At 62.0% G+C, this 55426-nt stretch carries 54 protein-coding genes and 2 tRNA genes (2 of these 56 only partly in view); 16 read left to right on the forward strand and 40 right to left on the reverse strand.

All coding sequences use genetic code 11. The annotated features are described in order from the left end of the window. Nucleotides 1–659 carry the 5' portion of a hypothetical protein gene (locus HMPREF9696_RS06075; RefSeq protein ID WP_002712086.1) on the reverse strand. It extends 61 nt beyond the left edge of the window, so 659 of the gene's 720 nt are visible here — the first part of the coding sequence; the start codon lies at nt 657–659; its stop codon lies off the left edge, out of view. Nucleotides 660–897: 238 nt separating this feature from the next. On the opposite strand from HMPREF9696_RS06075, the gene HMPREF9696_RS06080 reads away from it, so the two are divergent. From HMPREF9696_RS06080 to HMPREF9696_RS06095, 4 genes are all read left to right on the forward strand, one after another. Next, nucleotides 898–975 (forward strand) — tRNA-Pro (locus tag HMPREF9696_RS06080). 157 nt (nt 976–1132) lie between these two features. Beyond that, nucleotides 1133–2680 (forward strand): glycosyltransferase family 39 protein, encoded by a 1548-nt coding sequence (locus HMPREF9696_RS06085; protein ID WP_040301861.1) that lies wholly within the window; start codon nt 1133–1135, stop codon nt 2678–2680. Between the two features lie 11 nt (nt 2681–2691). Continuing rightward, nucleotides 2692–4224 (forward strand): glycosyltransferase family 39 protein, encoded by a 1533-nt coding sequence (locus HMPREF9696_RS06090; protein WP_002712088.1) that lies wholly within the window; start codon nt 2692–2694, stop codon nt 4222–4224. Nucleotides 4225–4257: 33 nt separating this feature from the next. After that, entirely contained in the window at nt 4258–6168 is a 1911-nt protein-coding gene (locus HMPREF9696_RS06095) for a putative nucleotide-diphospho-sugar transferase (protein WP_002712089.1), read from the forward strand. A gap of 20 nt (nt 6169–6188) precedes the next feature. Here HMPREF9696_RS06095 and HMPREF9696_RS06100 read toward each other — a convergent pair whose 3' ends face one another. The 6 genes from HMPREF9696_RS06100 to HMPREF9696_RS06125 form a co-directional block, all read right to left on the reverse strand. Next, nucleotides 6189–6836 (reverse strand): MerR family transcriptional regulator, encoded by a 648-nt coding sequence (locus HMPREF9696_RS06100; protein ID WP_002712090.1) that lies wholly within the window; start codon nt 6834–6836, stop codon nt 6189–6191. Between the two features lie 80 nt (nt 6837–6916). Further along, the gene (locus HMPREF9696_RS06105; protein WP_002712091.1) at nt 6917–7243 is read right to left on the reverse strand and encodes an integration host factor subunit alpha; all 327 of its coding nucleotides are present in this window, start codon (nt 7241–7243) and stop codon (nt 6917–6919) included. A 137-nt stretch (nt 7244–7380) separates the two neighbouring features. Further along, nucleotides 7381–8358 (reverse strand): beta-ketoacyl-ACP synthase III, encoded by a 978-nt coding sequence (locus HMPREF9696_RS06110; protein ID WP_002712092.1) that lies wholly within the window; start codon nt 8356–8358, stop codon nt 7381–7383. Then, nucleotides 8355–9416 (reverse strand): phosphate acyltransferase PlsX, encoded by a 1062-nt coding sequence (gene plsX, locus HMPREF9696_RS06115; RefSeq protein WP_002712093.1) that lies wholly within the window; start codon nt 9414–9416, stop codon nt 8355–8357. The genes HMPREF9696_RS06110 and plsX overlap by 4 nt, the downstream gene beginning before the upstream one ends. 192 nt (nt 9417–9608) lie before the next feature. Beyond that, entirely contained in the window at nt 9609–10199 is a 591-nt protein-coding gene (locus tag HMPREF9696_RS06120) for a YceD family protein (protein ID WP_002712094.1), read from the reverse strand. Continuing rightward, complete coding sequence (locus tag HMPREF9696_RS06125) at nt 10196–10750, reverse strand: ubiquinol-cytochrome C chaperone family protein (protein WP_002712095.1); 555 nt, start codon at nt 10748–10750, stop codon at nt 10196–10198. Before HMPREF9696_RS06125 ends, HMPREF9696_RS06120 begins: the two co-directional genes overlap by 4 nt. Nucleotides 10751–10873: 123 nt before the next feature. Here HMPREF9696_RS06125 and HMPREF9696_RS06130 point away from each other — a divergent pair, with 123 nt between their 5' ends. Both HMPREF9696_RS06130 and HMPREF9696_RS06135 read left to right on the forward strand, forming a co-directional pair. After that, complete coding sequence (locus HMPREF9696_RS06130; RefSeq protein ID WP_002712096.1) at nt 10874–11332, forward strand: outer membrane protein assembly factor BamE; 459 nt, start codon at nt 10874–10876, stop codon at nt 11330–11332. A 154-nt stretch (nt 11333–11486) separates the two neighbouring features. Further along, complete coding sequence (locus HMPREF9696_RS06135; protein ID WP_002712097.1) at nt 11487–12488, forward strand: Bug family tripartite tricarboxylate transporter substrate binding protein; 1002 nt, start codon at nt 11487–11489, stop codon at nt 12486–12488. Nucleotides 12489–12568: 80 nt separating this feature from the next. Here HMPREF9696_RS06135 and HMPREF9696_RS21805 read toward each other — a convergent pair whose 3' ends face one another. From HMPREF9696_RS21805 to HMPREF9696_RS06190, 13 genes are all read right to left on the reverse strand, one after another. Continuing rightward, nucleotides 12569–12709 carry a hypothetical protein gene (locus HMPREF9696_RS21805; RefSeq protein ID WP_002712098.1) on the reverse strand — a complete coding sequence of 47 codons (141 nt, stop codon included), beginning with the start codon at nt 12707–12709 and terminating at the stop codon, nt 12569–12571. 202 nt (nt 12710–12911) lie between these two features. Then, on the reverse strand, nt 12912–15026 hold the full coding sequence (locus HMPREF9696_RS06140; protein WP_002712099.1) for a sodium-translocating pyrophosphatase: 2115 nt from the start codon (nt 15024–15026) through the stop codon (nt 12912–12914). A gap of 233 nt (nt 15027–15259) precedes the next feature. After that, entirely contained in the window at nt 15260–16231 is a 972-nt protein-coding gene (thiL, locus tag HMPREF9696_RS06145) for a thiamine-phosphate kinase (RefSeq protein WP_002712100.1), read from the reverse strand. Nucleotides 16232–16374: 143 nt separating this feature from the next. Then, a complete protein-coding gene (nusB, locus tag HMPREF9696_RS06150; RefSeq protein ID WP_002712101.1) occupies nt 16375–16857 on the reverse strand; it encodes a transcription antitermination factor NusB in 483 nt (160 codons plus the stop codon). Then, entirely contained in the window at nt 16854–17348 is a 495-nt protein-coding gene (ribH, locus tag HMPREF9696_RS06155; RefSeq protein ID WP_002712102.1) for a 6,7-dimethyl-8-ribityllumazine synthase, read from the reverse strand. Before ribH ends, nusB begins: the two co-directional genes overlap by 4 nt. 122 nt (nt 17349–17470) lie before the next feature. Further along, nucleotides 17471–19324 (reverse strand): acyl-CoA synthetase, encoded by a 1854-nt coding sequence (locus tag HMPREF9696_RS06160; RefSeq protein ID WP_002712103.1) that lies wholly within the window; start codon nt 19322–19324, stop codon nt 17471–17473. A gap of 67 nt (nt 19325–19391) precedes the next feature. Then, nucleotides 19392–20000, reverse strand: coding sequence for a riboflavin synthase (locus HMPREF9696_RS06165; RefSeq protein ID WP_002712104.1), 609 nt, complete (start codon nt 19998–20000; stop codon nt 19392–19394). Further along, nucleotides 20001–21104, reverse strand: coding sequence for a bifunctional diaminohydroxyphosphoribosylaminopyrimidine deaminase/5-amino-6-(5-phosphoribosylamino)uracil reductase RibD (ribD, locus tag HMPREF9696_RS06170; RefSeq protein ID WP_002712105.1), 1104 nt, complete (start codon nt 21102–21104; stop codon nt 20001–20003). A gap of 65 nt (nt 21105–21169) precedes the next feature. Next, the gene (gene nrdR / locus HMPREF9696_RS06175; protein ID WP_002712106.1) at nt 21170–21655 is read right to left on the reverse strand and encodes a transcriptional regulator NrdR; all 486 of its coding nucleotides are present in this window, start codon (nt 21653–21655) and stop codon (nt 21170–21172) included. Between the two features lie 12 nt (nt 21656–21667). Further along, a complete protein-coding gene (glyA, locus tag HMPREF9696_RS06180) occupies nt 21668–22969 on the reverse strand; it encodes a serine hydroxymethyltransferase (RefSeq protein WP_002712107.1) in 1302 nt (433 codons plus the stop codon). A 254-nt stretch (nt 22970–23223) separates the two neighbouring features. Beyond that, nucleotides 23224–23379 carry a hypothetical protein gene (locus HMPREF9696_RS21810; RefSeq protein WP_002712108.1) on the reverse strand — a complete coding sequence of 52 codons (156 nt, stop codon included), beginning with the start codon at nt 23377–23379 and terminating at the stop codon, nt 23224–23226. Between the two features lie 613 nt (nt 23380–23992). Further along, entirely contained in the window at nt 23993–24502 is a 510-nt protein-coding gene (gene ldtR / locus HMPREF9696_RS06185) for a transcriptional regulator LdtR (protein WP_002712109.1), read from the reverse strand. Between the two features lie 468 nt (nt 24503–24970). Beyond that, nucleotides 24971–25468, reverse strand: a complete 498-nt coding sequence (locus HMPREF9696_RS06190) for a DUF6163 family protein (protein WP_002712110.1) — start codon at nt 25466–25468, stop codon at nt 24971–24973. Between the two features lie 114 nt (nt 25469–25582). Here HMPREF9696_RS06190 and hemB point away from each other — a divergent pair, with 114 nt between their 5' ends. From hemB to HMPREF9696_RS06205, 3 genes are all read left to right on the forward strand, one after another. Then, entirely contained in the window at nt 25583–26641 is a 1059-nt protein-coding gene (gene hemB / locus HMPREF9696_RS06195; RefSeq protein WP_002712111.1) for a porphobilinogen synthase, read from the forward strand. A gap of 117 nt (nt 26642–26758) precedes the next feature. Next, the gene (locus HMPREF9696_RS06200) at nt 26759–27334 is read left to right on the forward strand and encodes an RDD family protein (RefSeq protein WP_002712112.1); all 576 of its coding nucleotides are present in this window, start codon (nt 26759–26761) and stop codon (nt 27332–27334) included. Between the two features lie 168 nt (nt 27335–27502). Beyond that, a complete protein-coding gene (locus HMPREF9696_RS06205) occupies nt 27503–28279 on the forward strand; it encodes an arginyltransferase (RefSeq protein WP_002712113.1) in 777 nt (258 codons plus the stop codon). A 104-nt stretch (nt 28280–28383) separates the two neighbouring features. Here the strand turns inward: HMPREF9696_RS06205 and HMPREF9696_RS06210 are convergent, their stop codons facing one another. Beyond that, nucleotides 28384–29010, reverse strand: coding sequence for an FMN-dependent NADH-azoreductase (locus HMPREF9696_RS06210; protein ID WP_002712114.1), 627 nt, complete (start codon nt 29008–29010; stop codon nt 28384–28386). A 101-nt stretch (nt 29011–29111) separates the two neighbouring features. On the opposite strand from HMPREF9696_RS06210, the gene HMPREF9696_RS06215 reads away from it, so the two are divergent. Next, nucleotides 29112–29513 carry a winged helix-turn-helix transcriptional regulator gene (locus HMPREF9696_RS06215; RefSeq protein WP_002712115.1) on the forward strand — a complete coding sequence of 134 codons (402 nt, stop codon included), beginning with the start codon at nt 29112–29114 and terminating at the stop codon, nt 29511–29513. 6 nt (nt 29514–29519) lie between these two features. Here HMPREF9696_RS06215 and HMPREF9696_RS06220 read toward each other — a convergent pair whose 3' ends face one another. Further along, complete coding sequence (locus HMPREF9696_RS06220) at nt 29520–30890, reverse strand: Nramp family divalent metal transporter (protein WP_040301219.1); 1371 nt, start codon at nt 30888–30890, stop codon at nt 29520–29522. A 133-nt stretch (nt 30891–31023) separates the two neighbouring features. Between HMPREF9696_RS06220 and HMPREF9696_RS06225 the strand changes: the two genes are divergently transcribed. Continuing rightward, nucleotides 31024–31425, forward strand: coding sequence for a RidA family protein (locus tag HMPREF9696_RS06225; protein WP_002712117.1), 402 nt, complete (start codon nt 31024–31026; stop codon nt 31423–31425). Nucleotides 31426–31442: 17 nt separating this feature from the next. Here HMPREF9696_RS06225 and tsaA read toward each other — a convergent pair whose 3' ends face one another. The 11 genes from tsaA to rpoZ all read right to left on the reverse strand — a co-directional run bounded on the left by tsaA (nt 31443) and on the right by rpoZ (nt 42291). Further along, the gene (gene tsaA / locus HMPREF9696_RS06230) at nt 31443–31934 is read right to left on the reverse strand and encodes a tRNA (N6-threonylcarbamoyladenosine(37)-N6)-methyltransferase TrmO (protein ID WP_002712118.1); all 492 of its coding nucleotides are present in this window, start codon (nt 31932–31934) and stop codon (nt 31443–31445) included. A gap of 79 nt (nt 31935–32013) precedes the next feature. Beyond that, on the reverse strand, nt 32014–34266 hold the full coding sequence (parC, locus tag HMPREF9696_RS06235) for a DNA topoisomerase IV subunit A (RefSeq protein WP_002712119.1): 2253 nt from the start codon (nt 34264–34266) through the stop codon (nt 32014–32016). 80 nt (nt 34267–34346) lie between these two features. Beyond that, the gene (gene recO / locus HMPREF9696_RS06240) at nt 34347–35096 is read right to left on the reverse strand and encodes a DNA repair protein RecO (RefSeq protein ID WP_002712120.1); all 750 of its coding nucleotides are present in this window, start codon (nt 35094–35096) and stop codon (nt 34347–34349) included. Nucleotides 35097–35142: 46 nt separating this feature from the next. Next, a complete protein-coding gene (locus HMPREF9696_RS06245) occupies nt 35143–35541 on the reverse strand; it encodes a hypothetical protein (protein ID WP_002712121.1) in 399 nt (132 codons plus the stop codon). Then, the gene (gene era / locus HMPREF9696_RS06250; RefSeq protein WP_002712122.1) at nt 35538–36464 is read right to left on the reverse strand and encodes a GTPase Era; all 927 of its coding nucleotides are present in this window, start codon (nt 36462–36464) and stop codon (nt 35538–35540) included. The genes HMPREF9696_RS06245 and era overlap by 4 nt, the downstream gene beginning before the upstream one ends. Beyond that, nucleotides 36457–37263: a ribonuclease III gene (rnc, locus tag HMPREF9696_RS06255; RefSeq protein ID WP_002712123.1), complete on the reverse strand. Its 807-nt coding sequence runs from the start codon at nt 37261–37263 to the stop codon at nt 36457–36459. Before rnc ends, era begins: the two co-directional genes overlap by 8 nt. Then, complete coding sequence (lepB, locus tag HMPREF9696_RS06260) at nt 37260–38018, reverse strand: signal peptidase I (RefSeq protein WP_002712124.1); 759 nt, start codon at nt 38016–38018, stop codon at nt 37260–37262. The genes rnc and lepB overlap by 4 nt, the downstream gene beginning before the upstream one ends. Nucleotides 38019–38227: 209 nt before the next feature. Next, nucleotides 38228–38647, reverse strand: coding sequence for a holo-ACP synthase (gene acpS / locus HMPREF9696_RS06265; protein WP_002712125.1), 420 nt, complete (start codon nt 38645–38647; stop codon nt 38228–38230). Further along, nucleotides 38644–39414: a pyridoxine 5'-phosphate synthase gene (locus tag HMPREF9696_RS06270; RefSeq protein ID WP_002712126.1), complete on the reverse strand. Its 771-nt coding sequence runs from the start codon at nt 39412–39414 to the stop codon at nt 38644–38646. The genes acpS and HMPREF9696_RS06270 overlap by 4 nt, the downstream gene beginning before the upstream one ends. Nucleotides 39415–39440: 26 nt before the next feature. After that, nucleotides 39441–41720, reverse strand: coding sequence for a RelA/SpoT family protein (locus tag HMPREF9696_RS06275; RefSeq protein ID WP_002712127.1), 2280 nt, complete (start codon nt 41718–41720; stop codon nt 39441–39443). Between the two features lie 178 nt (nt 41721–41898). Next, nucleotides 41899–42291 (reverse strand): DNA-directed RNA polymerase subunit omega, encoded by a 393-nt coding sequence (gene rpoZ / locus HMPREF9696_RS06280; RefSeq protein ID WP_002712128.1) that lies wholly within the window; start codon nt 42289–42291, stop codon nt 41899–41901. Between the two features lie 352 nt (nt 42292–42643). Between rpoZ and HMPREF9696_RS06285 the strand changes: the two genes are divergently transcribed. Beyond that, nucleotides 42644–43285, forward strand: a complete 642-nt coding sequence (locus HMPREF9696_RS06285; RefSeq protein WP_002712129.1) for a LabA-like NYN domain-containing protein — start codon at nt 42644–42646, stop codon at nt 43283–43285. Then, nucleotides 43266–43994, forward strand: coding sequence for a uracil-DNA glycosylase (locus HMPREF9696_RS06290; RefSeq protein WP_002712130.1), 729 nt, complete (start codon nt 43266–43268; stop codon nt 43992–43994). The genes HMPREF9696_RS06285 and HMPREF9696_RS06290 overlap by 20 nt, the downstream gene beginning before the upstream one ends. On the opposite strand, the gene HMPREF9696_RS06295 is transcribed toward HMPREF9696_RS06290, so the two are convergent. The 4 genes from HMPREF9696_RS06295 to dapA all read right to left on the reverse strand — a co-directional run bounded on the left by HMPREF9696_RS06295 (nt 43991) and on the right by dapA (nt 46494). Then, nucleotides 43991–44566 (reverse strand): peroxiredoxin, encoded by a 576-nt coding sequence (locus HMPREF9696_RS06295; protein ID WP_002712131.1) that lies wholly within the window; start codon nt 44564–44566, stop codon nt 43991–43993. The two genes, HMPREF9696_RS06290 and HMPREF9696_RS06295, sit on opposite strands and share 4 nt — an antisense overlap. 2 nt (nt 44567–44568) lie before the next feature. After that, nucleotides 44569–45042, reverse strand: coding sequence for an SsrA-binding protein SmpB (gene smpB, locus HMPREF9696_RS06300; RefSeq protein WP_002712132.1), 474 nt, complete (start codon nt 45040–45042; stop codon nt 44569–44571). Nucleotides 45043–45165: 123 nt separating this feature from the next. Then, nucleotides 45166–45579, reverse strand: coding sequence for a large conductance mechanosensitive channel protein MscL (gene mscL, locus HMPREF9696_RS06305; RefSeq protein ID WP_002712133.1), 414 nt, complete (start codon nt 45577–45579; stop codon nt 45166–45168). A 24-nt stretch (nt 45580–45603) separates the two neighbouring features. Then, a complete protein-coding gene (gene dapA, locus HMPREF9696_RS06310; protein WP_002712134.1) occupies nt 45604–46494 on the reverse strand; it encodes a 4-hydroxy-tetrahydrodipicolinate synthase in 891 nt (296 codons plus the stop codon). A gap of 250 nt (nt 46495–46744) precedes the next feature. On the opposite strand from dapA, the gene HMPREF9696_RS06315 reads away from it, so the two are divergent. Both HMPREF9696_RS06315 and HMPREF9696_RS06320 read left to right on the forward strand, forming a co-directional pair. Beyond that, nucleotides 46745–48919, forward strand: coding sequence for a lytic transglycosylase domain-containing protein (locus HMPREF9696_RS06315; protein WP_002712135.1), 2175 nt, complete (start codon nt 46745–46747; stop codon nt 48917–48919). Nucleotides 48920–49071: 152 nt separating this feature from the next. After that, nucleotides 49072–49956: an alpha/beta fold hydrolase gene (locus tag HMPREF9696_RS06320; protein ID WP_002712136.1), complete on the forward strand. Its 885-nt coding sequence runs from the start codon at nt 49072–49074 to the stop codon at nt 49954–49956. Nucleotides 49957–50362: 406 nt separating this feature from the next. Here HMPREF9696_RS06320 and HMPREF9696_RS06325 read toward each other — a convergent pair whose 3' ends face one another. Next, the gene (locus tag HMPREF9696_RS06325) at nt 50363–51886 is read right to left on the reverse strand and encodes a porin (protein WP_002712137.1); all 1524 of its coding nucleotides are present in this window, start codon (nt 51884–51886) and stop codon (nt 50363–50365) included. 649 nt (nt 51887–52535) lie between these two features. Here HMPREF9696_RS06325 and HMPREF9696_RS06330 point away from each other — a divergent pair. Continuing rightward, nucleotides 52536–52627 (forward strand) — tRNA-Ser (locus HMPREF9696_RS06330). Between the two features lie 219 nt (nt 52628–52846). Here HMPREF9696_RS06330 and HMPREF9696_RS06335 read toward each other — a convergent pair. Next, nucleotides 52847–53113 (reverse strand): hypothetical protein, encoded by a 267-nt coding sequence (locus HMPREF9696_RS06335; protein ID WP_002712138.1) that lies wholly within the window; start codon nt 53111–53113, stop codon nt 52847–52849. 1466 nt (nt 53114–54579) lie between these two features. Further along, on the reverse strand, nt 54580–55426 hold the 3' portion of the coding sequence (gene gatB / locus HMPREF9696_RS06340) for an Asp-tRNA(Asn)/Glu-tRNA(Gln) amidotransferase subunit GatB (RefSeq protein WP_002712140.1). Its footprint extends 638 nt past the window's final position; only the last 847 of its 1485 coding nucleotides appear in the window; its start codon lies off the right edge, out of view; its stop codon occupies nt 54580–54582.

The following is a 55426-nucleotide window of genomic DNA, read 5'->3' on the forward strand; positions in this document are numbered from 1 at the left end:
ATCTCTTCATCAATCTCGTCGTATCGTTCTTCGTCGATGTGGATTCGGTCCCGGGCCTCTAGTTCGGCGTTTTCAGCCGCTATCAGCCGGGCAGATGGGTCGTCGGGACGTTCCAGCACCGGTCTTACGAACACCCGCTCTGCGAGATTCTCCGCATGGTCTATTGATTCGGCATAAATGACCGGGCTACCGCTCAGGGCCGGAAAGGCTGATTTAGCCAGAATGACCACGCCGTCACAGCCGTATTTCACCCACCGCCAAGGTGCCTCATAAACGCGCACTGGCTGGCCGTCCGGGATCGTACCGGCGACTATGCCTTTGCCGGTTACACAGCCCCAGTTACGCACGTCATCGGCTGACAAGGCCAAAAGGTCCACAACGCGACCGTCCTGCCAAATGGGGATGACAATCGCGCTGTCCGGCCCTTCACCGGGCGTAAAGATCCACGTGAAGGTGTGGTCGCCAAGATAGGCATCGGAGAACCGGCCATCCATGATGGCCACCGGGCCAATGTCATCCACGCCACTAGGTTTCGCTAGCTCAAGTTCCAGCAGAAGATCGGTGACTTCCGGTCCTACGCGGCCATGCGCGTCGTACAGGGCTTGGGCGTCCACGTCAGCACGCCAGTAAGGGACTTCGGGGTCGTATTCGTATTCCATTTATTGCTCATGTTTGCCGCTCCTCAGGGCGTGGAAAATTATGCGCGCCGTTCAGCGGCACGTCGGGTTTCTTGTCGATTACGTATGGGTCGAGAACAATGATCGAACACCGTCCGGGACTTTTCCGGGACTTTGCGGTCTTAAGCGTGCTTTTCGTGTCTCTTATGTTCTGATTTGCGTAAATCGCGCCTTGCGCGGACTGGGGAAAATCCCTATCCAATCAACGTCGTTAAGACGTCGGAGCGTAGCGCAGCCCGGTTAGCGCACTAGTCTGGGGGACTAGGGGTCGGAGGTTCGAATCCTCTCGCTCCGACCAATCTCTCCCTAAATCATCATCCGTCGAAGGGTCCCGGAGCGGTGGCAACTCCCTGGAAGCGTCCACGCCCCTGCACCGCTCGCCTTGTTCAGCACCGATGCTAGCGGATCCCGGCGAACAGCAAACCTCACCGGCCCGCCGCCTTGGCTGGCGCGCCATGTCCGAGGCATTCAGCACACTGGTGGTAAAACGCCCCGCGGCGGTTGTCGTCTGGACCATCGTCCTCGGCACCGCATTCCGCTTCGCGATGGCGTTTGCCGGAATCGACTTCGATCATACCGAAGCCTATTACATTGCGAACGCGCGCCATCTCTCACTCAGTTATTTCGATCACCCTCCCCTCACATTCTGGATCGCCTGGGCGACCCGTACTGTGACCGGCGCCGAAGCGCTGCCGATCCTGCGCGCGCCGTTCATCGCGATGTTCATCGGCACGACGTGGATGACATACCGGCTCGGTACGCGCCTCTTCGATCGGCGCGCAGGCGCAGCGGCGGTGCTCCTGCTCAACCTGTCGCCGGTGTTCACCATCAGCTTCGGGGCCTGGGTGCAGCCGGATGGCCCCGCCACATTCTTTGTGCTCGCCGCGATCCTGCTCATCGTGCGGCTTGAAGATATCGCCACTCCCGGCCAGCGCCTGAAGGGCTGGCTCGGCGTCGGCGCGTGCTTTGGCCTCGCGCTGCTGTCGAAATATTCGGCGGCCGTGACCGCGATCGGTCTGCTGCTGTTCGCGATCACGAGCCGAAAACATCGTTGCTGGTTTTCCGAACCCGGCCCCTATCTCGGCGCGGTGCTGGCGTTCCTGATCTTCAGCCCGGTGCTGATCTGGAATTGGCGGCACGGCTGGGTCTCGTTTGAATTTCAGGGACAGCGGCCCTTTGAATATACCGGGATCAGTCCGGTCAGCCTGCTCGAAACAATCATCGGACAAGCCGCGCTGATCGGTCCCTGGATATGGGTGCCATGTCTTCAGGCCGCTGTCTGGGGTCTTGCGCGCGGCCGCGCGGAATGGCGCGCCTGGCTACCCTCGGTACTCGGCGCAACGCCGATCGCTCTGTTCACCGTCATCGCGCTGTGGTCCTCATCCGGCGGTCACCACCACTGGCAGGCGCCCGGTTACTTGCTGCTGTTTCCGCTGGCCGGACACTTCGTCGTCCGGAAACTCGAACGCGCGGATGCACTGACACGAAACTGGCTGCTGGCCTCCACACTCACCACCGTCGCGATCGTTGCCGTTCTGGCTACGGAAATCAAAACCGGAATGTTCTGGAATTTGCTTTCGTCATCCCGGACCGAGGGCCGCGCAAATCCCGCGCTGAAAGGCCTGCGCTGGGACGCATTGCGTCCGGTCTTCGACGCCAAGGGCTTCACCGGCCGGCAACGCCTGTTCGTCGCGACCACCGCCCGCGGCATCGACGGCAAGGTGGATTTTGAAGTCGGCGACAAACTGCCGGTGCTGTGCCTGTGCGGCGACGCGCGCAACTACGCCTTCAGTCAGGACTCGAAAGCCGCGATCGGATGGGACGCTGTGATCGTTATCGCCGATGACCAGAACCATCAGCTCGCCGCCCGGCTCGGGCCATTCTTCGAGACGATCGAACCCGTTCAGACCGTCGAGGTTCGCCGTGGCAGATCGCTCGTCGTCAGGCTACACCTGTACTACGGCAAAAATTACCTGACGCCCTATCCAACAACCCCATTCTAGGCCACCAACCGATGACGGTCCTGTCCACACCTCAATCGCGCCGCTCCCTGCCGGAGATCATTGCGCGGCACCCGACGGCGATCTTCCTGCTGGTCGTGGCATCTCAGTTCGTTGTGTGGACCGTACTGCCGTCGCTGTTTTACCGCGCGCTGCCGCTCGATGGCGTCGAAGCGCTGATTTACGGCCGCGAATGGCAGTTGGGCTATGTGAAGCTGCCGCCGCTGCCATGGTGGGCCGCCGAAGCGGTGTATCGCATTTTGCCGTACGACGCCGCCTATTACGCCCTGTCCCAGACCTTTATCGCGATCACTCTCGCGATCGTGTGGTGTACGTCGAAGCGGATCGTCGGCCCGCTTGGCGCGCTGGCCTCGGTCCTGATCATATGCGGACTGGACTATTTCCATTCCGCATCCACCTCCTTCAATCACGATGTCGCGCAGCTCCCGTTCTGGGCGCTCGCGGGTTACGCGCTGCATGCAGCGCTGCGCGGCGGACGTTCCCGCGACTGGGCCCTCCTCGGCGCGGCGCTCGGCGGCGCCGTGTGGGCCAAGTACTTCGTCATCATCCTCGCGCTCCCGATTGTGCTGTTCCTTCTTCTGGACCGTGACGCGCGGCAGAACGTGACGAAGCCGGGTCCCTGGATCGCGCTGGCCGCGGGGTTGATCGTGGTCCTGCCGCATCTGATCTGGCTGATCCAGCACAACTTCGCGCCTTTTGATTATGTCGACAGGCGCGCGGCACCGTCGCGAGGCGTGCTCGATCACATCGTGCATCCAGCGCAATTTTTCATCCGACAGCTCGGCTATCTCGTTCCGCCGGTTCTGATCGCCGCTCCGATGATCTATTTTTCGTGGCGAAAGCCTGCTGCCGCATCCGGTGAGACTGGCAGCCTGCGCAGCATCGATTCATTCGACCGCCGCATCGTGACGATGCTCGGCTTCGGTCCGATGGTCACGATGCTCGCGCTGAGTGCCGTCACCGGGCGCGGCACCATCGCGCTGTGGGGTTATCCGCTGTGGCTCTATTTCGGGCTGTGGCTGGTCATGATGTACAGGGACGGTCTTTCGTCGGTCAGCCTTAGCTGGATGACCGGCTTTTGGGCCGCGGTCCTTGTGGCATCCGCCATCCTGATCATGCTCTTCAAAAGCGGCTTGCTGGGCCTGAGCTACGTCAGACGCAGTCACGAGTTTCCGGGCCCAGAACTCGCTGCCGAAATCAGCCGACAGTACAGGGCTGTGACGGGACGCGACCCTGCTTATGTGATCGGCCCCCAGATCGAGGCCGGCAACATTTCCCGCTACACGCCAAGCCGGCCCCGCGTTGTGCTCGATGCCGATTTCAGCAAGGCGCCATGGATCGACCGGGCGGACCTGAAGGCGAAAGGCGCCATCCTGATCTGGAATCCCAGCGATGACGGCAAGATGCCGGATCATCTGGCGCGGATCGCCAACGGAGCGCCCCAGCAACCGCCGATCGTGATCCCGGTGGCCAAAGGCCGCTTCAAATTCCACTTCGCCTGGGCCATCGTACCACCGAGCAAATAGCTCCGTCACGCTCATCACAGGACTCTCGACACGATGCCCCGCTACTGCATTGTCACCGCCTACGAGGGCGAGCGTTTCGCAAGGATCGCCGCGCAGACACTTCCGCGGATGGAAGCCTACGCCGCGCGCCACGGATACGAGTTGATCGTCCACGAACCGGACAGTTCGGGATTATCCGGTTCGTGGATGAAAGTCCCGGCAATCATCTCCGCCCTGCGCGGCGGTTTTGATTTTGTTGTCTGGCTCGATATCGACGCACTGATCCTGCGGATCGATCGCGACATTCTCGACGAGGTTCAACCCGGCGCCGATCTCATGGCGTGCTGGCATGGGCCGGACACCGTGCGTCTCGACGGCCGTCCGTTCCCGCCGCACTTCAATGCGGGCGTCTACCTGATCCGCGCGTCCGAATGGTCTGCAGACTTCTTCACGCGCGTGCTCGCGATGCACGCCACCAACGATCACCCCTGGCAGGAACAGGCCGTTCTGCACAAATTGCTCGGCTACAACGCAGCGCTAGGCACTGGACCGGACGTCCCTAACGAACGCGACCGGGCGCATGTTGCGCGGCTCGATCCGGTGTGGAATTCGATCCCTGGTGTCGCGATGGCACCCGATCCGGTTATCCATCACTTCGCCGGTCTGAAGGGCGAAAATCGCCTGGGCCTGATCAAAGCCAATGTCGACACCCTTCCAATCTATGAAACGGCCTCACCCGCCATCAGATCGGCTTTGTCGCATCAGATCAGCCGCTGGGCTGCGGCCGAGCATGAAGTCCAGAATCTCAAGCGGAGCTCGAGTGACCAGACGGCGCCGGCTCATGACGGACAGGGCATCGAGATTGAAAACCTGAAGCGCCATATCGAAAAGCTCCAGGCTCCGCGCCAGATGCTGCGCGCCCTGCCCGGCGCGGTGACACGGCGCCTTCGGCAGAAGATCGACGACATCAGCGGAATATCGTCGTCATCTCCGGATGTCACATTCAACGTCGACAACAGACCGGCAACGGTTCAGAACTTGCGGCCCGAGGGAAAGCTCGAGCGCTTTGAAGGACTGGCCTTCTCGACATCCGGCGAAATTCTGGGCGTCGCGACCGCGGACACCAATGCGGTGCTGCTCTATCGGCGGCAAGCCGACGGTACTTTTGAAAACAAGCCATATTTCAGGTTGAGCGGTCTCGACTATCCGCACGATCTGTCCTTCGCTATGTGCGGCTCGGAAGAACTTCTGGCCGTGGCCCAGCGAACCGGCGCGCTTGCCCTGTTTGAAGCCGACGGATCGGGCGGCTACAAGTCGCAACCGGTCTTTGAAATCAGCGGCGCGGAAACAAAACTCACCCATTCGGATGGCGTGTCGTTCGTCCCGCCGTTCAATGACTATCTGGCAGCGTGCAATCTCGGCACCAGCAGCATTTCCTTCTATCGGCGAACCTCGACCTCGCCCGTGCGCTTTGCCCTGAAGCCCGATTTTGAACTGGCCCATATCAGCGTCGTTCATCCTGACGGTCTCGCCTTTTCGCAATGCGGGCGATGGCTCGCCATTGCCAACCATGGCAACGGAACCGTCAGCGTTTTCCAGCGGCGCAACGGACTGTTCGGGTCAGGCAAGCCGGAATATGGCTCCGAACCTGTCATGGTGATCAACGACCGGTCGCTGCGTTACCCGCATTCGGTCGCCTTCACGCCGCGCACCAATCACCTCATCGTCACCAATGCCGGCGGAAACTTCTTCAGCGCCTATGCGCCGCGGCGTAGTCACTTCGGGCTGCAATGGAGCAAACAGGCGGACCTGCAAACCCCTGTCACAGACGACGCGATTTTCCAGGCGACCAATCGCGAGAACAGGATGGAAGGCGGGCCAAAGGGCCTCGCAATTCACGGCCGCACGCTCGCGGTTTGCAGCCCCGAGATCGGCATCAACATCTATTCCTTTGAGGAAGCCTGAACCGCCACGCGACCGGCCGCCTAACTGTCCTTCAGCGCCTGATCAATCAATGCGCGCGCGCCAATCAGGTCGTCCAGCGCCGCCTGAAGTTTTCCGCGATCCAGCGGCCGTGCATTCCTGCGGACGCTCGGCGGGGCGTAGGCCTCCGCGCCGGACGAGCCGTTCGCTGGACCCGGCTGAACAGGCCTCGCCACCACGGCTTTCGGAGACGGCAGGTCCGCCAGTGGCGGTCCGAGATCGCGCAGCGACAGCGGCGAGGCGTTGTAGGCTTCCTCGTTCTGTTCCTCTTCCGCCTCAAGTTCGTCCTCGACCTCAAGCTCGGCCACACCCGGCGCGCGCTCGTCCGTTTCGGCCTCAAATGACGGGCCGTCAAACAAGGCCTTGACGTGATCGGCGGACCCTTCGGTCAGACTCTGGACGGACTTGATCCCGTGTTCGCGCAGGATTCGCTGCACACCGCGAATGGTGTAACCCTCGCCGTAGAGCAGCCGGCGGATACCGCGCAACAGATTGACGTCGTCGGGACGGTAATAGCGGCGACCGCCGCTGCGCTTCATCGGCTTGATCTGCGTGAAGCGTGTCTCCCAGAACCTCAGGACATGCTGTGGCACATCGAGGTCATCGGCAACCTCGCTGATGGTCCGAAACGCGTCCGGCGCCTTGTCCAAATGCTGGGCTCCCCGTTGAAAGCCGCTAGTTCCAAGCCAGCAATTCTAAAGCCAGCGGTTGCAGCGCCGGCGATCCCGCTTCAGTCGTCGGCGCCAGCGCTGCCGTTGCCATTCCCGTTGATACGCTGCTTGAGAATCGCTGACGGCTTGAACACCATAACCCGGCGCGGCGAGATAGGCACTTCCGTTCCGGTCTTGGGATTGCGGCCAATACGCTGGCCCTTCTTGCGCACCATGAACGAGCCGAACGAGGAGAGCTTCACCGTCTCGCCCTTCTCCAGGCAATCTGTGATTTCCTTGAGTACAAGTTCCACGAACGCAGACGATTCCGTGCGTGACAGCCCCACCTTCTGGTAGACGGCTTCGCACAGATCAACGCGTGTGACTGTCTTCCCGGTTCCGGTCATCGCCTGCCCCGCTCACGGCGAAAGAATTAAGTAATTTGTATTCTGAAATTATGAGCTTAGTGACCGAGGGTCAACCTTGCTCATCAATGCAACAGCATGAATTCGTTTTCAATTTACGTCAGACTTTAGCAAAAACCTCACCAGCGCAAGAGCGCCGATCCCCATGTGAAGCCGCCGCCCATGGCTTCCAGCATCAAAAGATCATTCTTCTTGATGCGACCGTCGTCGACCGCAGCCGCGAGCGCCAGAGGAATGGACGCCGCCGAGGTGTTGCCATGGCGGTCGACGGTCAAAACAACTTTCTGCGGCGCAATATGCAGCTTCTTCGCAGACGCATCGATGATGCGCTTGTTGGCCTGATGCGGAACCAGCCAGTCCACATCCTCCGCCGTCGTGCCGGTTGCGTTGAACGCATCGACAATGACGTCAGTAATCATGCCAACGGCATGCTTGAACACCTCACGGCCTTCCATCCGCAGATGACCGACGGTCTGGGTGCTGGACGGCCCGCCGTCCACGAACAGCTTGTCCTTGTGACGGCCGTCGGACCGCAGATGCGTTGTCAGGATGCCGCGGTCAGCGGTGGTTCCCGTCGCCTGCTGCGCTTCAAGCACCAGCGCGCCCGCGCCGTCACCGAACAGCACGCAGGTTCCACGGTCATTCCAGTCGAGAATGCGGGAGAAGGTTTCCGCGCCGATCACCAGCGCGCGCTTGAAAGCGCCGCTCTTGAGGAAATTGTCGGCGGTCGCGAGTGCGAAGATGAACCCAGAGCACACCGCCTGCAGGTCGAACGCAGCGCCATGGTTGATGCCGAGCCCGTTCTGGATTGCCACGGCGGTCGCCGGGAATGTGTTGTCCGGGGTCGAGGTCGCCAGCACAATCAGGTCGATCGACTGCGCATCAAGCCCGGCGCTCGCAAGCGCCGCCTGCGCCGCCTTCAAACCGAGATGGGACGTGAACTCGCCATCCGCCGCGATATGGCGTTCCTTGATGCCGGTGCGCTGAACGATCCAGTCATCGGATGTGTCGACCATCTTCGCCAGTTCGGCATTGGTCAGAACGCGCTCCGGCAAGTAAGCACCATGGCCGAGCACAACCGAACGCATCACAGTCACGAGACAGCCTCCTGCGGATTCGGCACGATCGAGAGAGCGTGGCCGTCGCGGTTAAGTGTTTGATTGATCTTGGGCAGGAGATCGTAGCGGACCATGTCGTAGCCGACCTCAACCGCCGAGGCAAAACCTTCGGCATCGGTGCCGCCATGGCTCTTGATGACCACGCCGTTTAGCCCGAGAAAGACACCGCCGTTGACCTTGCGCGGATCCATCTTGTCACGCAGCGCATTGAACGCGCCGCGCGCGAAGATGTAGCCGAGCTTGGAGCGCCAGGTCCGGCTCATGGCGCTGCGCAGATATTCGGCAATCTGCCTTGCCGTTCCTTCCGCGGTCTTCAGCGCGATATTTCCGCTGAACCCTTCGGTGACGATGACATCGGCGGCGCCCTTGCCGATACCGTCGCCCTCGACAAAGCCGATGAAGTCGAGCTGGGGCGGGTTCATGGCGCGGAGCAATTCGGCGGCGCCGCGCACTTCCTCGACGCCCTTCACTTCCTCGACGCCGATATTGAGCAAGCCCACGGTCGGGCGTTCGAGATCAAACAGGACCCGCGCCATCGCGCTGCCCATGATCGCCAGCGAGGCCAGATGGTGGGCATCGCCGCCAATCGACGCGCCGACATCGAGCACGACAGACTCGCCACGCACAGTCGGCCAGACCGCAGCAATGGCCGGACGGTCGATGCCGGGCATCATCCGCAGGTTCAGCCGCGCCATGGCCATCAGCGCGCCGGTGTTGCCGGCGGACACCGCGACATCGGCCTCCCCGTGTTTCACCGCATCAATGGCGAGCCACATGGAGGAGGACTTCCGGCCACGGCGCAGTGCCTGGCTCGGCTTTTCATCCATGCTGATCGCAATGTCGGCGTGGATGACGCGGGACACCGCCTTGAGCGCCGGATGGGCGTCGAGCTGTGCATTGATCTGCGCACTGTCGCCGACCATCAGGAATTCGACGTCGCTATGCCGCATCAATGCGAGCGCCGCGCCGGGGATAACGACCGATGCACCGAAATCGCCGCCCATGGCGTCAAGCGCGATTCGAACCTTTTGCGGCATAAGCGTTCCGGAAACCTGATCGTTGCGGCTTAACGGGCCGCGAGCTGAAAGCCAACGTATCCGATGGCGACGGGCGGGAGTCTTCGCTGTTGAGGGCCCAACCCCAGCCGGGCAGCGACAATAGCGTTTTTGTGGTGCGATACAACGGCTTGACCCAGGCCGAAGGTTCGGTCAAGCGCCCTTCCGGGGCGGTCAGTGGCCCTTGGGTTTTTTGCTCTTGGCGCCGCCGGGAGCATCCTTGAGCGCCCGCAACGCCGCAAACGGGTGTTCGTCCGGGTCTGCGGGAGCGACCGGGGCCTCGAAGGCAGTTCCGGGTTTGCGTGGATAGGGATCAATTCCCAAAACCAGAAACTCCGTCGCCAGTTGCCCAAGATCAATGACGCCATTGACGATGGGTTCAGGCGGATCGGGAATTTCGGCGTCCTCGCCCTGCTCCTTCTGGACCGATTTCACGGACGATGAAATCTGCTCCGCGGGCGCGAAGGTCACATCGACCGCCTCCTCCACATCGTTCTCGACGGGATCGAGAGACACCACGCAGGTCTGCTCGACCCGCGCACGCACCGTCCCTGCGACATGCACGCGGCCGCCCGCTTCGGGCGTGACGTCGAAACTCGCTTCGGCCTTGAGCACGGCGTTCACGCCCGCCGCCTGGGCCAGCAGGCTCCGCTGCGCCGGAGTCGTTTCGAGCTGCTGATGCGATCCGGCCTCCGGCAACTGGGTGACCAGAACAGGAAAGCTCCAAGGGTGGTTGCCATCCGGCATCCGGGGTCCCTTGCTCATGACACTTCTCCCGGAAGCATCGCGGCGGGGGCGGGAAAGCGCCAGTTACCTTTCCGCAGTGTCTCGGCGTCCGCCGCGTCGAGGCTGTCGCCGGCCTTGCGGACATAGGCGGCCAGCCGCCGCGCGCTGTCCATCGACTCGCCATTGAAGACATTCCTGGACAAGGCCTGCGCCATATCCTCGTCGCTGCCCGCGAAGGCCAGATCGTAAGCCGCGGAGCGCCCGTAAAACGCTTCGCCGAAGGCCTGCATGCGTTTGGGCACCGTCAGGTCGCCAACCCCCATTTCCCTGAGATTGTCGTCCATATCGGCGCAGAAATGGTCGAAAAGCGCCTGCGACAGCGCGCTGCCGCCGTCCAGCCGCTGCATCCGGCGCAGCACCAGCCACAGATGCAGAATCAGCAGGTCGAAACGGCCGTTAACCGTGTCGCGCACGCCAAGGTCGGCGTAAAACGCCGGTTCTCGCGCTTGCGCCACGATCATGCCATAGATGGCTTCAATGGTGCCGCGCGGGGCGGCGGGGTTCCTGAAGCGATTGAATGGCCAAAACATTTTTGGGTTCCACGTCGAAGCCGGCGGCGATTCCCCGATCGCTGCGATGGCTTCCGGTCTGTTGAAATCCGAAGCTCTGCCCGGTACGTCAACGCCCGGGCTGATGCAAGAGGCAAGAGGAAGATGACTGCTTACAGACAGCGACTGCGAGGATTCATTGCCGGCCTGCGGATGGCGGCGATGGTCGCGCTTGCCGGCGCTGTGCTGGCGGCCTGCACCGGGGAGCAGTTTCAGAAGGGGTACATCCTGCCGCAGGGCGCGCTGGAGCAAATTCCAATCGGCGCCAGCCAGGATCAGGTTCTCATCGTGATGGGCACGCCCTCCACCGTCGCGACCCTGAGCGGCGAAGTGTTCTACTACATCTCGCAGCGCTCCGAACGCAAAGTCGCGTTCATGCAGCAGAGCGTCGTCGACCAGCGGGTGATCGCGATCTATTTCGACAAGAACCGCACGGTGACCCGGATCGCCAATTACGGACTGCAGGACGGCAAGATTTTCGACTTCATCAGCCGCACCACGCCGACCAGCGGTCAGGAAATGAGCTACCTGACACCGATCTTCAAGCTCCTCAGCCCGAACTGATCTTCCGCCGAGACCGGCGGTCGCCTGCAGCTATTTTGCTGCGCGAAACAACCGTTCATCGTGATGCAACGGCGGCGCTTGCCGCGGCGAAACCTGATCGGTACGCTTCTTCCAACAAGATCTCGAAAACGAGATGCAGTTGGGAGGACTACCGATGAAGCGTACACTTTCTCGCCGTGCCGTTCTGTCTGGTGCGGCGGCCCTGTCCACAAGTCCGCTGTGGCCGCGCCCGGCCAAATCCGCCGACTGGCGTCCGACCGAAACGGTGCGGATCATCGTCCCGGCGGCCCCCGGCGGCAGCACCGACGTGATCGGCCGTTACCTTGCGCAACACTTGCAGCAGGCATGGGGCATCTCGGCGGTCGTGGAAAACAAATCCGGCGGCGGCGGCACCATCGGCACCGCCTACTTCATTCAGCAGAAGCCGGACGGCAACACGCTCCTTGTCGGGAATCCGGGGCCTAATGCCGTGGCCTTCAGCATCTTCCGCTCCCTGCCCTACAAGGCGGACCAGTTGCAGCCGATCAGCAACGCGATCCGCATTCCCAACATCGTCTCCGCCCATCCCTCGAGCGGCATCAAGTCGATCAAGGAGCTGATCACCTATCTCAAGGCCAATCCCGACAAGCTGAACTACGGAACGTCCGGCGTCGGGCAAAGCCCCCACCTCACCGCCGTCTGGTTCATGCAGTTGACCGGTGTGAAGATGACTCACATTCCGTTTCGTGGCGCAGGCCCTGCCCTGACCGGCGCGCTCGGCGGCGACGTGTCGATCCTGTTCGACAATCTCTATCCCTCGTTGCCGCAAACCGAGGACGGAAAACTCGTCGCGCTCGCCGTGACCACGCCGGAGCGAAGTTTCAAGGCGCCGAAGATTCCGACCCTGCGCGAGAGCGCGCCGGAACTCGCCAACTTCGACGTGTCATCCTGGTTCGGCATGTTTGCACAGGCGGGCACGCCCCGTCCGATCGTCGATGCCTACAACGCCGAGATCAAGAAGATGCTGGAGCGCGACGATATCAAGAGGAACATCGCGGCGATGGGCGCTGTCCCGGACTACGGAACGCCTGAGCAGTACAGCGCCTTTATCGACGCCGAGATCAAGAAGTTCGCGGGCATCATCACCAAGGAAGGCCTCAAGATGGACGTCAACTGACACTGACGCCCGCAACACGCAAAACGGCCGCCCGGGGCCGGCCGTTTTCTTTTTCAGGAATGCTCTCAATCAAACCGACATCAGCCCTGCTCGACAAAGCGATAGCCTGCTTCCCAGCGCTGATGCTGTTCGGTGTTCTCCGGATACGGATTGTCATGCGGCTCGTTATTGAACCGCGCGAGTTTCCCCTGCTCGAACGGATCGCCGTCGTCTGCTGCCATGTGGTGCCTCCCTTTGTTCAACGGACGACAACGCACATCATCTTGATCGGGTTTCCGCCGGGAGCGGAAATTTCCATGTTGATGACGATTCAATCTGTCATCAAATCGCAACAATCCTGTGTGGCCTGCGCGCAAAGAAAAACCCCGCGATATTCATCGCGGGGTTTTCGTTTCGGGAACCTGTGACGATCAGTGCGCGAGATCAGTGCGCAAGGATCGCGAGCAGCAGGAGCGCCACGATGTTGGTGATCTTGATCATCGGGTTCACGGCAGGACCCGCCGTGTCCTTGTAGGGATCGCCGACGGTGTCGCCGGTGACGGCTGCCTTATGAGCATCCGAACCCTTGCCGCCGTGATGGCCATCCTCGATGTACTTCTTGGCGTTGTCCCATGCGCCGCCGCCCGAAGTCATCGAGATCGCGACGAACAGACCGGTCACGATCACGCCGAGCAGCATCGCACCGACCGCTGAGAACGCAGCCGACTTGCCAGCCGCCCCGCCACCCGCGATCGCATAGATCACGAAGTAGACGAAGATCGGCGACAGCACCGGCAGCAGCGACGGGATGATCATTTCCTTGATCGCAGCCTTCGTCAGAAGGTCAACGGCCTTGCCGTAGTCCGGCTTGTCGGTGCCCTTCATGATGCCGGGCTTCTCGCGGAACTGACGGCGCACTTCTTCGACGATCGCACCGGCAGCACGGCCCACAGCGGTCATGCCCATCGCGCCGAACAGATACGGCAGCAGGCCGCCAAACAGCAGACCGACCACGACGTAGGGGTTGTTCAGCGAGAAGTCAGGAGCCACGCCGACGAAGTACGGGCTCTTGGACGCAATGAAGAACTTGAGGTCTTCATTGTACGCCGCAAACAGCACCAGCGCGCCGAGACCGGCGGAGCCGATCGCATAGCCCTTGGTCACTGCCTTCGTGGTGTTGCCGACCGCGTCGAGTGCGTCGGTGGACTTGCGCACTTCCTTCGGAAGGCCTGCCATTTCGGCAATGCCGCCCGCGTTGTCCGTGACCGGACCGAAGGCGTCGAGCGCGACGATCATGCCGGCAAGAGCGAGCATGGTGGTGGTCGCAATCGCGATGCCGAACAGGCCCGCGAGGCTGTAGGTCACCAGGATGCCCGCGATGATGACGATGGCGGGAAGCGCCGTCGACTCCATCGAGATCGCAAGACCCTGAATGACGTTGGTGCCGTGACCGGTCACCGACGACTGCGCGATCGACTTCACCGGACGGAAATCGGTTCCGGTGTAGTATTCGGTGATCCAGATGATCAGGCCGGTAACCACAAGACCGACCACGCCGCACTCGAACAGGGCGAGACCGGTATAGTTCACGCCCGCGAGCGGACCGAAGCCGACCAACTGATGGATCACGAACGCGACGCCGAACAGCGACAGAACGCCGGTGGCGATCAGGCCCTTGTAGAGCGCACCCATGATCGACTGGCTGGCGCCGAGCTTCACGAAGAAGGTGCCGATGATCGAGGTGATGATGCAGATACCGCCGATGGCGAGCGGCAGCGTCATCATGTTCACCAGCAGCGGCGACGTGGCGAAGAAGATCGCCGCGAGAACCATGGTCGCAACCGCGGTCACGGCATAGGTCTCGAACAGGTCGGCAGCCATGCCGGCGCAGTCGCCGACGTTGTCACCGACGTTGTCGGCGATGGTGGCCGGGTTGCGCGGATCGTCTTCCGGAATGCCGGCTTCAACCTTGCCGACGAGATCGCCGCCGACGTCCGCACCCTTGGTGAATATGCCGCCGCCGAGACGGGCGAAGATCGAGATCAGCGATGCGCCGAAGCCAAGCGCCACGAGAGCGTCGACCACGGTGCGGCTGTTGGCCGGGAAGCCCGCGCCCTTGGTGAGATAGATGAAGTACAGCGTCACGCCGAGCAGCGCGAGACCGGCAACCAGCAGGCCCGTAATCGCGCCCGCCTTGAAGGCGAGTTCGAGACCGCCGGCCAGCGACTTGGTCGCGGCCTGCGCGGTGCGCACGTTGGCGCGAACCGAGACGTTCATGCCGATGAAGCCCGCGGCGCCCGACAGCACCGCGCCGATCAGGAAGCCGACCGCGACGAGAATGCCGAGGAAGTAGGCGAGCAGCGCGAAGATCACGATGCCGACCAGACCGATCGTCATGTACTGGCGCTTCAGGTAAGCCTGCGCGCCCTCGCTCACCGCCGCTGCGATTTCCTGCATGCGGGCATTGCCCGCGTCTGCCCCAAGTACCGACGATGTTGCCCACGCGGCGTAGACGATGGAGAGCACGCCCGCGAGCACAATCAACCATAGTGCTGTCATTGATGTTGCCTCAGATTCCCTGCTGTTTCCCCAGAAACGCCCCACAGGCCATACAGGGTGGCCGGGCGCGCAAAAAAGAAGGCATGCATCTTCAAAGCCGAAAAGCTGCCTCAATTCGGCGCGGACAATGCCAAAATCATACCCTTGACGCAACGCCACCGGTGTTGCGGGACCTGCTTTTTGGGTGATTCAACGAACGCTGCACAGGGAGTTTTGGTGCAGCGCGAAAAACATCAGAAATGGCTGTAGGACAGGCGTTTCAGCGTGACCGGCTGACCTGCGGCGTCGAGGAACCGGGGCGCTGCCGTGCCCGCCTCGATCCTGCCGATGGCTGAGACTTGCACGCCAGCCCGCTGCGCCGCTGCGGCGAACGAATCCCACCGATTCTCCGGGACCGCGCACAGCACCTCGTAATCGTCGCCGCCGGACACGGCAGCCTCGATGCCGGAATGGCCCTTCGCGATGAACGCCTGCGCCGGCGCGGACAACGGAACATCCACAAGGCGGACCACCGCAGATACACCGGACGCGCCGCACAACTTGGCGAGGTCACCGGCCAGACCGTCGGACACGTCCATCCCCGCGCTCGCATGGTCGCGGACTGCGACGGCAAGCGCATTGCGCGGCTGCGGCACGCGGTAGCGCTGGATCAGGAAATCGCGCGCATTCGTATCGAGATCGCCGCCCTGCCCCTTCAGCACATGGAGACCCAATGCAGCATCGCCGATGGTGCCCGTGACCGCGATCCGGTCGCCCGGCGTGGCACCGGTGCGGCGAACGATCCTGCCCGGCGGCACGCGGCCGAATGCAGTAATCGAGATCATCAAGGGTCCCGGCGTCGAGACCGTGTCCCCGCCGAGCACCGGGCAACCGAACGTCGAGGCATCCTCACCAAGCGCACGGGCGAAGGGCCCAAGCCATTGCTCGTTTGCGTCACGCAAGGCCAGCGTCAGCACGAAGCCCGCAGGCACCGCGCCCTTGGCAGCGAGATCAGACAGGTTCACCCGCAGCGCCTTGCGGGCGATGGTCTCCGGCGGATCATCGGAAAGAAAATGGACGCCTTCAACGATGGCGTCGGTGGTCACGACAAGATCGTCACCCGACGACTTCAAGAACGCGGCATCATCGACCAGACCGAGCGCGCCGGGATCGGTCGCCAGCGGACGGAAGTAACGTGCGATTAGATCGTCTTCACCGGAAGCCATTAATCAGCGATCCGCAACTTCGGAACTATCCTGCCGTCACCCTGAGGTACCGTAGCGAAGCGTAGGCCTCGAAGGGCGACGGCGCTTTACAAGCTGTCATCCTTCGAGGCGCGCAAAAGCGCGCACCTCAGGATGACGACACCCTACCGCGCGAACTCGCCGCTGCGAAACTGCCGCGCGATCTGGTCCAGCACCGCGTTGACCATGCCGGTTTCGTCCTTGTCCACGAAAGCGTGGGCGACATCGACATATTCCGACACAACCACGCGCGCCGGAATGTCCTTGCGGTGCTCAAGCTCATAGGCCCCGGCCCGCAATGTCGCGCGCAGGATCGCGTCGATGCGCTTGAGCGGCCAGCCGCTTTCCAGAGCCTTGTCGATCAGCGGATCGAGCCGGGTCTGGTCGCGGACCACGCCGGACACCACGTCCTTGAAGAACGCCGCCTCGGCCGGAAGATAAGTGTCGCCCTCAACTTCGCTGCCGAGCCAGTGGCTTTCGAATTCGGCGAAAATGTCGCCGATGCCCGCGCCCGCGATGTCCATCTGATACAGCGCCTGGACGGCGGCAAGACGCGCCGCGCCGCGCCGGTTGGCTTTCTTCTCGATGGTCTTCTTGGCGTCGCTCATAGCGGTTTGGCCAGACGCTTCTTGATCCGCATCATGGTGAGCGCGGCGCGGGCCGCGTCACCGCCCTTGTTGAGCCGGTCGGCGCGGGCACGTTCCCACGCCTGCTCGGTGGTGTTCACCGTGATGATGCCGTTACCGAGCGGCAGGCTGCGCGCCACGGCAAGGTCCATCAGCGCGCGCGAGGATTCCATCGACACGATCTCGAAATGAATGGTATCGCCGCGCACCACGCAGCCGAGCGCAATCGCGCCATCATACGGCTTCCCGATCTTCTTGGACGCATCCATGGCAATCGCAATCGCCGCGGGAATTTCCAGCGCGCCGGGAACGCTGATCACGTCGTAACCGACGCCAGCGGCCTCGAGTTCCTTGATCGCACCCTGAAGCAGGGCTTCCTGAATATCGTCATAGAAGCGTGCCTCGATAATGACGACCTGCGACCCGCTGATATCGGTTTCGTCCTTGAGTTCTGCGCGCCGCGGTTCAGCCATCATTCCATCCAGTCAAAAGGGGGTCCGTGCTGGCGCGTTTGTAGTCGCTGGGCGAAGCAAAGCCAAGCAAAACGGACCCCTTTCAAGGCAGGGATGCAGCGCGGAAGCGCGTTTCAAACGGCTCAGGCGACCTTGTAATCGAACAGGTAGCCTTCCAGCGCCTTTTCGACCGCGCCGCGCTGGCCGGACTGCGCCGCAGCCAGCGTCACCGTGACGTCAATCCCGCGCTTGCCGCCCGCCGCGACGTCGATCTTCGCGCCGGCCGACCCAGCGGCATCCGCCACCACCTGCTCCACCAGCCGCTGTACGGCATCGGTCCGCAGTTGCGGTTTGAAGATCTTGCCGACGCTGGTCATCGGAATGGCGTCGATCACGATCACCTGCTTCGGCCAGGCCGGGCGTTCCGCAATCAGCGGTTCGGCGAAGGCTTTCAGTTCATCGGCGCTCGCCTGCGCGCCGGGCTTGAGTGCGACGTAACACACCGGCAATTCACCGGCATATTTGTCCGGCTGGCCGACCGCAGCGGCGAGCGCGACGGCAGGATGCGACTGCAGCGCGTCCTCGATCAGCACCGGGTCAATGTTATGGCCGCTGCGAATGATGAGATCCTTCGAGCGGCCGGCGATGAACAGGCGCCCGTCTTCGTCGGTATAGGCCAGATCGCCGCTGTCGAGATAACCACGGCGCAGCGCTTCGTCATTCTGACTTTGATCCTTGTAGCCCGGCGTGACATTCGGCCCGGATACGGTCATGACACCGACTTCGTGGGCCGCACAGGCCTCGCCCAGCGAACCGTCCGCCGACAGCCTGCGCACCACGACCTGCGTATAGGGAAGCCGGACGCCGACCGATCCCAGCACCGGCTCCGCAGGCGCCGGATCAATCGAGACAAGCCCGCCGGTTTCGGTCATCCCGAGAATTTCGTGAATCTTGGTGCCGGTCATCTTCTGATATTGCACGGCTACCGCGCGCGGCAGCAGCGACGCGCCGGAAATGCTGAAACGCGCAGAGGAGATATCGGCATCGACCGGCACATTAAGCAGCGCGGCCAGCGCGGTCGGCACGCCACCAATCACCGTGGCACGATAGCGCTCGATGATCTTCCAGAAGTTCTTGATAATCACCGGATTGCGCATGCCACCGGGCGACAGGACGATCACATTCGCGCCCGCGATGAAGAACGACAGGCCACAGGAAATTGTCGCGGCGACATGAAACAGCGGCAGGCCGTTGGTGATCGCATCGGTCTCGCTCAAATCCTGCAGCACCGTGCCGCCGAACCCCGCCGCGATCTGCATGCGATGGGTGTGCGTGACGAGCTTGGGCGAGCCGGTGGTGCCGCCGGTGTGGAAATACGCCGCCACGTCATCGCCGCCGCGCGCCTTGCCGAACGTGAGCGCGCTGCCATCCTGCGTCTTGAGTCCCGGCGCAAAGCCGACAACACCTTCCGGCAATGGCGCGTCGGAGAGCGAAACCTGCACCAGCTTGATGTCCGGCAGCAGCTTCCTGACCTCGACGGCCTTCTGCCAGATGTCGAGTTGCGGATGCGGGCCGAGCGCGACGAGAATTTTCGCATCGGCCGCGCGAACAAGATCGGCGATGTTCTGCGCCTGCAGCAGGAAGTTGATCGGCACGGCGTAGCCCTGCGCCTCCGCGCCCCACAGCGTGAAATGGGTCTCGACAAGGCTCGGCAGGATATAGGCCACGCCGGCACCCGGCCCGCTCAGGCTGGCAAAGAAGTTTGCAGCACGGGTGATGCCATCCAGCATCTGCTTATAGGTGACAATGCGCGGCGTCTCATCGTCCGCGCCGGTCATCAGCATGGTCAGCGCGGTGCGATCCGGATGACGCGCGGCACTCTTGGCGAAGATGTCGTAGACGCTGCGCGCGTCGTAGCGCTGCTCCAGCGTCTTCTCGGTTTCGAATTTGATGACGTCCTTGAGCGTTGCAACTGGATAGTCGCTGAACAACGGCATTGAAATCCCCCCGCTATTTAATTGTACGTTCGCGCAGGCCTGTCCGTCCTGAGGCTCAAGGCCGGACCTATTTCATTTCGACCAGGCGCGCAGCATAACGCGCCATCAAATCAACCTCGATATTGATCTCGGAGCCCACGCGCCAGTCACTCAGGGTCGTCACCTGCAGCGTATGCGGAATGATCAGCACGGAGAACGTATCGTCAACGGCGGTGTTGACCGTCAACGACGCGCCGTCGAGCACCACCGATCCCTTGGCCGCGATGAACTTCGCCAGTTCGCGCGGCGCGCGCAATTCAAACCGCGCCATGTCCGGCAGGTCTTCGCGCGCGATAATGGTGGCGATGCCGTCCACATGCCCCGCGACGATGTGGCCGCCAAGCTCATCGCCGATCTTGAGCGCGCGTTCGAGATTAAGGCGCGTACCCTTGCCCCAGCTCTTTGCCGTGGTCAGGCGCAGCGTTTCGGCGGCGGCATCGACATCGAACCATGTCTTCCCGCCATCGACACCGGACTGCACCACGGTGAGACAGACACCGTTGCACGCGATGGACGCGCCGTCCGCGATGGTGGTCTGATCGTAGCGGCAGGCAATCCGCAGCCGGTGCAACTGCCCCTGCGCGGTCGGCTGCAAGCTGGTGATTTCGCCAAGGTCGGTGATAATGCCGGTGAACATCTAGCTGTGCTCATAGATCGTGAGACTATCTTTATCGAGCATATCGGTAGCACGCGCACGCCAGCGAGGCGACCGGGTGATGACCGAAAGCGGCTGCGTATCGAGCGCCGGAATACCATCCATGCCGATGGCGTCCGGGCCGCGCAGCAGCCAGACTTCATCGACAAGACCCGCGCTCAGGAATGACGACGCCACGCGCGCGCCGCCCTCCACCATCAGCCGGGTGATGCCGCGCTCGGCCAGCGTGTTTAAAACCGATCTTAGGTCGAGACCGGGCGGCGAACCGTCACTCACCGGCGCGCGCATCACCTGCGCACCCGCAGCCCCCAGCTTCATGGCAGCCGGAGCCTCGGAAATATCGGACGTCATCACCCAGAGCGGCGTCTGCCGCGCCGAGTGAACGAGCTTGCTTGTCCCCGGCAGACGCAGGGCGCGATCCAGCACCACGCGCACCGGTGAGCGTGCTTCCAGCCCCGGCAGGCGAACGGTCAGCAGCGGATCGTCCGCAAGGACGGTGCCGATGCCGACAAGGATGGCGTCGCTCTGCGCGCGCAACAGATGCACCCGGGCCTTCGCGGCCTCACCTGTGATCGCGACAGGCTTGTGACCCGCCGCCGCGATCTTGTCATCGGCCGACACGGCGAGTTTCAGAATGACAAAGGGGCGCTTTGCGCCGACGCGCAGGAAATGTCCGGCATGATCGCGCGCGGCTTCGTCCTTGCAGAGACCCACATCGACCGCGATCCCGGCGGCGCGCAGCCGTGCATGGCCCTGTCCGCCGACCTCGGGATTAGGATCCTCGATGGCGGACACCACACGCGCGATGCCCGCGGCGATCACCGCATCCGCGCAGGGCGGCGATTTGCCGAAATGCGAGCACGGCTCCAGCGTCACATAGAGCGTCGCGCCCCGCGCCGCCTCGCCTGCCCGCCGCAATGCTTCCGGTTCGGCATGGGGCCGCCCGCCGGGCTGTGTCCAGCCTCGGCCGACGATGACGCCATCCTTGACGATGACCGCGCCAACGGCGGGATTGGGCCATGTGCGGCCCTGCCCGCGGCGGCCAAGCGCCAGCGCGAGTTGCATGTAGCGGAAATCATCGGTCATTGGATCAGCGGCGTCCGGCACGGCGTGGAGCGTAGCGGATTAACGGACGATGCGCCGGATAAAAATCACTTCCGCAAGACCACCGGGCGCGGCGGCTCGTCCTCGCCGGACAGTTCGCCGAGCACGGCCTCGAAGTCCTTGGCCTCGCGGAAATTGCGATAGACCGAGGCGAAGCGGACATAAGCCACATCGTCGAGCTGGCGCAGATGCTCCATCACGGTCTCGCCGATCACCTCGGACGAAATCTCCGCTTCGCCGCCGCTCTCAAGCTCACGAACGATGGCCGAAACCATCTTCTCCACACGCTCGGGATCGACCGGGCGCTTGCGCAGACTGATCTGCAGCGAGCGCACCAGCTTGTCGCGATCGAACGGAACGCGGCGGCCGTTACGCTTGATGACGGTGAGTTCGCGAAGCTGCACGCGCTCGAATGTCGTGAAACGGAAGTTGCACGACATGCACACACGACGGCGGCGGATCACGGCCGAATCTTCCGTCGGCCGGGAATCCTTCACCTGCGTATCGAGACTGTTGCAGCTCGGGCAGCGCATGTCGCCTGCCCCTTACTGATAGATCGGGAAGCGGCTGGTGAGTTCCTTCACCTTCTCCTTCACCGCGGCCTCGACCAGCGGCGCGGCGCCATCGCCCGACTGCGCGACAGCGTTCAGCACTTCCGAAATCAGCGCGCCAACCTGCTTGAATTCGGCAACGCCGAAACCGCGCGTGGTCGCCGCCGGGGTGCCGAGACGCAGGCCCGAGGTGACGAACGGCTTTTCGGGGTCGAACGGAATGCCGTTCTTGTTGCAGGTCAGGCCCGCACGGACCAGCGCCTTTTCGGAGACGTTGCCCTTGAGGCCCTTCGGCCGCAGGTCCACCAGCATCAGGTGGTTGTCGGTGCCGCCGGAGACGATCTCGAAGCCGTTGGAGCGCAGCGTTTCCGCCAGAGCCCTGGCATTCTCGACCACGTTCTTCGCGTAAATTTTGAAGTCCGGCTGCAGCGCCTCCTTGAACGCAACCGCCTTGGCCGCGATGACGTGCATCAGCGGGCCGCCCTGCAGGCCGGGGAAGATCGCCGAGTTCAGCTTCTTTGCGATGACTTCATCGTTGCTGAGGATCAGGCCGCCGCGCGGGCCGCGCAGCGACTTGTGTGTCGTCGTGGTGGTGACGTGCGCATACGGCACCGGCGAGGCATGAACGCCGCCCGCGACCAGACCCGCGAAGTGCGCCATGTCCACCAGCAGATACGCGCCGACGCTGTCGGCGATCTCGCGGAAACGCTTGAAGTCCCAGGCGCGCGAGTAAGCCGAGCCGCCGGCGATGATCAGCTTCGGCTTGATCTCTTCGGCCTGCTTAGCCACCGCGTCCATGTCGATGATCTGGTCCTCGCGGCGCACGGTGTAGTGCACCGGCTTGAACCACTTGCCCGACATGTTGACCGGCGCGCCGTGGGTGAGATGGCCGCCCGCGGCAAGATCGAGGCCCATGAAGGTATCGCCCGGCTGCAAAAGCGCCAGGAACACGGCCTGATTCATCTGGCTGCCGGAGTTCGGCTGCACATTGGCGAAGTTCGCGCCGAACAGCTTCTTGGCGCGCTCGATGGCGAGATTTTCGGCGACATCGACGAACTCGCAGCCGCCGTAATAGCGCGCGCCCGGATAGCCCTCGGCATACTTGTTGGTCATCACCGAGCCCTGCGCTTCAAGCACGGCGCGGCTGACGATGTTCTCCGAAGCAATCAGCTCGATCTCATGCTGCTGTCGACCGAGTTCACCCTTGATCGCGGCGGCGATCTCGGGATCGGCCTGTGTCAGCGAGGCCGTGAAGAACGAGTCGGGAGCGGAAGCAGCTTTGGCAGATGAGCTCATTGCGGAATATCTCCACCGCCGCAGCCTTTTCAGCGGCTACGGGCGGCTATCGAGGGTCTCAAGGGCGGCAGGCGCGAGATACCATATCTGGCGGGGGCGGCCAAGTTCCGCAAGCAGGTGGGCCAGATTTAGGCGATTCCGCCCACGACACCGCCCGGCCGGACGGTTGGGCAGGTTTACCCCGAAATGGAGGGCAAATGCCCCCATTCGCCCTCCGGAAGGCCCGCAGCCGCCTCCCGGTCAGGGCCGCCGGGTCAGACCCGCGCCGCCGCCTGCAGACCCTTGAAGGTCAGGCGCTTCGGATCCTTGACCCCGGTCATGTAGAGTTTCTGGATCAGGGCGGTCACCGCCTCCCGGTTCCCGCCGGTCAGGGTGACAACCGCGTCGATCGCGATGGTCTGCGCGTCCATGGGTTTCCTCGTGTCGATCATTGAGAGCCTTGAGTGGATCATCTGCGACTCTTCGATTCATTGCGGCGGTACGGCCCACCGATGAACCGGTTTGGCCTGCCCGGGGAATACGTGAATTGACCCATAGGACGCGGGTTCCCGAGGGGTTGAGCCGGTATCAGGCGAGAATCAGTGGAGCGGGAATCGATAAGACGCGCAGGCGCTAAAGCCGCGCGCAGAGAAACATCAGGTTCAGCGAGCACGCAGCCAGCAGAACGAGCATCAACGCGACCTGCAGCCGGTCGCCGGCGAATTTGAGAATCGGCCTCATGATGTGAGGATGATGGAAAGACTCCGCGCAAGAGTCTCGAATCATATTTTTGATCTTGGCGGGCGAGGATTCAGGACTCGTTTACGAGTCGATTCTCGGAAAAACCCCGAACACCAAACGCGAAAAGGCGCCCCAACGGGCGCCTAGTCGCATATCCCACACCAGGGGAAACTCGTGCGGAATTCTTCCGCGTGCGTCTTGCGCGCACTTCGGTAGCCAGCCGGAGGGCACCGGCCTCAATCATTTGCGAGAGGATCGAGAAAGGCCGCCGATCTTGCGCCGGCTTGGCCTGCTGTTCGATGCTCAGAGGCGATAGAGGATCTGGTCGGTCCAGAAGCGCTCGAGGCGATGCAGCGACTTGTTCAGCGTCGCGAACTCGGCGTTCGAGATGCCGCCCACCTGCTCCACCGTCTTGACGTGCTTCTGATACAGCGCGTCGACGATGTGGCGGATTTCCTGGCCCTGCGCGGTCAGACGGATGCGAACCGAGCGGCGGTCAACCCGCGAGCGCTGATGATCGAGGAAGCCCATCTCGACGAGCTTCTTCAGATTGTACGACACGTTCGAGCCGAGATAATAACCGCGCGTGCGCAGTTCGCCGGCGGTCAGTTCCTTGTCGCCAATGTTATAGAGCAACAGAGCCTGCACCGAATTGATGTCGTTGCGGCCGCGGCGGTCGAATTCGTCCTTGATGACGTCGAGCAGACGGCGATGCAGGCGTTCAACAAGCGTGAGGGCTTCGAGATAGAGCGGCTGCACCGGCGCGGCGTTGTCGCGTGCGGGCTCAATGGCCGTAGCGGCTGACTTGATCATGACACTTCCCCTGTTGTCGTTTTTACGACTTATTCGACGAAACTTTTGTCTCGCCTGATAGGTGCAAACTTAAGGGAGGCGTTTGAAGATCAGCTTAAATAACAACATAAAGAGATGGTTTATTTAAAACGGTGAATCGTAAGTTACACCGATAAAATAAGGGCTTTTTGTTAGTTTTGATTCACCCAAAACGCCCCGATGTTCACGCTTCGTCGCAAACCCTGTCACGTTCCGGAACACCCATCGTTCAAATTTGAAAGACTTCGTCAAACATCAAGGCGGCGCACCGCAGCAAAGGATAACAGCTTCACCAGTGTCCTGAATCCGAAGTTCGTTTCATTTTGGAGCGAGCGCCCCGCGAACTTCGGATTCGAAAGGACACTGGCAATAATGGATCGTAGTGGTCCCTCGGTTCTGACATTCGCAGAGAGCCTGCTAAACCGGAATGCGAATGTCAGAACCGGACCACTACGGCGGCCGTTCGCGGGCCGAAAACCAGGCCAGAACGAGATAGGCCGCGAGCAAAATCAGCGACACCAGCACCGCGAACAGGTTGCCACCGTAGATCGCGGGAAACATCAGTTCGATCACCGCGGTTGAAACGATGGTGGTGAGCCACACCACCGCGCCCCATGGCGTTGCGAGCCACAGCCCGACAGCGGCGACCAGTTCGATCACCGCGAAGTACACGGTGGCGGTTTGCCATTGCGTGGTCTGCGCCTCGAACGCGCCCTCCTCGCCGCCGATGAAGCCGGTGATCTGCGCCCAGTGATAGAGACCCTTGATCATCGACAGCACCGCCATCACGCGCAGGAACAGCACGAGGCGCGTGGTCCACGTCGTCTCGCCCGTCTCCGCATCCGGCGTCGTCATCGCCGTGACCAGATTGACCTGCTCGCGCGGCGCATCGTCGTTCGCGCCTTTCGGCATGCGCGCGGGCATGATCTGACGGATATTCTTGCTCATCCCGCCTGTTTGCCGCCTTACTCACGTAAAATCAATCACCTCGACGCGGTGACGGGCGGGTTCGCAGATGCTAGATAGGAGGGCATCAATTTTGCGCGCGGGAGCGGTTTCAAGATGGCGATCAAATTCGGGCGTCCGATAGAAGTGCGGGATACTCCAGTTCGGGACACGACCGCCCCCTCGCTCGATCTCAACGTCCGCATGCGCCGCAACCGCAAGTCCGAATGGGCGCGGCGGCTGGTTCGCGAAAACGTGCTCACCACCGATGACCTGATCTGGCCGCTGTTCGTGGCCGATGGCGTTAATCGGCGCACGCCGGTCGCCTCGATGCCGGGCGTCGACCGCATCAGCGTCGATCAGTCTGTCCGCGACGCCGAGCGCGCGGTGAAACTCGACATCCCCTGCATCGCGCTGTTCCCTTACACCGAACCGTCGCTGCGCGACGAGAACGGTTCCGAAGCGCTGAACGCCAACAATCTGGTCTGCCAATCGGTGCGCGCGATCAAGAAGGAATTTCCCGATCTCGGCATCCTCTGCGACGTGGCGCTCGATCCGTTCACCAGCCACGGCCATGACGGCCTGCTGCATGCCGACGGCCGGATTCTGAACGACGAGACCGTCGCCATTCTGGTTCAGCAGGCACTGGTACAGGCGGAAGCCGGCTGCGACATCATCGCACCAAGCGACATGATGGATGGCCGTGTCGCTGCCATCCGCGACGGCCTCGACCGCGCCGGTTTCGGCGATGTGCAGATCATGGCCTATGCCGCGAAGTACGCTTCGGCGTTCTACGGCCCGTTCCGCGACGCCATCGGTTCGGCGAAAACGCTGACCGGCGACAAGCGCACCTATCAGATGGACTCCGCCAACTCGGATGAAGCGCTGCGCGAGGTCGAACTCGACATCGCGGAAGGCGCCGACATGGTGATGGTGAAGCCCGGCCTGCCCTATCTCGACATCGTGCGCCGTGTGAAGGACACCTTTGCGATGCCGACCTTCGCCTATCAGGTGTCCGGCGAATACGCGATGATCGCGGGCGCAGCGAACAACGGCTGGATCGACGGCGAGCGCGCGATGATGGAAAGCCTTGTCGCCTTCAAGCGTGCCGGCGCCGACGGCGTTCTCACCTATTTTGCGGCGGCAGCGGCGGAGAAGCTGAAGGCTGGAAGATAGTCCGGTTCCGCCCGGATAACTTTTTCTCCATGTGAGCCTAAGCCATCTTGCGCAAGGAACCCGGCGAGGCCATGTGCCCAGCATGCGGCTGGGCAATGGCCGCTGAGGAGGGTTTCCATGTCTGACACGAGAAACACTGGCGGCGCGACATCGGGCGCGTCTTCAGGCACGACTTGGCGCAACAATCCGTCCGCCAGCGCGAGTGCACAGCAGGCTTACGATCCCTGGCTGCAGCCGGAGCTGTTTCGCGGCGTGCTGACCAAGCGTGTGTTCGCGTTCCTGATCGATCTCGTGATCCTGTCGATCCCGATCGTTCTTGCGATCCTCTTCATCACGCTGTTCGGCATCGTGACGCTGGGGCTTGGCTGGTTCCTGTTCTGGCTGATCTCGCCGCTCTCGGTGATCTGGGCGCTGCTCTATTACGGCATGTCGCTGGGCGGCCCGCAGGGCGCCACCGTCGGCATGCGCATGATGGATATCGAGATGCGGACCTGGACCGGCGAACGGCCCTACTTCGTGCTCGGCGCGGTGCATGCCGTGCTTTACTGGGTGTCGGTCTCATTCCTGAGCCCGCTGGTCCTGCTGGTCGGCCTGTTCAATGGCCGCCGCCGGCTGCTGCATGACATCGTGCTCGGCACGGTGTTCATCAACAGCAATGTCCAGCCGTCGATGGTCCAGACCACCCGCGTCTAGACGGTTTCCGCCGGGCAGATCACATCCGTGTGGCCTGCCCGGCCCGCTAAAATAAGCCTGAAACCGCTATCATTCTGGCGCCTGCGGGCTCAAAGCAGTTGACCCCCGCCCCCTCACGGCGCGATGCTGTAGAGAGAATCGCGCTGACCGGAGACGAAACGGCCACACGTGACGCAACACTCGCGCAATACGCCGCAGTTTTACCTGACGGCTCCCTCCCCCTGCCCCTATCTGGAGGGCAAGCAGGAGCGCAAGGTGTTCACCCATCTCGTTGGCGACAAGGCCGGCGAGCTGAACGATCTTCTCACCCATGGCGGCTTCCGCCGCAGCCAGTCCATCGCCTATCGGCCCGCCTGCGATCAGTGCCGCGCCTGCGTGTCGGTGCGCGTGATTGCCAACGAGTTTCGGCCCTCGCGCAACTTCCGCAAAGTGCAGGCACGCAACGCCGACATCGTCAGCGAGTTGCGCACAGCAGTGCCGACCTCCGAACAGTACTCCGTGTTCCGGGCCTATCTCGACGCGCGCCATCGCGACGGCGGCATGGCGGACATGACCGTGCTCGACTACGCGATGATGGTGGAAGACAGCCATGTCGAAACCCGCATCATCGAATATCGCCGCCGCACGCCGGACAGCGGCATCACCGGCAAGGGCGGAGACCTGATCGCGGTGGCGCTTACCGACATTCTCAGCGACGGACTGTCGATGGTCTATTCGTTCTTCGAGCCCAGCGAGGAGGACCGCTCGATGGGCACCTTTATGATCCTCGATCACATCGCACGCGCGCGCCGCCTCGGCCTGCCGTACGTCTATCTCGGCTACTGGATCGAAGGTTCGCGCAAGATGGACTACAAGGCGCGCTTCCTGCCGCAGCAACGCCTTGCGCCGAGCGGGTGGCTCCGCGTCGAGGCCACCGGCTCGATGGCGCCGGAGCCGCAGGATTAAATTTTTCCAGATCGCAAAGAATGAACGCCGTCATCCTGAGGTGCGAGCTTTTGCGAGCCTCGAAGGATGGCGGCGACATTGTTTACCGTCCGCGGCAGTCGGCCTTACGCCGCCCGCTGGTTATTGGTCGCCTTCAACGCGCCCGCCGCAGCCAGCGCACCAGCAACCGCCTTCTCGCGCTGCTCGGGGCTGACCTGAATGCCTTCCGCGACGATCACTTCGGGCGTCACGCCGATGAATCCGAATACGCCGCGCAGATACGTCTCGAGATGCTCGAAACCAGCAGCCGGTGAACCAACGCCATAAAACCCGCCGCGCGATACGGCGACGATCACGCGCTTGCCTGTCACAAGACCCTGCACGCCGGCTTCTGAATATTTGAAGGTCTTGCCCGCAACGAGGATACGATCAAGCCACGCCTTGAGCTGGCTGGGCACACCAAAGTTGTACATGGGCGCGCCGATCACGACGACATCGGCGGCAAGGAATTCGTCGAGCGCGGCAGCACCGGCAGCGAGGTCGTCGCGAACGGTTGCGGACTCGGGCGTAGCGCCGTGGGCAGCCGCCAGAAGCTCGCCCGAGAGATGGGAAAGCGGTTTCGCCGCGAGGTCGCGGTAGGTCACCGTCACGTCGCTGGAGGCCGTGCGCAGTTGCTGGACCACGGCGGCGGAGATTTGGCGCGACACGGAATTGCCGCCGAGGACGCTGGAATCGATATGGAGGAGTTTCATAGGATCACCTTTAGCTCTAGTATCAGATTGATACCTGGACACTATTGGTGACCTTTGATAAACCGCACAAGAAGGCACATTTTTTGAACCCGAGCACACCGATGAAACCCGCGCACACCGATGTAACTGCCTCTCCCGACCGGCAGCACCTCCCGGGGGACTGCACGGCGGTCGGCTCCATCCTGTCGCGGATCGGCGACAAGTGGAGCGTGCTGGTCATCATGCTGCTGGGGGACGGGCCGCGCCGCTTCAACGAAATCAAGCGCATGGTCGGCGGCATCTCGCAACGGATGCTGACGCTGACGCTTAGGGGCCTAGAGCGCGACGGCCTCGTCACGCGGACGATCTATCCAACGATCCCGCCGCGCGTGGACTACGAACTCACCGAGCTTGGACACTCACTGAAAGCGCCCGTGCAGCATCTCGGCTCATGGGCATTCGAGAATCTGCCGCAGATCCAGACCGCACGCGAACGCTTCGACAAAAATGCGGAAGCGACGTAACGGCGATCAGCCCGTCACAAAATCAATCAGCAGCTTGACGTTGAGCGCGACCACCACCGCCGCGATGATCGCCGCGATGACGGACAGCCAGCGCGGCGCGACGAACGTCCCCATCTTCGCCTTGCTCGCGGTGAACATCACCAGCGGAATGATGGCGAACGGCAGTTGCAGGCTCAACACCACCTGACTGAGAATGAGCAGTTGCGCCGTGCCCTTCTCCCCATACCAGATCGTTACGATTGCCGCCGGCACAATGGCGATCATGCGCGTAACCAGGCGCCGCAGCCACGGTGCGATCTTGATGTTGATAAACCCTTCCATCACGATCTGGCCGGACAGCGTCGCCGTCACGGTCGAATTCAATCCGCAACAGAGCAGCGCGATGCCGAAAAGTGTCGGCGCGATCGACGAGCCGAGCATCGGGGACAGCAGCGTGTGCGCCTGATCGAGTTCGGCGACGTCGGTCTTGCCGGCCTTGTGGAAGGTTGCGGCAGCCAGAATCAGGATCGACGCATTGATCAGCAGCGCGAGGCACAACGCGACGGTGGAGTCGATGGTGGCGAGCGTGATCGCTTCCTTCTTTTCCGGAACAGAGTCGCCGTAGCCGCGCGTCTGCACCAGACCGGAATGCAGATAAAGATTATGCGGCATCACCGTCGCGCCGAGAATGCCGAGCGCGAGATAGAGCATGTCGCGATTGGCAACGATATCGACCGTCGGCGCGAAGCCGCGGATCACCTGGCCCCAGTCAGGATCGGCCATCGCGATCTGCACCGCAAAGCACGCCGCGATCACGCCGAGCAAGGCGACCACGAACGCTTCGATCCAGCGGAAGCCGATCGCCTGCAATGCCAGAATGAGAAACACGTCGGCCGCCGTGATCAGCACGCCGATTTCGAGCGGAATGCCGAACAGCAGGTTGAGGCCGATGGCTGTGCCGATGATCTCCGCAAGATCGGTGGCGCTGATGGCGATTTCCGCAAGCAGCCAGAGGGGCCACGACACCCACTTCGGATAGGCATCGCGGCATGCCTGCGCGAGGTCACGGCCGGAGCCGACCCCGAGCCGCGCGCACAGCGCCTGCAACACGATGGCCATGATGTTGGAGATCAGCGCGACGGCGAGCAGCGCGTAGCCGAATTTGGAGCCGCCCGCGAGCGAGGTCGCCCAGTTGCCGGGGTCCATATAGCCGACCGCGACGAGGTAACCCGGCCCGAGGAACGCGACCAGCTTGCGCCAGAACGAGCCGCCCTTGGCCACCCGGACCGAGCCGAACATATCCGCCAGCGAGGGCTCGCCACGGGCCGCACGCCATCCCCCCGGCTCAGGCGGGGTGGCGGCCTGGTCAGGCGGCATTGACGGAGATCGTGCGTCCATACCGCCAATATGCACACGCGCCACCCTAGTTGCAAGTGATTTGCAACAGCAACCCGGCCCCGGCGACGAAATGACATCGGGGTATCAATCCTGTCCTGTAAGAAGGTGCTCAAGAAAATGGAGGCAACGACCCATGACAAAACTCGAACAACCGCACCCGACAGGACTTTTCCAGAACCCGGCCTACTCTCAGGTCGTCGTGGCGTCAGGAGCACGCACGATCTACATCTCAGGGCAAGTCGCGCTGGACGAGAAGGGTGCGATTGTCGGCGCCGGCGATCTTTCCGCGCAGACAACGCAGGTGATGAAAAACATCGGCCTGGCCCTCGCCGCGGCCAATGCAACCTTCGCGGACGTGGCGAAAATCACCACCTATGTGGTCGGGTATCGGCCCGAACACCGCGCAATCATCGCAAAGGCGCGAACGCCGTTTTTCGCAAACATGCCGCCGCCGGCCAGCACGCTTGTCGGCGTCTCTGCTCTCGCCGCGCCGGAATGGCTGATCGAGATCGAGGCCATCGCCATTACCGGCTAGGGCTTAGGGTAGCCGGTTCAACTTTTCTCGAAGTCGCCCGGCTGCGGCGGCGCAATCGGCGTGAACTGGCAGCGATCGGGCTTCAGATCGACGAGCGGCGTGCCGTCGAGACAATCGAGGCCGCGCACCAGAACCATGTTGCCTTCGATGCCGACGAGTTTGGCAACGGACGTGCCGAGCGGATTGGGGCGTACCGGCGAGCGCAGCGAGAACGTGCCATGCGTGTTGGTGTCGCTGGCGGGACTTTGCAGGATCAGGTCGCGCCGCGACTGATGCAGCCAGTAGATCACTTCAACTTGCGTGAAGCGGTCGAGACCCTTCAACGCAGGCACCCACGGCTCGAAAATCTCGATCTTGCACACAGGCCCGTCGTGACGGCCCTGCCGCGGCGTCATCATCCTGTCAGTCCATGGCGTGTGGATGCGGCCGATGAATACAAGCCCCGCATCGGTCGGCGGCGGCGGCTCGACGGCGACTTCGCCGTCACGGATTTCGTTGTAGCGGACCATGAAAACATTCTCTGGATGATAAGCGCGCGTCAGAGAGAATGTACTCCCTCTCCCCGTAAACGGGGAGAGGTGAAGGAAACTACTCGATCACCTTGCCGAACTTGTTCGACTTCGGGAAACCATTGGCGAGGCGGCCCGCATCGGCGCGGTTGCCGCGCCAGTCGGCAAGGTCCTTCCACGACATGCTCTGCTCCCGGCCGGCGCTGTCCTTCCATGTCATGCCCTCCTTCGCGGTGAAGGTCATGATGTCGGACAGGCCCTTCTCCTTGTAGCGCTGCAGACGCACGCCCCTGCCACGCGCCATTTCCGGCACCTGCTCCAGCGGGAAGATCACCATCTTGTGGTTCTGTCCCATCACCGCAACGGTGTCGCCGGTCACGGTCGCAATCGCGGCGGCGCGGTTCGGCGCCGTGACGTTGAGCACCTGCTTGCCCTTGCGGGTGTTGGCGACGCAATCGTCTTCGTTGACGACGAAGCCCTGCCCGTCGCTGCTCGCGACCAGGAACTTGCGCCCACCCTGTTGCACGAACATCGAAACGATGTCGGCATCGCCTTCCATGTCGATGGTCATGCGGATCGGATCGCCATGGCCGCGTCCGCCCGGCAGCTTCTGCGCATCGAGCGTGTAGAACCGCCCGTTGCTGGCGAACAGCGTCAGCTTGGATGTGCTCTCGGCGTAGAACGAGAAGCCCATGCTGTCGTCGGTCTTGAATGCGAGGTTCGACAGGTCCTCGACATGGCCCTTGAGTGTACGAACCCAGCCCTTGTCGGAGACCACGACCGTGATCGGCTCGCGCTCGACAAGCGCTTCCTCGATGGCGGCAAGATCGTGCTCGGGCGCATCGGCAAACTGGGTGCGGCGCTTGCCGAGCGGCGTCTTCGGTCCGAAGGTGTCGCGCACCTTGCGAACCTGTTCGCCGACCTTCTTCCACTGCTCTTCCTCGGAGGCGAGAACGGCCTTGATGCCCTTCAGCTCGTTGCGAAGGTCCTTGTCCTCACCGCGGATTTCCATTTCCTCAAGCTTGCGCAAGTTTCGCAGACGCATGTTGAGGATGGAGTCGGCCTGAAGATCGGTGAGCTTGAACGTCTTGATCAGGACCGGCTTCGGCTCATCCTCGGTGCGGATGATCTTGATGACCTTATCGAGGTTCAGATAGGCAATCAGGTAGCCGCCAAGAACCTCGAGGCGATGCTCGATCTGGTTCTTGCGGAAGTTGGAGCGCCGGATCAGAACGTCGCGCAGATGGTCCAGCCATTCGCGCAGGCATTCGGCGAGGCCGAGCACCTTCGGAATGCGGCCCTTCACCAGCACGTTGAGGTTGAGCGGAATCTTGCTTTCAAGCTCGGTCTGCTTGAACAGCGTTTCCATCAGGACTTCGGGATCGACGTTCTTCGACTTCGGCTCGATGACGACGCGCACGTCTTCCGCCGACTCATCGCGGATGTCGCCGACCAGCAGCAGCTTCTTTTCGTTGAGCAGCTCGGCGATCCGCTCGATCAGGCGCGACTTCTGCACCAGCCACGGAATTTCGGTGACGACGATGTTCCAGGTGCCGCGTGCGCCTTCTTCCTGATGCCACTTGGCACGGACACGGAACGAGCCGCGGCCGGTCGTATAGGCTTCAGTGATGCTTTCCTTGGAATCGACGACGATGCCGCCGGTCGGAAAATCCGGACCCTTGACGTAGCGCAGCAGACCGCTCGATTTCGTATTCGGCTTGTCGATCAGATGCAGCGCGGCGTCGCACAGTTCCGCTGCGTTGTGCGGCGGGATCGAGGTCGCCATGCCGACCGCGATGCCTTGCGCGCCATTCGCCAGCAAATTCGGAAACGCACCCGGCAACACGAACGGCTCTTTCGACTGGCCGTCGTAGTTCGGGCGAAACTCAACGGCGTCCTCGTCGATGCCTTCGAGCAGCAGCCGCGCGACTTCCGTCATGCGTGCTTCGGTGTAGCGATAGGCCGCCGCGTTGTCGCCGTCGATGTTGCCGAAGTTGCCCTGTCCATCCACCAGCGGATAGCGCGAGGCGAAGTCCTGCGCGAGGCGCACCAGCGCGTCGTAAATCGACTGGTCACCGTGCGGATGGAACGAGCCCATCACGTCGCCGACGATCTTGGCCGACTTCTTGAACGGCGTGCCGGGATCGAGCCGCAAGAGGCGCATGCCGTAGAGGATGCGCCGGTGAACCGGCTTCAGGCCGTCGCGCGCATCCGGCAACGCGCGGTGCATGATGGTGGAGAGCGCATAGGCGAGATAGCGCTCCTCGAGCGCCTCGCGGAGTGCGACCTCCTGAATGTCCATTGGCTCTGGTGGAATCAGTCTCTTGCCCATGGAAAGGGGTTAACTCCTGTCAGACGGATGAACAACATCTGATTCGCCGGTTTTTGAGACGCGGAACGCAGCTTTTCGGTCTATTCCGCAGCGGCGCGCGCGCGCGGCCGGATCACCGCTGCAATAAAACCCTCGCGCGCATCCGAATGGCCCTGCCCGCGCGGCTCCAGCACATTGCGCAGCAGGAATAGTCCAGTCAGGCGGAAGCCGTCCTCGATGTCCTGCCCGGACCAGCCATTGGCGCCGTCCTCGTTCTCGCGCAGGAACGGCGGCAATGGCAGCAGCCGGTCGCGCCACGGTTCACCGGCCTGACGCGACACCGCGCCGCCCGATTTAGGCGAGACATAAATCAGGTCGTGCATGGTCCCGCTTGCGGCGCAGGTCGACAGGTCGAGACCGAAGCCAAGTTCAGTCAGCATCGCGAGCTCAAATTTGACCAGTTGCACGCCTGCCAGAGGCGCATCGTCGAAATCGTCGAGAATGGCTTCCAGCATCTCGTAGATGTCTTCGTGCGGATCGCGCTCAGGCAGCAGGCGGACCAGCGAGGCCAGATGGGTCACGCCATAGACCGCATGGGGTGTTCCGAACATTGTCGCCGCCCGCAGCCGCGTGCCTTCGATGGCGTAATAGCCGAGATGCTCATCCAGACGCGCGCGCCACACCGCACTCACCGTGTTCCCCGGCTGCAGCAGCGGGCGCATCCGCGACCCTGCCCCGCCACGCACCAACCCGAGATGGCGGCCATGGCTGCGCGTCAACAGTTCGACAATGGCGCTGGATTCGCCATGCCGCCGCACGCCCAGCACGATGCCCTCGTCGGTCCATTCCATCGGGTCAGCTTACAGGATTCTGCTCAAACTCGCAGCCGGATGCGGCCTATTCCGGTTGCTGGAACCAGCCCTGCGCATCGCCGGTGAATGAACATGACAGGCCGAGAGCCGTCAGCGCCGTCGAAACAATATCCACGAACGTGCTGAATTGAAGTCCGGTTTCGCCGATGCTCGTGGCGATGGAGGCCACCGACAGCATCATGGCTGCGAGCAGGACCATCCGCGCCCAGTTCTTGCGCCGATGGGCCGCCAGCCAGATCAACTGCATGAATCCCAGCGTCATCATGACCGCGATGAGATTGACCGCAAGCCGTGTCGACTCGCTGATGTCATCGGAGACCCGATCCATAAACGCCGCCGACAGCACGTCAATCAGCAGCGACAGATACAGCAGCACCTCAAAATAGAAGATGTTTGTCGGCACCTTGACATCGGGACCGGTCATTCTTTCGGAAACTCCAGCCCCATTTCACGATAACGCTCCGGATCGTCGCCCCAGCCGTCACGCACCTTCACAAACAGGAACAGATGCACCGGCTGGCCGACGATCTCGGCAAGTTCCTTGCGCGAGTCAGCGCCGATTGCCTTGATGGTCGCGCCGGCCTTGCCGAGCACGATCTTGCGCTGGCTGTCCCGCTCCACAAAGATTGTCTGCTCGATCCGTACCGAGCCGTCCTTGCGCTCCTGCCAGGAATCCGTCTCAACCGTGGACTGATACGGCAATTCCTGATGCAAATGACGATAGATCTTCTCGCGGGTGATTTCCGCCGCCAGTTGCCGCATCGGGGCGTCCGACATCTGGTCTTCGGGATAGTGGAACGGACCGGGCGGAACATCCTTCGCCAGAGCGCGGCGCAGATCGTCAACGCCATCGCCGGACAATGCCGACACCATGAAGGTCTGCGTGAACTTCAACCGCTCGTTGGCCTTCTGGGCCAGCGCCAGCAATTTCTCGCGCGGCACCAGGTCGATCTTGTTCAGCACCAGAATTTTCGGATGATTCACGGCCTCCAGCTTGCGCAGGATCGCGTCCGCCTCCTCATCAATGCCGGCGCGGGCGTCGATCAGCGCGCAGACGAGATCGGCATCGTGCGCGCCGCTCCATGCGGTCGAGACCATCGCGCGGTCGAGACGGCGCTTCGGCGCGAAGATGCCCGGCGTATCGACCAGGATAATCTGCGCATTGTCCTCGATCACGATGCCGCGGATCAGCGCGCGCGTGGTCTGCACCTTCTTGGAGACGATGGTGACCTTCGAGCCGACCAGCGCATTGACCAGCGTGGACTTGCCGACATTCGGCGCACCGATCAGCGCGACAAAGCCGCAGCGCGTTTCCTTGGCTGAATTCTCGTGTTGTTCATCAGGCATCATTGCCGCCTGTTACGCCTTCCTGCTTGAGCAGCGCTGTCGCCGCCAGTTTTTCCGCGGCGCGCTTGCTACCGCCGACACCTTCGGCCGGGGTCAGCCCCGGCAATTCCACCGCGACCCGAAACTGCGGGTCGTGATGCGGCCCGGTGCGCTCGACCTCGCGATAGACCGGCGTCGGCAAACCCTTGCCTTGCGCCCATTCCTGCAAAATCGTCTTCGGATCGCGCAGCGGACGCACCGGCTTGCGCATCCGTTCGGTCCAGTTGCGCTCGACGAATTCCGCCGCAGCGGCATAGCCGCCGTCGAGAAACACCGCGCCGATCACAGCTTCGCAGATGTCGCCGAGCACCGAGTTGCGCAGCCGCGCACCCGCGCCCGCGCCGACCGACCCAAGTTTGATGGCTTCATCCAATCCGAGCGACTTCGCGACATCGGCGCAGGCTTCCCGCCGCACCAGATCGGCGAGGCGCTTGGACAGTTCGCCCTCGTCCGCCTTCGGAAACGCGCGATAGAGCATGTCGGACACGATCAGGCCGAGCACATGGTCGCCGAGAAACTCAAGCCGCTGATAGCTGTCGGTGCGGCTGCGCGCGGATTTCAATGCCGAGACGTGGGTGAATGCGGTCGCCAGCAGTGAGGAATCGGCAAAGGTGTAGCCAATCCGTTGCTCGATGATCTTGGCCGCCGCCTTCGCGCTCGGGCGGCGCGGCTTCTTCGCAGGTTTTGTTTCCACGACGCCGGTGTCCGCAGCGCCGTCCGTGACCGGTGGAGTTTTGCCGATTGCGGGTTCGCCGCTCATCGCACAATGGAGAAGATGCGATTCCAGCGCACCGAGACCGGCCAGCGCCAGAACTGCCAGGCCTGTTCGCCTTCGGCAATGGAGAAGAAGATCATCTGCGCGCGGCCGATGAGGTTTTCGGACGGCACATAACCCACAGCGGACAGAACGCGGCTGTCGGTGGAGTTGTCGCGGTTGTCGCCCATCATGAAGAAATGACCGGGCGGCACCGTGTAGACATTGGTGTTGTCGTAGAACCCGTTATCGACGCAATCGAGCGTCTTGTAGGTCACGCCGTTCGGCAGCGTTTCCTTCCACTGCTTGACCCGCGCCGTCGCATCGGAGCCGCAAGGATCCTCACCGACGAAATCAGGCAAGCGCTCGCGCTGCACCGGCTTGTCGTTGATGTAGAGAAGTCCCTCTTTCATCTGCACGCGATCACCCGGCAGCCCGATCACGCGCTTAATGTAATCGGTGGTGTCGTCCTTCGGCAGACGGAACACGACGATGTCGCCCCGCTCGGGATCTGAGCCGAAAATTCGTCCGGAGAAAATGCGTGGCGATAGCGGTATCGAATAGTGGCTGTAGCCGTAGGAATATTTCGAGACGAACAGATAATCGCCGACCAGCAGCGTCGCCTTCATCGACCCCGACGGAATGTTGAAGGGCTGAAACAGGAAGGTTCGGATCACCAGCGCGATAATGAGCGCATGAATAACGACGCGGACGGTCTCGCCGACGCCGCCTTCGGATTTGGCCGGGGTTGTCACGCTCATCTGCTTTTTCGAATCCTGGTTTTCATGCCCCGAACCCGGACCTTGGCAGACCCGGAGGGGGCAAAGACGCCGCCCAAATCACCCGCGCGCGTTTTAGACCGTTGCCGCAGGGGGTGCAATCAACGTCCTCATGAAAACTTACTAATGGTTTGACCGCCCAGTGAATTTTAGATTTTTCGGTGGCTCGGAACCCCGCCATCGGACCTGGCTCAGGCTTTCGGGCGCGGGACCGCCGAAATGATGACAAACGCCTGGGCCAGCGGCCAGTCATCGGTGATGGTCAGGTCAATCCGGGCCTCATGACCTGGTGGAAGCAGCGATTCCAGCCGCGCCAGCGCCCCGCCGGTCAGTTTCATGGTCGGGCGCCCCCCCGGCAGGTTGACCACCCCCATGTCCCGCCACCAGACCCCACGCCGGATGCCGGTGCCGAGCGCCTTCGAGCAGGCCTCCTTGGCGGCGAATCGCTTGGCATAGGTCGCCCATATCAGTTTCGGCATTTTGGACCGGCGTTCGGCCTTGGCCCGCTCCGCCTCCGTGAAAATGCGGTCGATGAACCGGTCGCCGTGACGGCCGATCACCTTTTCGATCCGGGTGATGTCGATGATGTCCGAGCCGATGCCGATGATCATAGAGCGTGTGCCCGCAGTGTCTTGCGGCCGCGATCCATCGCTGCGCGCATGTCCCGAACGGTCTGGGACAGGCCGACAAACATCGCCTCGCCCATCATGAAATGCCCGATATTGAGCTCGACGATTTCCGGCAGCGCCGCGATGGTCTCCGCTGTCACATAATCGAGGCCGTGGCCGGCATGAACCTCAAGTCCGGCCGACTTCGCCAATTTCGCTCCGGCAACGATCTTCTGCCATTCGGCCTCGATCTGCGATGTGCGTTTCTCGGTGACGGCGTCGCACCAGGCGCCGGTGTGAATCTCAATCACGGGTGACTTCAACTTGGCCGCCATTTCGATCTGCGCCGGATCGGCGGCGATGAACAGCGACACACGAATGCCGGCATCGTTCAGCCGCGCGATGAAAGGACCGAGCGCATCGCGCTGGCCCACCACATCCAGCCCGCCTTCGGTGGTCACTTCGGTGCGCCGCTCGGGCACGAGGCACACCGCATGCGGCGCTGTGCCCAGCGCGATCTGCAGCATTTCGGCGGTGGCGGCCATTTCAAAGTTCAATGGCCTGGATATCTCTGCTTTGAGCCGCTTCATGTCCTCGTCGCGGATATGGCGGCGATCTTCGCGCAAGTGGGCCGTGATGCCGTCGGCGCCGGATTCGATTGCCAGCAATGCCGCGCGCACCGGGTCCGGCAGGCGACCGCCGCGCGCGTTGCGAAGGGTTGCAACGTGATCGACATTGACCCCGAGACGAAGCGGCGGAATGACAGACATGAACACAACCCGGAAGAACGATATGACTAGCCGTTGATGCGATCGACGCTGGCGACGACCGACTTGGCGCGAAGTTGAGCGATGATACCGTTCAAATGTTTCAGGTCATAGACCTCAAGATCAATGGTCAGATCCGTGAAATCCGGAGAGCGGCGGCTCATGTTGATGTTGTCGATATTGCCGTCATGCTCGGCGATGACCGAGGCCACCTGCGCCAGACTTCCCGGTTCGTTGACGTTCTGCACATGCAGCCGCGCCGGAAAACGCCGCGGCGCTGTTTCGTCGGTGTCCCAGCGAACATCAAGCCAGCGCTCGGGTTCTTCCTCGAAATCCTTCAGCGCGGGCGACTGGATCGGATAGATCGTGATCCCCTCGCCCGGCGTAACGATGCCGACAATGCGGTCGCCCGGCACGGCGCCGCCGTTCGGCGCGAACTTCACCGGCAGATCGCTGTTGATGCCGCGGATCGGAATTGCGCTCGATGTCCTGGCGTCACCTGCCGGTTTCGGACTTGCAGCGCCCATCTTCTTGCTGCTGAGGCGAGCCTCCTCCTTGTAATCGGGATACATCGCCCGTGCGACGTCGGAGGCCTTCATTTCGCCGCGGCCGACAGCCGCCATCACATCGTCAATGGACGCGCGCGCCAGGCGCGGCAGCGCGCCTTTCAGTTTGTCGTCCGCATAAACAATCTTCGCGCGCATGAACAGGCGCTCGACTATGCGCCGGCCAAGTCCGGCATACTGATCGCGAACCGCCGTGCGAGTTGCGCGCCGGATCGCGGCGCGCGCCTTGCCGGTGACAGCCAGGGATTCCCACGCCGACGGCGGCGCCGATTGCGCCTGCGAGGTCAGCACTTCGACCTCATCGCCGTTCTGCAACTCCGACGACAGCGGCGCGAACTTGCCGTTGATCTTGCAGCCGACCGCGCTGTTGCCGACATCGGTGTGCACGGCATAGGCGAAGTCGATCACATTGGCATGGCGCGGCAGCGCGATCAGCTTGCCCTTCGGCGTGAAGCAGAACACCTGATCGTGGAACAGCTCCATCTTGGTGTGTTCGAGGAATTCTTCCGGGTTGGCGCTTTCCGACAGCACCTCAACCGTATGGCGCAGCCACGCAAATGCGTTGGATTCCCTTTCCAGACGCTCGTTCGGCGACCCGACGCCGTCCTTGTAGAAAGCATGCGCGGCGATGCCGTATTCGTTGACACGGTCCATCTCCTCGGTGCGAATTTGCAGTTCGACACGCTGCTTCCCCGGGCCGATCACCGTGGTGTGAATCGAGCGATAATCGTTCTGCTTCGGCGTCGAGATGTAGTCCTTGAAGCGTCCGGGCACCACCGGCCATGTCGTATGCACGATGCCGACGGTGCGGTAGACCTCGGCGATGCTGTTGACGATGATGCGGAAACCGAAGATGTCGGACAATTGCTCGAAGCCGACGGACTTGCGCTCCATCTTCATCCAGATCGAGAACGGCTGCTTGCGGCGGCCCTTCACATGCGCATTCACGCCATTCTTGGCGAGCTTGGCCGACAGTTGCGATTCGATTTCGCCGATCAGGTTCTTGTCGCGCGCTTCGAGCGCATCGAGCCGCTGCACAACCACGGCATGCGCATCCGGATCAATGATCCGGAACGAAAGGTCTTCCAGTTCCTCGCGCATTTCCTGCATACCCATGCGGCCGGCGAGCGGCGCATAGATATCGAGAGTTTCCTCCGCGATCCGGCGGCGGGACGCCGGCGGCATGAACTCCATCGTCCGCATATTGTGCAGGCGGTCAGCGAGCTTGACCAGCAGCACACGCACATCGTCGGAAATGGCGAGCAGCAGCTTGCGCAGGTTTTCGGCCTGCTTGGCTTCGCGCGAGACCAGTTCGAGCCGCTTGAGTTTGGTCAGGCCCTCGACAAGCGCACCGATTTCGGGGCCGAAAATCTGGTCGATCTCGGCCCGGGTCGACTCGGTATCCTCGATCGTGTCGTGCAGCAGCGCCGCGACAATGGTCGCGTCGTCCAGCTTCAGGTTGGTGAGGATCGCCGCCACCTCGAGGGGGTGCGAGAAGTAAGGATCGCCGGACGCGCGCTTCTGCTCGCCATGGGCCATCATGGCGTAGACATAGGCCCGGTTGAGCAAATCTTCGTCTGTGTTCGGATTGTAGGCACGGACCCGGTCCACCAGGTCGTACTGGCGCATCATCTTGGTGCGAACGGGCTTCTTGGCGGTCACCTCGGACGGCGCAGATGGAACCGCAGCGACCGCCTCGGTCGCCGCCTGCATTTGGGGCTGGTTTCGCCGCCCGGTCGCCATTTTGCCTGTCCGCCTCGCCTTCGATCCCCGAAAAAGGAACCGTCATTCACAATATCGCCGGTTCAACGACTATCGCAAGGAACACCCTAAAAATGTCAATAAATGCAAAGGCCCGGACGAATCGTCCGGGCCTTTGAGAAACCCGGCTCCAAAAGCCGGAATCTGGTCCGAAACGGACTTATTCGTCTTCCTCAGGCTGCTCTTCGGGCGGAGCAAGACCTTCCAGGCCCTTGAGCAGCTCTTCTTCCGTCATGCGCTCGACGGCAACTTCGGTGTCATCGGCATCGACGGAAGCGCCGGCAGAGCCGATCAGCGGCACGGTATCGGGCTCCGGCTCGTCCACTTCCACGAATTTCTGCAGCGAATGAACCAGTTCCTCGCGCAAATCCTCGGGAGAAATGGTCGTATCCGCGATTTCGCGTAGCGAAACGACCGGATTCTTGTCATTATCGCGGTCAACGGTCAGCGGCGACCCGGAAGAAATCATCCGCGCACGGTGCGCGGCCAGCAGAACGAGGTCGAACCGGTTGTCGACCTTATCGATACAATCTTCAACAGTGACGCGCGCCATAGGCAGCCGCTCCGGGTCTGGATCTGAAAAATGTCGCTATGCGCGGTAGGTATAGCGACCCGGGCCATTCCGCAAGCTCGAATTTTGAAAAGCCGGGTAAAAGGCCGCTTCGGATACCCCTCAAAGGAGCAGGCCAAGACGCGCCAAAGAGCGTATTGGACAAGAATTCGCTTCATTGCATTATCAGAAGTGTTCCGCTGCATGGACGCCGGCACGCGCAGCCGATATTTCCGATCCTTTATCTTCTCTAAACCTTCTGGCGAATAACAACTGCAACTGAACTGACTGGGAATGCGCGGTGATGGATACGCGCCAAGAATACATATGATAACAACGATGCGAGATAAAACTGATGCCTTCTGCCACGAACAAGATCGCGCTGTTCATTGATGGCGCGAACCTCTACGCAACAGCAAAGACGCTTGGTTTCGACATAGATTATAAACGGCTGCTCCTTGAGTTTCAGAGCCGTGGCACTCTGGTTCGCGCCTTCTACTACACCGCCATCATCGAGGATCAGGAATACTCCTCGATCCGACCGCTGATCGACTGGCTCGACTACAATGGCTATACCGTCGTCACCAAGGCGACGAAGGAATTCATTGATGCATCCGGCCGCCGCAAGGTGAAGGGCAACATGGACATCGAGCTTGCCGTCGATGCCATGGAGCTGGCCGAGCATATCGACCAGATGGTGCTGTTCTCGGGCGACGGCGATTTCCGTTCGCTGGTCGAAGCCGTGCAGCGGCGCGGCGTTCGCGTGACGGTAATTTCCACCATCGCAAGCCAGCCTCCGATGATCGCCGATGAATTGCGCCGCCAGGCGGATGTCTTTACGGATCTGATCCAGCTACAGTCCAAACTTGGCCGCGATCCGAGCGAGCGCCCTGCTCCGCGCGAACCGCGTGAACCCCGTCAGCACACGCCGCAATTCCTGCAGCGCGCGACGACCAGCACAATGGCGCCAAGAGGCGATGACGAATTCGACGATTGAGCAAAAGACCAAGACGATTGAACAGAAGACCAAAGAGAGCCGGCGCAACAGCGCCGGCCCTTCCTTTTCTGTTTCAGCACAATCGAACGAACCCGGCCCGGACTGTCCGCTCTGTCCCCGGCTGAAAGATTATCGCGACGCCAATCGCGCGCAGCATCCGCACTGGTTCAACGCGCCTGTCCCTTCATTTGGACCTGTCGACGCGCAGCTTCTGATTATCGGCCTTGCCCCCGGCCTTCAGGGCGCCAACCGCACAGGCCGGCCTTTCACAGGCGATTTCGCCGGCGATCTTCTTTACGGCACATTGATCGAGTTCGGCTTTGCCCGGGGTGTCTTCGAGGCACGGCCCGACGACGGGCTGACGCTTGTCGATTGCCGGATCAGCAACGCGGTGCGCTGCGTGCCTCCGCAAAACAAGCCGTTGCCTGCCGAGATCAACACCTGCCGCAGCTTCATGACAGCAGCAATCGGCGAGATGCCGCGGCTGCGCGCCATCGTCATGCTCGGCCGCGTGGCGCATGACACAACGCTCAAGGGGCTTGGCGTTCGTGCCGCAGCCGCGCCCTTCGCCCATGGCGCGCAGCATCAGGCCGGAACGATCCGGCTGTTCGACAGCTACCACTGCTCCCGCTACAACACGAATACGCGCGTCCTGACGCCCGAAATGTTCAGGGCGGTGTTCGCCAGCGTGCGGGAGTATCTGGACTAACGCGGATTGGCCTGCAGCCAGGCCAGCACATCGCCTGCATTCCGGTCCGGCGGAAACACCGGATAGAACACCTGGGTGATCATCCCGTCGTCGATGATCAGCGCGAGCCGCTTGATCAGCGTCAGGCCCGCCACATCCATTGATGGCAAGTTGAGCGCCCGTGTCAGGGCCAGATCGCTGTCAGACAGGACAGGAAACGGCACATGCAACCGATCCACCATTGCGCGCTGATAGGCGTTGTCCTGCGTGGACAGTCCGAACACATGCTGCGCGCCCGCGTCCTTCAAATCCTTGAACAGATCGCGGAAGGCGCAGGTCTGCGGGGTGCATCCTCGCGCGCCGGGGATCATGTCCCAATCGTCAACAAGTCCGATCTTGCCCGGCTCCCCGGTGCGTGGATAAGCAAACAGCACCACCCGGCCCGGCAGCGAGGACAGCGTGATGGATGATCCATCCGTCGCCTGCAAGGCAACGGGCGGGAGCTTCATCCCGGTCAGATGTTTCGCTGCCCCGTCATCGGCGGGTGCAGGAATCTTGCTCCAGTCCACATCCATCAGGTTCGGCTGGTTCATCGTTATCCCCGCGCTCTCAGCAAGCGCCCCTTCTCGCGCGCCCAGTCGCGCTTCTTCTCGGTGTCGCGCTTGTCGTGCAGCTTCTTGCCCTTGGCGAGGGCCAGTTGCAGTTTCACCCGGCCGTGCTCGTTGAAATACATCTTGAGCGGCACCAGCGTCATGCCCTCGCGCTCGATCGCGCCGATCAGTCTGTTGATCTGCTTCCTGTGCAGCAGCAGTTTCCGGTCCCGCTTCGGCTCATGGTTGAAGCGGTTGGCCTGCAGATATTCCGGGATGTTGGCGTTCACCAGCCAGATCTCGCCTCCCTTGGAATCGGCGTAGGACTCGGCAATGGTGGTCTTGCCGTTGCGGGTCGACTTGACCTCGGTGCCGGTCAGCACGATCCCCGCCTCGACCGTATCCTCGATGGCATAGTTGAACCGCGCCTTGCGGTTTTCGGCGATGACCTTGATCGTGGGTTCTTTCTTTTCGGCCATCGGATGCCTCGATACGCACAACACACCAGAACCGCTCGCGTCGCAGCGCGGTTCTTTTCCGGAAGGCTGACGGCGCAAGGACCACCTCACGCCGTCGGACCATCTGCCAGTCCAGATAGGGATTTATTTCGCCTTCAGAAGATCGCGGATTTCGGTCAGTAATTCCTGATCCTTGGTGGGCTTATCAGGCGCTGGCGCAGCCTCTTCCTTCGCTTTCAGACGGTTCATGACGCGGATCACCAAGAACAACACGAACGCAATAATCAGGAAGTTCAGTGTCAGCGTGAGGAAGCTGCCATAGGCAAGCACCGCGCCCTGCTTCTTGGCGTCGGCAAGATTGGTCGCCGTGACGTTCTTGGAGAGCGCGACAAAGTAATTCGAGAAATCGAGGCCGCCGGTAATCGCGCCGATAATCGGCATGATGATATCGGCAACCATCGAGTTGACGATGGCGCCGAACGCGGCACCGATGATGACGCCGACCGCCAGATCGACCACATTGCCTTTCAAGGCAAATTTCTTGAACTCCTCAAGCATCGGCGCATTTCCCTTCCAAGGTTGTCAGTTCAGCAATCCGGCATAGACCATCGCGTCCTGGATGACCTTGCCGGTCGGCGCCGTCACCGGCACCAAAGGCAGGCGAACTTCCTCCTGCACGCGGCCGAGCAGCTTGAGTCCGTGCTTGGCGCCTGCCAGACCCGGCTCCTTGAAGATGGCGTCATGCAGCGGCGTCAGCCGATCCTGAATCTTCAGCGCCGCCGCATAGTCGCCCTTGAACACGGCGGACATCAGATCGGCGCACTGCTTTGGCGCGACATTGGCGACAACCGAGATGCAACCGTGCCCGCCCGCCGCCATGTAGGCGAGCGCGGTCATGTCCTCGCCCGAGAGCTGGATGAAGTCCGGTCCCATGGCGTGGCGCTGCTGCGAGACGCGCGCGAGGTTGGCGGTGGCGTCCTTCACACCCGCGATGTTCTTCAACTCGAACAGCCGGGTCATGGTTTCGACCGAAAGATCGACAACCGAGCGCGGCGGGATGTTGTAGATGATGATCGGAATGCCGATCGCATCGTTCACCGCCTTGAAGTGGTGATACATGCCCTCCTGCGTCGGCTTGTTGTAGTAGGGCGTCACCACGAGCACGGCATCGGCGCCCGCCTTTTCGGCATGCTGCGCCAGAGCGACCGCCTCGCGCGTTGAGTTCGAGCCCGCACCGGCGATCACCGGAACGCGGCCCTTGGCCTCGGCGACGCACCATTCGGTGACCTTGTTGTGCTCGTCGTGGCTGAGGGTCGGGCTCTCGCCGGTGGTTCCGACAGGAACCAGCCCGTGCGAGCCTTGCTCGATCTGCCAGCTCACAAGCTCACGCAGGCCGCCCTCATCCAGCGCCCCGTTTTTGAATGGCGTCACCAAGGCGGTAAGAGACCCCCTGAAATTCGTCTTGGTTGCCATTGTCATTCTCCGAACGCATCGCAAACACCGCGATTTATGATTGATTGATAACGGGTCCCGGATCGCGATGAAAGTCCCGGGACTCCTGTACCGCCGTCTGATCACGGGAAAGACCCCAAGCCAGCCGCGATTTTGCCGCGGTGTTGCGGCATTATGGCGGTTCTAACACATTTGATGTTTTGTCCACATATTCAATGCACTACACCTGAGGGCGAAGGTCGTGAATGATTCGCCGCAGAGGCCGCCTGTGATGCCACTTGCTCCTTCACCTTCGGGATCAGCCGGTCTGGCGCGGCGGAGTGTCGTCATTTTCGCCGCAGGCGTCTTCGCGCTGATATCGTACGAGGCTTCCGCCGTTCCCCTGCCGAAGCCGCGCCCGGTGCCCCGGCACGTCACACCGCAGACAGCGCTGGCGAAACCCGATCAGCCGCACACCGCCGCCAAGGCAGCGCCGATTGCGCCTGCCCCGGTGGCCCGATCCCGGAAGCCCTCGGTCGCTCTGGCGCTGGCCGGATCGTCGTCCACGTCAAAGGCCGACCTGGAGACGCTCGAGCAGATCATCGAACTGGTGCGCAAGCGAAAGCCGGCGGACGCGACGCAGCTTCAGGCCTCCCTTGCCGATCCCGTCGCGCGCAAACTGTCCGAATGGATGATCCTGCGCAGCGATGACAACGGCGTGCCCGCCGAGCGCTATCGCGATTTCCTCGCCGAAAACCCGACCTGGCCGAGCCAGATTTATTTGCGCAAGCGCGGCGAATCCGCGCTGTGGGACGACAAGCGCGACGACGCCACGGTGCTGGCTTTCTTTGCCCGCGAACAGCCGATCTCACCCAAGGGCCGCTTCATGCTTGCCGGCGCGCTGCTGGCGCGCGGCGACCGGCAGAACGCGGCGCGGCTGGTCCGCGAGGCCTGGCGCAACGACTCGTTTTCCTCCTACACCGAAGACACGGCGTTCGAGAAGTTCGGCTCGCTCCTGTCGCCGGGCGATTACAAGGTCCGGATGGATCTGTTGCTTTACGGCAATGATCCGGCAGGCGCGCTGCGCTCCGCAAAGCGCCTCGGCAGCGGCTACATCGCGCTGGCGAAGGCACATGCCGCGCTCGACAAGAAAGCCTCGAACTCAAAGGCCCTGCTCGATGCCGTTCCCGCCGATCTGCACGGCGACCCGGTCTACATTTTCAGCAAGGCGCAATGGCTGCGGCGCGAGGACAAGTTCCAGGAAGCCGCACGTGTCATGCAATCCGCGCCCCGCGACCCGGCGCGGCTGGTCAACCCGGACGAATGGTGGATCGAGCGGCGCCTGCTGGCGCGAAAGCTGCTGGACACGAACGAACCGCGCCTCGCCTACGCTGTTGCGCGCGATGCGTCGTTGCCGGCGCGCGACATCTATCAGACCGAAAGGGAATTCACCGCGGGCTGGATCGCGCTGCGGTTTCTCAACGATCCGAATCTGGCGGCCCAGCATTTCGCGCGGATCGGCGTCGGCAGCGTCAATCCGACCGCGCTTGCCCGCGCCGGCTACTGGCAGGGCCGCGCCGCCGAGGCCGCAGGACGCGCTCATGAGGCGCGCACGGCCTATGAATCGGCTGCGGCGCAGTCGACCAGCTATTACGGTCAGCTTGCCCGCGCGAAGCTCGGGCTGCCGCAGATCGCGCTGAACGGCGTGCCAGGCCGCTCCCGTGGCGGCGAAAGGCTGGAGATCGTCCGGGCCGTCGACATCCTCTATGCGCTCGACGAGCGCGACATCGCCGTTCCGATCCTTGCCGACATGGGCGAACGCGCAGACATGGATGGCCTGCTCGCGCTCTGCGAACTCACCCAGCGGCACAACGATGCCCGCGGCATGCTGCTGGTCGGCAAGGCCGCGCTGAACCGCGGCATGCCGTTCGATCATTACGCCTATCCGGTCAGCGGCATTCCGCCCTACAAGGATTTCGGACCGGAGGTCGAAAAGGCGATTGTGTTCGCTATCGCCCGCCAGGAAAGCGCGTTCAATCCGACCATCGTTTCACCGGCCAAGGCCTACGGCCTCATGCAGGTGACGGCGGGTGCAGGCAAGTATGTCGCGAAGAAATACGGCGCCACGTTCGATCTTGCCCGGCTCAAGAGCGACCCGTCCTATAATGCCGCCTTTGGCGCAGCCGAACTCGGCGGGCTGATCGAGGATTATCGCGGCTCCTACATCATGACCTTCGCGGGCTATAACGCCGGGCGCGGCAGCGTGCGCAAATGGATCGAACGCTACGGAGACCCGCGCGATCCCAAAGTTGATGCCGTCGACTGGGTCGAGCAGATTCCGTTCTCCGAGACCCGCAATTACGTCCAGCGCATCATGGAGAACCTGCAGGTCTACCGCGCGCGCTTCGGCGGCGGCAGCAAGCTGCTGATCGAGGCCGATCTGCGCCGCGGCGCGGGCGTGGAATGATTCAGACGTAACGGCCAGCCGACGTCCCTGCCCGCCATCGTCGCCCTTGACCCGGTGGTCTATCTCAAGAAAACTTTTGTTCCCCGACGCGCGCGGTCAGCTCGTTCCGTAAGGACGTTCCGTCGGCGTCACGCCTGCTGCAAGGAAAATTCATGTCCGCACAATTCCGCGATGTTTACTGCCAGTCCGCCGACGGGCTGAAGCTCCATGCCAAGGTGATCGGCCCGGAGAACAGTTCGCTGCTGCCGGTGCTCTGCCTGCCCGGCCTGACGCGCACCACGGACGATTTCGACGACATCGCCCGCGCGATTGCGACGGACCCCGCTGCGCCCCGCAAGGTCGTCTCGGTGGATTATCGGGGCCGCGGCCTGTCCGATTACGATCCCGACCCGGCGAAGTACGCCGTGCCGGTGGAGCTTGGCGACGTTCTGGCCATCGCGGCTTCGCTCGGGATTTCCCGCGCCATTCTGCTCGGCACGTCGCGCGGCGGCCTGATCTCGATGGCGATGGCGGCGGCGAAGCCTGATCTGCTGGCCGGGATCATCCTCAACGATATCGGCCCGGCGCTCGAGATGGGCGGCCTGATGAAGATCAAGGGCTACATCGCCGATCCGCCGCCGCGGCAGACTTGGGATGATGCCGCGCGCGGCCTGAAAGAGCTGTTCGGCACGGTATTCCCCTCGCTCACGGACGATGAGTGGATGGCATGGGCGCGCCGGGCCTTCCGGGAGAACGCCGGCGGCGGGCTGGAGCGAACCTATGACCTGGAAATCAGGCACACGCTGGACGGGCTCGATCCGTCAAATCCGCTCCCGCAGGTCTGGGAGCTGTTCGACGCGATGGCGGGCATTCCCCTGATGCTGATCCACGGCGCACTGTCCGACCTGCTTTCGGTTCAGGGCGTGAAGGATATGGCGGCGCGCCGGCCGGATATGGACCTCGTCACGGTGGCCGATCAGGGCCACGCGCCGCTTCTGGCGGACAAGCCGACGATAGACCGCATCGTCGCATTCTGTAAGCGGTGTGACAGGACGTAAGGGTTCGGCACCTTAAACACGAGACGTCACGCGCAACCTCTTAGGTCGTCCCGGCGAAGGCCGGGACCATCACTCCTGAGCTCTCGCTCACGGGACATGCGGAAGCGACCTTCCCGCTGACATCATAAAATTATGGTCATGGGTCCCGGCCTGCGCCGGGACGAACGCCGCATGACTGGCAGCGGTGCGATGGCATGAACGAGGGGTAGTTAGCCGTCATTTTGAGGAGCGAGCTTCTTGCGAGCCTCGAAGGGCGACGGCTTCGGCTTCGCAAACGAGCATCCTTCGAGGCTCACCGCAAAAGCGGTTCGCACCTCAGGATGACGTTGAACGAAGAAAAACCCCCGGCAGTTTCCTGCCGGGGGCTCTTTGAGTTCAGGTAACAATCGCCGTCAGGCGGTTGTTATTACCAGGTGCGGCGAACGCGGAGGTTGCCGGACCAGATGCCCTGATCCTTGAACTCGTAGTTGCCAGCCGGCTTGAACGAGCCGAGCGTATTGGCTGCAGCAGCAACCGAACCCGTGTTCGACTGGTCGAGGTTGGTGTACATCACCTCACCCGAGAAGGTCAGGTTGCGGACCGGGGTCCACGCGGTACGGGTACCGACCTGCCAGATGTTGAAGTCTGGGTTACAAGTCGAACCAGGGTTAACGGCACCACCGGCGACTGCGAGACCCTGCGCATAGCGGGTGCAGATTCCGAGCGAAGCAGTGTCGTTATAGTCGATGTGCGTGTAGCTGCCGAACACGCTGGATTCCCAGTTCGGGGTCCAGTTGTGGACATAAGCACCGCGGAAGCCCCAACCGGTGGTCTTCTCGATCTTGCCACCGTTTCCGTAGACGCCATCGAACAGCGACATAACAGCGAAGCTGTTGTAGAAGCCGTTGTTACCACCGCTGAAGTGATCGAACTGATTGCCGGTCACGCCGCTGATCAGGTACTTCATAGCACCGTCAGCATAGGTCGCATCCAACGACAGCTTGTCGCCAGGGCCGGTCGGCAGGTTCTTGATCTGGACGCCGCCCGAAATTGCGAAGCCCCATTCATCGCTCGGATGACCCAAGGTTTCGTTACCCGCACCACCAGCGCCAGTTGCATAGTAGCCAGCGTGGATGTTGTGCAGGGCACCCGACAACTGAGCGGTGAAGGCCGCCTGGTCGATACGGATGTTGCCGACGAAGTCAGGCGAGACGTTTCCGCCGTAGGCGTTCGGGAAAGCACCCTGACCGATAGCAGCCAGAGACGTACCTGTCGGGGGAGCAGTCAACAACAAGCTCGAGTTCAGGAGCTGAGCACGGTTGATGATACGGTTGTCTTCGATACCGACCTGAGCGGACACGCCGTTGCCGAACTGCCACGTATAGGCGATCTGGTTGATGCCAGTCGCGTTATCGTAGCCGCCGAGCAGGAACGAGGTGTTGTTGTTGGCGCCATAAGCACCCCACGGGGTCTGGAAGCCAGAGACTGCCTTACCGATGGTGAAGCCGGCGAACTGGATGAAGCCGTAGTCCATCGTCAGGTTGCCCGACGACGGGCCAGCACCGGTCGAATGTTCGAAGTTGCTCGACCAGTAGGTACGGACAACGCCGTATTCGGTGGCGGTACGGGTGTCGATGTTCAGCTGAACACGGGCGCGGGTGGTGAAGTAATCGCTGTCGCGGCTACCCGTACCGTTGGCCTGAAATCCACCTTCGTTCCATGCCGGCTTGCCGTAGTTGCCGGCGTTGATGTTCCAGTCAGCCTGGACGTAGCCGCCCAGCTTGATGCAGGTGTCAGTGCCGGGGATGTAGTAGAAACCGGCGCCGTACAGCGAGCAGATCTTCACGTACTGAACGGCCTTCGCCTTCACCGGAAGATCGGCTGCCTGTGCTCCAGCGGATGCTGCGATAACCGCAGCCGATCCGAGGATAAGGCTCTTAATCTTGCTCATAAAACCTCCAAAGTTTTGCTCTCTAGGGAAGGTTCCTGGCCGGTGGTGTAAGTCACACCACGTGGTTGGTTCCCTTAATCCCCGCTAACCGCCCGGTCGCCTCGCGCTTTCGGACACTCCCGCTGAACGCGAGCGACTTAAGCGAAACTCCCAAACGGGACGACCTCGGGATGCCCCCCTCCGTCGCTTCAAGGACCATTGCTCAACAGTCGTGAACACGCAACAAAGGACCGCCTCGAAATGGGGCGGTTCCAGCCGTTTTCAGGGAGGTGTTGCACAAATGGCACGCAACGCGCTTGCTAAAATGGTCACAAGCGATTGATTTTGCTGCAGTTATAGGAACGATGTAAAATGTTCCCGAAAAAGGCGAATGTGGCGGCGCACCCGTCATCGCGTGCGCCGCGGGTGTGAATTACACGAATCAAATGTGACGCCGACTCGCGATCCAGCACCCCCGTTTCAGGGCGCAAATCCCGAGAACCCAGACGTCAAAGACAACGGTTTGAGGCGGGCCAGCGGGGGAAAACATGGTTCAGCCGCACTGACATTATAAAGGCAGAGCGGCTGCGCGCATCCAGCCGTGGGACAGATACCATAAAAGTCATCAACGGCTTGCGGCGCGTCATCGTGTGAGGCATATCGGGCCTGTGGAGACGTGGCCGAGCGGCTGAAGGCACTCGTTTGCTAAATGAGCATACCTTGAAAAGGGTATCGAGGGTTCGAATCCCTCCGTCTCCGCCATCCTGCTTCGCGCCACGCGCGATGGCGTTCACCGCCAAGCGGCTTTCCCTGCTATCCAGCGAATCCTTCCGGCAATCACAGCGCTTGTCGCATTGCGCGCCCTGTCCTTGACGAAAGCACGAACCGCGCGAGCGGATCAGTTCCGAACGACAACGCTTGCAGGATCATTACAATCCGCAAATGCATGAAACAGGCCGCAACCAGCGTGCTTCATGATGTTCAATGCGTTGCGATCCAGGACCGTGCCTCGCGCTGGGCGGCGGCGATTTCCGCGCCGGACATTTGCCCGGCAATCTCCTGACGCAGCGAGATCGCATCGCCCCTGCCCTTCAGCGCGGCGAGATTGAACCATTTATGGGCCGCGACAAGGTCGATCAGACCCGCTCGCCCGCTTGAATAAAGAACGCCAAGCTCGAACAGCACGTCGCCGTTCATGGTGGCTTCGATCGCCGTCGCGGCGCTGGTATCGATTGTCCCCTGAAACATCTCAACTCTCCCGAATTCCCGCCGCGGCGGGCGCGGCTCCTGTCATGATCCGATGTGACGCACTGTTGTTTAAGGCGCGTATTCCGCAAAACCGGCTGGTCAATCCTGCGGAATACGCGCTCGCCGTTTGCCGGCTTGTTGCGATCATATGACCCGTAAAATTTGAATCGCGGTTTAAGCATCGCGATGAATCGAATCTGAACGCGGCTTGCGGGCCGAATCGGAGAAATCGCAGAAAGCAGCAATTTTCAGCCACTTCTCACCAGGCGAGAGAATCGATTCACCTTCGCATTTGGCGAAGCGATAACCATTGTTCGTTGAAGCCCTACAGAGAGAGCCCGCGCGCAGGCTTAATCGAAAGCCACGCCTGTTCGATGCCCGGGATCATGAAAGAGCACGGCGAGGCAAAAGCGCTCGATGCGCGCGCCTGGACAAGGACTGCGATCTGGAAAATGGGCCGCCGGGATCCGCTCTGAGCGGGATGCGGGCGGACAAAAAAACGAGGGCGTCGGTGAACACGCCAGGACAGAGATCCCGCCGGATGGACCTGCCGAAGCAGATGTCCGGTAGAACTGCGGGGTCATCCCCCGCAACGAACGAAGAGTTCTTGAACTCTTCTGCCCGACCGATTGGCCGGACCGTCTCGCCTGATGTCTCGCCGACACCCTCTGTTCGTCGACTGGAGCCGCCGGTTCAGACTCGTTCTTGCGAACTGATCAGTCTGGCGGCCCTTGTGACGATGCCGGCATCATGTGCCGGCAATTCCGTAAGGCGCAGCCTTACTTCTTCTTCTTGGCGACCTTCTTCGTCTTCTTGGCAGTCTTCTTCACTGCCGACTTCGCCTTCTTCGCCTTCTTCGCTTTCTTGGCCATGTTGCCCTCCTAAGTTAGTGAGATGGCTTAATCGCTGTGTGCACTCGGGAATCGAAATGCACTTCAACTGGATTACACCAACGCATTCAAAAAAACAGCGTCCCGCTTAAGGAAGTGTTTACGCCCAAGGCACGGCGCACATCGCAAACACGAAACGAAAGCATCGCGACGCATGCGCGTGCACGTTCATCGCACACATCAAACACGAATGACGCGCAACATCGCCAATCAAAGAAAGCCCTGTGCCGCAGGCACTTCTTTCATCTCGATACAACACGCCTGACAAGCCCTTTAAAACCGCGCAGTTCTGCAATGCCGGTCGGAAATCCGTTTCGCGGACTCTGAGTCGCGTTTTTTGGCAACAAAAATATTTTCTGGAAATATTGGTTTTGGAGCGATCAGCGCTCGCGCCGGAGAACTTTTCGCACCTTTTGCGAAACCCGATTCGCAAAACGATTCCATGCCGCGAGACGTTTTCACCGGCGCGCGAGGTCGCCGCTCGCGTTCATCGCGACACCGAAAACGGAAAAGCGATGCAGCGGACGGCGCGCGCGGAAGCATCCGCGCGCGCAACATCACCCGCATTCACGATGTTCAGATGCCGAGCTTGGCCTTCAGCAGGTCGTTCACCGCCTGCGGATTCACCTTGCCGCCGGTCGCCTTCATCACCTGACCGACGAACCAGCCCATGAGCTGCGGCTTGGCGCGCGCCTGCTCAACCTTGTCCGGATTGGCGGCGATGATGTCGTCGACCGTCTTTTCGATGGCGCCAAGATCGGTGACCTGCTTCATGCCAAGGCTTTCGACCAGCGCGCGCGGGTCGCCGCCCTTGGTCCAGACGATCTCGAACAGGTCCTTGGCGATCTTGCCGGAGATGGTTCCCTCTCCGATCAGGCCAACGATCGCAGCCATCTGCTCCGCCGAGACCGGCGAAGCCGAGATGTCCTGCCCTTCCTTGTTCAGGCGGCCGAACAGTTCATTGATGACCCAGTTGGCGGCGAGCTTGCCGTCGCGGCCCTTGTCGGCGAGCTTGTCCAGCACCGCCTCGAAGAACCCGGCGCTCTCACGTTCGGCGACCAGCACGCTGGCGTCGTAGGGCGTCAGGCCGAAGTCCGCCATGAAGCGCTCGCGCTTCGCGTCGGGCAGTTCCGGCAGCTTCGCCTTCAGCTCTTCGACATAAGACGCGGTAAACTCCAGCGGCAGCAGGTCGGGATCCGGGAAATAGCGGTAGTCGTGCGCCTCTTCCTTGGACCGCATCGAGCGGGTCTCGCCCTTGTTCGGGTCGTAGAGCCGGGTTTCCTGGTCGATAGTGCCGCCGTCTTCCAGAATGCCGATCTGGCGGCGGGCTTCATAGTGGATCGCCTGCCCGATAAAGCGGATCGAGTTCATGTTCTTGATTTCGCAGCGGGTGCCGAACGGCTCGCCGGGCCGCCGCACAGAG

The sequence above is a fragment of the Afipia clevelandensis ATCC 49720 genome, assembly GCF_000336555.1.
In the GTDB taxonomy this organism is placed as follows: Bacteria; Pseudomonadota; Alphaproteobacteria; order Rhizobiales; family Xanthobacteraceae; genus Afipia; species Afipia clevelandensis.

What these genes read in the sequence shown, in the direction of transcription:
- glyA (WP_002712107.1), bottom strand. Translation starts at nt 22,969, where the DNA reads ATGAGCTCATCTGCCAAAGCTGCTTCCGCTCCCGACTCGTTCTTCACG.
- HMPREF9696_RS06125 (WP_002712095.1), bottom strand. Translation starts at nt 10,750, where the DNA reads ATGTTTTGGCCATTCAATCGCTTCAGGAACCCCGCCGCCCCGCGCGGC.
- HMPREF9696_RS06335 (WP_002712138.1), bottom strand. Translation starts at nt 53,113, where the DNA reads ATGTTTCAGGGGACAATCGATACCAGCGCCGCGACGGCGATCGAAGCC.
- HMPREF9696_RS06245 (WP_002712121.1), bottom strand. Translation starts at nt 35,541, where the DNA reads ATGACCGGTCCCGATGTCAAGGTGCCGACAAACATCTTCTATTTTGAG.
- nusB (WP_002712101.1), bottom strand. Translation starts at nt 16,857, where the DNA reads ATGAGCGACGCCAAGAAGACCATCGAGAAGAAAGCCAACCGGCGCGGC.
- lepB (WP_002712124.1), bottom strand. Translation starts at nt 38,018, where the DNA reads ATGAGCGTGACAACCCCGGCCAAATCCGAAGGCGGCGTCGGCGAGACC.
- tsaA (WP_002712118.1), bottom strand. Translation starts at nt 31,934, where the DNA reads ATGGTCCGCTACAACGAAATCCGTGACGGCGAAGTCGCCGTCGAGCCG.
- mscL (WP_002712133.1), bottom strand. Translation starts at nt 45,579, where the DNA reads ATGCTTGAGGAGTTCAAGAAATTTGCCTTGAAAGGCAATGTGGTCGAT.
- rnc (WP_002712123.1), bottom strand. Translation starts at nt 37,263, where the DNA reads ATGAGCGGCGAACCCGCAATCGGCAAAACTCCACCGGTCACGGACGGC.
- parC (WP_002712119.1), bottom strand. Translation starts at nt 34,266, where the DNA reads ATGGGCAAGAGACTGATTCCACCAGAGCCAATGGACATTCAGGAGGTC.
- nrdR (WP_002712106.1), bottom strand. Translation starts at nt 21,655, where the DNA reads ATGCGCTGCCCGAGCTGCAACAGTCTCGATACGCAGGTGAAGGATTCC.
- plsX (WP_002712093.1), bottom strand. Translation starts at nt 9,416, where the DNA reads ATGCCGCAAAAGGTTCGAATCGCGCTTGACGCCATGGGCGGCGATTTC.
- HMPREF9696_RS06215 (WP_002712115.1), top strand. Translation starts at nt 29,112, where the DNA reads ATGAAACCCGCGCACACCGATGTAACTGCCTCTCCCGACCGGCAGCAC.
- HMPREF9696_RS06225 (WP_002712117.1), top strand. Translation starts at nt 31,024, where the DNA reads ATGACAAAACTCGAACAACCGCACCCGACAGGACTTTTCCAGAACCCG.
- rpoZ (WP_002712128.1), bottom strand. Translation starts at nt 42,291, where the DNA reads ATGGCGCGCGTCACTGTTGAAGATTGTATCGATAAGGTCGACAACCGG.
- HMPREF9696_RS06290 (WP_002712130.1), top strand. Translation starts at nt 43,266, where the DNA reads ATGACGAATTCGACGATTGAGCAAAAGACCAAGACGATTGAACAGAAG.
- HMPREF9696_RS06275 (WP_002712127.1), bottom strand. Translation starts at nt 41,720, where the DNA reads ATGGCGACCGGGCGGCGAAACCAGCCCCAAATGCAGGCGGCGACCGAG.
- HMPREF9696_RS06130 (WP_002712096.1), top strand. Translation starts at nt 10,874, where the DNA reads ATGACTGCTTACAGACAGCGACTGCGAGGATTCATTGCCGGCCTGCGG.
- ribD (WP_002712105.1), bottom strand. Translation starts at nt 21,104, where the DNA reads ATGACCGATGATTTCCGCTACATGCAACTCGCGCTGGCGCTTGGCCGC.
- acpS (WP_002712125.1), bottom strand. Translation starts at nt 38,647, where the DNA reads ATGATCATCGGCATCGGCTCGGACATCATCGACATCACCCGGATCGAA.
- HMPREF9696_RS06095 (WP_002712089.1), top strand. Translation starts at nt 4,258, where the DNA reads ATGCCCCGCTACTGCATTGTCACCGCCTACGAGGGCGAGCGTTTCGCA.
- recO (WP_002712120.1), bottom strand. Translation starts at nt 35,096, where the DNA reads ATGGAATGGACCGACGAGGGCATCGTGCTGGGCGTGCGGCGGCATGGC.
- HMPREF9696_RS06315 (WP_002712135.1), top strand. Translation starts at nt 46,745, where the DNA reads ATGCCACTTGCTCCTTCACCTTCGGGATCAGCCGGTCTGGCGCGGCGG.
- HMPREF9696_RS06295 (WP_002712131.1), bottom strand. Translation starts at nt 44,566, where the DNA reads ATGAACCAGCCGAACCTGATGGATGTGGACTGGAGCAAGATTCCTGCA.
- HMPREF9696_RS06190 (WP_002712110.1), bottom strand. Translation starts at nt 25,468, where the DNA reads ATGAGCAAGAATATCCGTCAGATCATGCCCGCGCGCATGCCGAAAGGC.
- ribH (WP_002712102.1), bottom strand. Translation starts at nt 17,348, where the DNA reads ATGGCTGAACCGCGGCGCGCAGAACTCAAGGACGAAACCGATATCAGC.
- HMPREF9696_RS06285 (WP_002712129.1), top strand. Translation starts at nt 42,644, where the DNA reads ATGCCTTCTGCCACGAACAAGATCGCGCTGTTCATTGATGGCGCGAAC.
- HMPREF9696_RS06085 (WP_040301861.1), top strand. Translation starts at nt 1,133, where the DNA reads ATGTCCGAGGCATTCAGCACACTGGTGGTAAAACGCCCCGCGGCGGTT.
- HMPREF9696_RS06140 (WP_002712099.1), bottom strand. Translation starts at nt 15,026, where the DNA reads ATGACAGCACTATGGTTGATTGTGCTCGCGGGCGTGCTCTCCATCGTC.
- HMPREF9696_RS06220 (WP_040301219.1), bottom strand. Translation starts at nt 30,890, where the DNA reads ATGGACGCACGATCTCCGTCAATGCCGCCTGACCAGGCCGCCACCCCG.
- HMPREF9696_RS06320 (WP_002712136.1), top strand. Translation starts at nt 49,072, where the DNA reads ATGTCCGCACAATTCCGCGATGTTTACTGCCAGTCCGCCGACGGGCTG.
- ldtR (WP_002712109.1), bottom strand. Translation starts at nt 24,502, where the DNA reads ATGATCAAGTCAGCCGCTACGGCCATTGAGCCCGCACGCGACAACGCC.
- thiL (WP_002712100.1), bottom strand. Translation starts at nt 16,231, where the DNA reads ATGGCTTCCGGTGAAGACGATCTAATCGCACGTTACTTCCGTCCGCTG.
- era (WP_002712122.1), bottom strand. Translation starts at nt 36,464, where the DNA reads ATGCCTGATGAACAACACGAGAATTCAGCCAAGGAAACGCGCTGCGGC.
- HMPREF9696_RS06200 (WP_002712112.1), top strand. Translation starts at nt 26,759, where the DNA reads ATGTCTGACACGAGAAACACTGGCGGCGCGACATCGGGCGCGTCTTCA.
- HMPREF9696_RS06270 (WP_002712126.1), bottom strand. Translation starts at nt 39,414, where the DNA reads ATGTCTGTCATTCCGCCGCTTCGTCTCGGGGTCAATGTCGATCACGTT.
- HMPREF9696_RS06120 (WP_002712094.1), bottom strand. Translation starts at nt 10,199, where the DNA reads ATGAGCAAGGGACCCCGGATGCCGGATGGCAACCACCCTTGGAGCTTT.
- HMPREF9696_RS06325 (WP_002712137.1), bottom strand. Translation starts at nt 51,886, where the DNA reads ATGAGCAAGATTAAGAGCCTTATCCTCGGATCGGCTGCGGTTATCGCA.
- HMPREF9696_RS06090 (WP_002712088.1), top strand. Translation starts at nt 2,692, where the DNA reads ATGACGGTCCTGTCCACACCTCAATCGCGCCGCTCCCTGCCGGAGATC.
- HMPREF9696_RS06135 (WP_002712097.1), top strand. Translation starts at nt 11,487, where the DNA reads ATGAAGCGTACACTTTCTCGCCGTGCCGTTCTGTCTGGTGCGGCGGCC.
- HMPREF9696_RS06105 (WP_002712091.1), bottom strand. Translation starts at nt 7,243, where the DNA reads ATGACCGGAACCGGGAAGACAGTCACACGCGTTGATCTGTGCGAAGCC.
- hemB (WP_002712111.1), top strand. Translation starts at nt 25,583, where the DNA reads ATGGCGATCAAATTCGGGCGTCCGATAGAAGTGCGGGATACTCCAGTT.
- smpB (WP_002712132.1), bottom strand. Translation starts at nt 45,042, where the DNA reads ATGGCCGAAAAGAAAGAACCCACGATCAAGGTCATCGCCGAAAACCGC.
- HMPREF9696_RS06210 (WP_002712114.1), bottom strand. Translation starts at nt 29,010, where the DNA reads ATGAAACTCCTCCATATCGATTCCAGCGTCCTCGGCGGCAATTCCGTG.
- HMPREF9696_RS06165 (WP_002712104.1), bottom strand. Translation starts at nt 20,000, where the DNA reads ATGTTCACCGGCATTATCACCGACCTTGGCGAAATCACCAGCTTGCAG.
- HMPREF9696_RS21805 (WP_002712098.1), bottom strand. Translation starts at nt 12,709, where the DNA reads ATGGCAGCAGACGACGGCGATCCGTTCGAGCAGGGGAAACTCGCGCGG.
- HMPREF9696_RS21810 (WP_002712108.1), bottom strand. Translation starts at nt 23,379, where the DNA reads ATGGACGCGCAGACCATCGCGATCGACGCGGTTGTCACCCTGACCGGC.
- HMPREF9696_RS06160 (WP_002712103.1), bottom strand. Translation starts at nt 19,324, where the DNA reads ATGCCGTTGTTCAGCGACTATCCAGTTGCAACGCTCAAGGACGTCATC.
- dapA (WP_002712134.1), bottom strand. Translation starts at nt 46,494, where the DNA reads ATGGCAACCAAGACGAATTTCAGGGGGTCTCTTACCGCCTTGGTGACG.